Consider the following 56,148-nt stretch of genomic DNA (forward strand, 5'->3'; position numbering starts at 1 on the left):
GGCTGGAAGGCGGCATTATCGATGAAACCCGCCTGGCAGCGGAGGTCGCCATCTTTACGGACCGAGCGGACATCTCGGAAGAAATTGTGCGTCTCAGCAGTCACCTGCACCAACTGAAACAAATCCTGGCAGAGGGAGGACCCGTGGGGCGTAAACTGGACTTCCTGGTCCAGGAAATGAACCGGGAAATTAACACCATTGGTTCAAAGGCCAACGATCTGGCCATTGCCAATGCTGTGGTAAATGCAAAAAGTGAACTTGAAAAAATAAGGGAACAAGTTCAAAATATAGAATAATGTATTAGGGGGAACTGAACATGGATATTAAGCTTATTAACATCGGTTTTGGCAATATTGTTTCGGCGAACCGTATTATTGCCATTGTTAGCCCCGAATCCGCTCCCATCAAACGCATCATCACCGAGGCCAGGGACAGGGGTATGTTAATTGATGCCACCTATGGCCGCCGCACCCGTGCGGTGATTATTACCGACAGCGACCATGTGATCCTCTCGGCCGTTCAACCGGAAACCGTGGCCAACCGTCTGGTAAGCAAAGAAGCCGCTCAGGTTGACGAACCTACGGACTAGGAGTGTGAAATGACCAGGCAAGGACTACTTATCGTTATATCAGGACCGTCAGGTGCCGGAAAGGGCACCATTTGCCAGGGATTGCTGCAAAATAACAAAGATATGTGCCTGTCCGTTTCGTGTACAACCCGGGCTCCCAGACCCGGAGAAAAGCATGGTGTAAATTATTTTTTCGTGGGTAAACCACACTTTGAACAAATGATTGCCAATAACCAGCTGCTGGAATATGCAAAGGTTTATGACAATTATTACGGAACCCCAAGACAGTATGTGGAAGAAAAGCTGGCAATGGGCATGGATGTCATCCTGGAAATCGATATTCAGGGCGCTCTTCAGGTTAAACAAAAATACCCCCAAGGGGTATTGATTTTTGTCGTGCCTCCGGCCTTATCCCTGTTAAAAGAAAGACTTACCAAAAGAGGCACAGACTCATTGGAAACGATTGCTAATCGTTTAAGATGTGTTTGCGAAGAACTGTCCAACACCGGGCGGTATGATTACCTGGTCATTAATGACACGGTGGAAAATGCCTTAGACCAGGCAGAGGCCATTATTAAGGCGGAAAAATGCCGACCGTCACGTTTCGATATTACGAAATTTCTGGATTGTTGATGAAGATTAAAACTGTAGTGGGGGTAAGCGACCATGATGAATAAACCTTCGCTGGATGAATTAATGACCAGGGTCGACAGCCGTTACACCCTGGTTGTTGCTGCCGCCAAAAGGGCTCGTTTGCTGACCGAAGAAGAGATCAGAACCAACCAACCTTTAAAAGCAAAATCCGTCACCCTGGCCCTGGAGGAAATCTCCAGGGGGGACGTAACCTATCGACGCACCCGTTCGGGTCAAAAATAACGGAGGTGCAGTTTGTTGCCGGCAGGTAAAAAAATTACCGTTGGAATCACCGGTGGTATTGCAGTCTATAAGGCTGCGGAACTGGTAAGTTCCCTGGTAAAGGCCGGGGCGGATGTTCATGTGGCCATGACCTCAGCAGCCCGTGAATTTATGACACCCCTTACCTTTGAAGTTCTCACCGGCAATCCGGTCCATGGCGAACTCTTTCAGGCAGGTTCCGAGGGTGGGGTATTGCATATAGATTTAGCCCAGCAAGCCCATGCTCTGGTGATCGTTCCTGCCACAGCGAATATCATCGGTAAAGCAGCCGGCGGTATCGCCGACGATTTGGTATCTACCTTGATCTTGGCTGCCTCCTGCCCGGTATTGTTTTGCCCGGCCATGAATGTGGTCATGTACCAGAACCCCATCGTCCGGCAAAATATCAGGAAATTAAAGGAATTTGGCTATCATTTTGTTGAACCCGGTGAGGGCCGCCTGGCCTGCGGCACAACCGGCAAAGGCAGGCTGGCGGATCAGGCGACCCTTCTCCATAGCATTGAAAAACTCGTAACCCCCCAGGACCTGGCGGGGTTAGACGTTCTTGTCACCGCCGGACCCACCAGGGAACCCCTGGACCCGGTGCGCTATTTATCCAACCGGAGCTCAGGAAAAATGGGATATGCCCTGGCCCGGGCAGCGTTTCTGCGTGGTGCCAGGGTCAGACTGGTCACCGGTCCCGCTCATTTGATGCCTCCCCCGGGGGTGGAAGTCCAACGGGTGGAGACCGCCGGGGAGATGTACGAGGCGGTACTGCAGCATTTTGACAGCGTAGATCTTGTCATTAAGGCTGCGGCGGTGGCGGATTACCGCCCCGGGGAAGTCAGCCCGCAAAAGATCAAAAAACAGGGTCAGGCAATGCAGATTGAACTGGCCCGGAACCCCGATATCCTGGCAGAACTGGGACGTCGTAAAAAGGCCCACCAGCTGCTGGTTGGTTTTGCGGCAGAAACCAATGACCTGGAACAAAATGCCCTGGCCAAACTTACTGGCAAAAACCTTGATTTACTGGTTGCCAACGACGTTACTTTACCCGGGGCGGGATTTGATCATGATACCAATGTGGTTCGTATTTTTGGCAGAGACGGAGTGGTTGAGGCACTGCCTTTAATGGATAAAAACAGGGTTGCCCAAAAAATTTTGGACCGGGCGGCAAAATTGCTGCAAAGCCGGCAGGGGGCAAAATAGATGCTGTACGCAGAGGTGGCCGTAACGGTTCCCGTTCGCTTACATCAAACCTTTCATTACCGGGTACCGGAAACCCTGAAGGGTGAACTGAAACGGTTCAGCCGGGTGGAGGTACCCTTTTCTGGTAGAAGGGTACAGGGGTTTGTCATTGACTTCAGTCAACCCCCTAAACTACAAAAGATAAAAGATATTACAAGGGTGATTGAAAAGGAGCCTTTCTTAAATGAAGAACTTTATGCCACAGCCCGCTGGATGGTCCAGCGTTATTTGTGCAGCCTGGGAGATTCACTGCAGTGTATCGCCGGTTCTCCCGTCGGCAGCACCCGGTTACGCCAGGAAAAGGGACTGGCATCTGCGGGTAACCCGCATGAACTCACGGGTTTGGTTAGAGCTCCCAAACAAAAATTAGCCATGGAGGTAGCTCTGGCGAGACCCGGGCTCAGAAAAGCTGAACTGGCAGAAAGAGCCGGGGTATCTTTAGCGGTTATTAACGCCCTGCTGGCAAAAGGGCTGCTGAGGGAAGTTCCCCTGGCTTGTGGAACGGAGAAATACCTGTCACCGGAAGGGTTGCCGACCTGACGGAGGAGCAAAGGATGGTTGTCGGCAAACTCCGGCAAGGGCTGGAGGAAGCGACTCCCTCCGCCTGGCTGCTGCATGGCGTTACCGGCAGCGGCAAAACAGAGGTATATCTTCGGCTTATTGAAAAAACATTAAAGATGGACCGGCAGGCCATCGTGCTGGTACCGGAAATATCTCTCACTCCCCAGATGGTGGAACGATTCCGGGACAGGTTTGGCAGCCGGGTGGCTTTGTTACATAGCGCCCTGTCCCAGGGGGAAAGATATGCCGAAAAAGTACGCATTCAATCCGGACAAGCCCCTGTGGTACTGGGGGCTCGCTCCGCTATTTTTGCCCCTGTGCCAAACCTGGGATTGATTATCATTGACGAAGAACATGAATACTCATACAAACAGGATGAAAGTCCCAAGTACCATGCCCGGGAGGTGGCCCTGCAAAGGGCTGCCCACGCCAAAGCCGTGGTGGTTTTAGGCAGCGCCACGCCGGCCATCGAAAGTTACTGCAGGGCCCGGCCCGGCGGACCTTATCAATTGGTGACCCTGACCAAACGTGTGGATCAAAAGGAACTCCCCCGGGTACAAATTGTTGACCTGCGCAAGGAAATGGCCGAAGGGAATACCGGCATTTTCAGTTCTGCCCTGCAAACGGCCCTGGCCCGTTGCCTGGAGAAAAATGAAAAAAGCATCTTATTCTTAAATCGCCGGGGGTTGGCCACAGTGGTGCTTTGCCGGCAGTGCGGCCAGGTCATGAAATGCCCGCGCTGTGAAATTTCTCTCACCCTGCACAGCGACGGCCGGCTAAAATGTCATTACTGCGGTTACGGCACCAGCGCCCGGGGTCTGTCCCGGATGCGCCGGGAAAACCATTCGTAGTTTCGGGGTGGGAACCCAGCGGGTGGAAGAAGAAATGAGAAGGCTTTTCCCGGGCTGCCGGGTCCTGCGCATGGACGCCGATACCACCACCCGGAAGGGTTCTCACCAGAAGATCCTGGAGGAGTTTATACATGGCAATGCCCAGGTGCTGGTCGGCACGCAAATGATCGCCAAAGGATTGGATATTCCTCAGGTTACCTTGGTTGGCGTCATCAGCGCTGATATCACCCTGCATATGCCGGACTTCCGGGCGGCGGAAAGAACCTTTCAATTGCTTACTCAGGTGGCGGGCCGGGCCGGTCGGGGGGAAAAACCCGGAGAGGTTATTATTCAGACCTATGACCCCGAGCATTTTAGTATTTTAACGGCTCAAACACATGATTACCTGAGCTTTTACCATAAAGAAATGGTCACCCGAAGGATCTTACAATACCCCCCTTCAGCCATTTAATCAGAATTCTATTCACGGGATTAAATGAGGGAGACGTTATCAGCGCAGCCCAGTGGTGGCAGGAACGTTTGTCTTCCGCCAGGCAGGAACTGGCCGGACAGAACATGGAAATACTGGGTCCTGCCCCGGCAGGGATTCCCCGCATCAAAGATCGCTATCGCTGGCAGCTCATCCTGAAGGGCTATGCCAGCCGTGAAATACGACAGGTTGCTGCTGCCGTTTTAGAGCAAGCAGGCGTTCGGTTTAAACAGGTGGCAGTAAGTATCGATGTGGACCCGGTTAGCTTATAGGCATTCCTTTCGGGTCTAGCCATCAGCTCTCAGCTTTTTATAGTATAATAGTATAATAGATTCTAAAAGCTGAAGGCTGGACACCAAAGACAGAACAGGAGGCTATGCAATGGCTGTATATAAAATTGTAGAAATCGGCGATGAAGTACTGCGGGAAAAGGCGAAGCCTGTGAAGGAAATAACCCCCAGTATTCTTAAACTGTTGGATAATATGGCGGATTCCATGTATGCTGCCAAGGGTGTGGGCCTGGCGGCGCCGCAAATCGGGGTTTCTAAAAGGGTTATTGTGATTGATGTGGGAGAGGGACTGGTGGAGTTGATCAACCCTGAAATCCTGGAAGCCTCCGGTCAGGTGGTGGATACCGAAGGGTGTCTTTCCGTACCGGGAATGATCGGTGAAGTGGCCAGAGCGGACAGACTGGTGGTAAGAGGATTAAACCGCAAGGGTGAACAGGTGGTTTACCGGGTCAATGGTTTTATGGCCAGGGCCTTTCAACATGAAATCGACCACCTGGAAGGCATTGTCTTTGTAGACAGGGCCAGTAATTTACGGAAAGTGGAATAGGTAGAGGAGAACGGTTTATGCGTATTGTTTTTATGGGAACACCGGAGTTTGCCGCAGCCTCCCTGCAGGCGTTGCTGGAGGCCGGGCAGCAGGTGGTGGCGGTAGTCACCCAGCCGGACAAACCCAAGGGCAGGGGGAAGCAGGTGCAGCCATCGCCGGTAAAGAAACTGGCGGAGGAATATCATTTGCCGGTGCTACAGCCAACCGGCATTCGGACGGAAGAATTTTTCCGGACCCTGCAGGGGCTGCAGCCGGAATGCATTGTGGTGGTGGCCTACGGCAAGATTCTGCCCTCTGAAATCTTACAGCTGCCTCCCCGGGGCTGTATCAACGTGCATGCATCCCTGCTTCCTTATTACAGGGGATCGGCGCCCATTCACTGGTCTGTAATCAACGGTGAAACAGAAACCGGGGTTACCACCATGTTCATGGACGAGGGAATGGACACCGGGGATATGATTTTAAAGAAGCGCCTGCCCATCGGCCCCGATGATACAGTAGGCATGGTTCATGACAGGCTGGCGGTATTAGGTGCGGAGCTGCTGGTGGAGACCATCGACTTGCTGGAGAAAGGTTTTGCCCCCAGGACACCCCAGGACCATACCCTGGCGACCTATGCTCCCCTGCTGAAAAAAGAACATGAAGTCATTCGCTGGGAACAGCCGGCGCAACATCTACATAACCATGTCAGGGGTATGAATCCCTGGCCCGGTACCTATACCACCTGGGAAGATAAAGTGCTTAAAATCTGGCGGACCCGTGTTCCCGAGGCCCGCCCGGTAAAGGCTGCACCGGGCACGGTTTTAGAAGCGGGGTCTTCTGGTATACTAGTACAAACCGGCCAGGGTCAGATTTTGATTACCGAGTTACAGCTCCAGGGCAGCAAGCGTATGGATGTGGACCAATTCCTGCGGGGAAAACAGATCGCTCCCGGTACAGTCCTGGGAAGAGAAGGGGTAGAGGAACAATGATTTCTCCCAGTCAAGCACAGGTGCCCCAGGTGCGTAAAAGATTATTCCTAGGGCTGCTGGCAGCTAGCCTGGTGATTGTCGGGCTGTTAATTTTCACCGTTTGGTATTTGCTTTATCACCCGACAACCATCCTGCACCAGGTGGTCTTAATCGGTGCAGTTTCCCTGATTATCCTGGCGATCCTGGTGGTGGCCTTCGGCGTCGGGGGGATTGTGTTAACCATCTGGCTGGCCCAAACCATTAAACCGCTGCAGCCCTTGATGAGGGTGGCCATGTCAACCCTGTTTCCCTTTGCCCTTGGGTTGGGCAGAATTTTTAAAATCGATATCGATAAAATTAAAAACTCCTTTATCGAAGTAAACAACGAACTGGTGCGGGCCAATCAGCAGGCGGTGCGTCCTGAACAAATCCTTTTACTGGCGCCCCACTGCCTGCAGGAGAACAACTGCCCGCACAAAGTGACCAACGATATTAACAATTGCCGTCGCTGTGGGAAATGCAAAGTCACCGATTTACTGGAACTGCGGGATAAATACGGCATCCGCGTGGGGGTTGCCACCGGGGGCACCCTGGCCCGCAAGTTTGTTAAGGAATACCGTCCCAAAGCCATTGTGGCCGTTGCCTGCGAAAGGGACCTGTCCAGCGGCATTCAGGACTGCAGTCCAATCCCGGTTTTAGGTGTGCTGAATGATCGACCCTTTGGTCCATGTTTCAATACGTCGGTGCACACCCCCGGCGTGATCCGGGCCATTGAATTTTTCCTGGGCCACCAGTGTGACCGGAAAGAGGAAGGGATGAAAAATTGAAAAACATCACTGCCAGAGAACTGGCACTTCTGGTTGGTAAAGCGGTGGAAGAAGAAGGTGCTTACGCCAACCTCGCTCTTAATAAGGTATTGGAACAATATCAGCCCGGCAAATTGGACCGGGCTTTTGCCACAGAATTGGTCTATGGCGTGCTGCGCAACTTAAATACCATTGATTGGGTCCTGGCACATTTTCTTAAACAACCGCTGGCCTCCCAAACCGTATGGATACGCAATATCCTGCGCATGGGCACCTACCAGATTATGTTTATGCCCAGGATTCCGGATTCCGCCGCCTGCAATGAATCTGTGAATCTGGCCAAGAAATACGGCCATGAAGGTGCGGCCAGGTTTGTCAACGGCGTGCTGCGCAATGTGGCCAGACAGCAGCACAGTTTGGATTACCCGGATCCCAAAGAGGACCCGGTTGATTATGTCGCCCTGAAATATTCCCACCCCACCTGGCTGGTGGAACGGTGGCTAAAAGAGTACGGCTTTGATCAAACCGTCGCCCTTTGCCAGGCCAACAACCGCCCGGCGCCCAATACGGTCCGTACCAACACCTTAAAAATTACCCGGGAAAACTTGATTGCCCGGCTGCAGGAGGAAGGGGTCGAGGCCGTAGAGACAAAATATGTCCCGGAAGGTCTGAATCTCAGCGGCTTCTTATCTTATCGCTCCCTTAAGACGTTCCAGGAGGGGTTGTTTCAAGTCCAGGATGAGAGTTCCATGCTGGTGGCCCATGTTTTGAACCCGGCCTCCGGGTCCAGGGTTCTGGATGCAGCCTCCGCTCCGGGCGGCAAAACCACCCATTTGGCCCAACTGATGGGGGATACCGGACAGATCCTGGCCTTTGACTTGTACGCCCATAAACTGAACTTGATTATGGACAACTGTAAACGGCTGGGGATTCATTCGGTTCAGATCGAAGTGGCCGATGCCAGGGACATCCATAAAAAATACCAGGGCTGGGCGGACTATGTGCTGGTGGATGCCCCTTGCTCCGGCCTGGGCGTATTAAGAAGAAGGCCGGATGCCCGCTGGCGCAAAGACCCCAGTCAGCTGCCCGGCATTGTCAGGCTGCAAAAGGAGATTTTGCAATCCGCCAGCAAGTGCCTGCGCCCCGGGGGTGTCCTGGTCTACAGCACCTGCACCATCACCCGGGAAGAAAACATCGGAGTGGTGGAGGATTTCTTAAAGGAACACCCGGAGTTTATTATGGGTGACCTGAGACAATTCCTGCCTCCGGGATTGGACCGGGAGGCAACGGCAGAGAATGGGTACCTGCAGCTGCTGCCCCATATCCACGGCATGGACGGGTTTTTCATTGCAAGGCTGAGAAAAAAGGATTTGAATAGAAATGCGTAGAAATAGCAACCAGAAGGTGAATTTGAAAGATCTCAACCTGGCAGAATTAAAACAATTTTTGACGGAGTTGGGGGAGAAGCCATTTCGGGCAGAACAGATCTGCCGGTGGATTTTCGCCCAAGGCGCTGTAGGCTTTGACGAGATGACCAACCTGTCCAAGGAACTGAGAACAAAACTGGCTGAACTGGCTTTTTTAAGTTCACCCCAAATCCTGGCCCGCCAGCAATCTGCCAGAGGGGATACCGTCAAATATCTTTTCGGATTGACGGACGGCCACGCGGTGGAAAGCGTCCTGATGAAACATTCTTACGGAAATTCCGCCTGTGTCTCCACCCAGGTGGGCTGTCGCATGGGCTGCCTGTTTTGTGCCTCCACCCTGGGCGGTCTGGTACGAAACCTCAGTCCCGCTGAAATCTATGACCAGGTGCTGGGCATCCAAAAAGATGCCGGGGAAAGGGTCAGCCACATTGTCATCATGGGCGCCGGGGAACCCCTGGACAATTTTGACAATGTATTGAAGTTTCTCGAAAATATCAATGCCGGGTACGGCATGAACATCGGCTACCGCCACATTACCCTCTCCACCTGCGGCCTGGTGCCCAGGATGAAGGAGCTGGCCCTCAAGAAACTTCCCTTAACCCTGGCGGTGTCCCTCCATGCGCCCAATGATGAATTACGGGACCAACTGGTCCCCATCAACCGTCGCTATAAACTGCAGGAGCTTATGCAGGCCTGCCGGGAATACATTGACATCACCGGCCGCCGCATCACCTTTGAATATGCTTTACTGGCGGGGATGAACGACAGCGAAGAACATGCCCGCCAACTGGTCACCCTTTTGACCGGGCTGATGTGTCACATTAACCTGATCCCGGTGAACCCCGTGGAGGAACGCGGTTTCAATCGAACGCCCCCGGAAAAAGTAGAAAAATTTCGTACTATATTAGATAGGGGCGGCCTCAACGTCACCGTTCGCCGCGAACTGGGAGCCGACATCGACGCCGCCTGCGGGCAGTTGAGACGTAGGTATGAAACTGAGAAGTGAGATGTGAGAAGTTAGAGGTGAGTATTGATAAATAGGCTTCGTTTTTTTAATTAAATTTCCCACTTCTAACCTCTCACTTCTCACATCTAAAACCGGAGGTGATTTACGTGCGCCTGTTCTCGGGATTGGAAAACAGTTTGGAAAAATACATTGAAGGGTTTTTCAAAGACAAATTCGGTTCCGACGCCCGCGTACAGCCCACGGACATTGCCAAAAAACTCGCCCGGGCCATGCGGGACAAACGGAGGGTAAGCATCTCCAATGTTTATGTACCCAACGAGTATACCGTTTTGCTGCACCCGGAGGATCATAAGACCATCAAGCCCATGGCTCCCCTGCTGGCGGATGAACTGGCAGATTACCTGGTGCAAAAAGCTGCCGAAAAAAAGTTTACCCTGGTGAACCGTCCCCGCATTGAGTTTATCGAGGGGGAAGGGGTTGAGCCGGGCGACATTTTGATCGAAAGCAATTTTGGCGCTGTGGAACCCGACCAGGGCCAACCTGTGGTCAGGAGAGATCAACCGGACTTCGCTCAAGACAACCAGGACACCCGGGACTACCGGCCCTTAACCGATACCGCCCCCATCCCCAATTTACAGCAGCACTGCTCGGCTACCCTGCTGGTGGAGGAGGGGAACGACGCCGGGAAAGAATTTCCCCTGACCGATTACCGCACCAGCCTGGGCCGCCGGGATACCTGCGACATTGTTCTCTCGGACACCAGCGTGTCCAGAAGACATGCGCAATTTGAGAAAATCGGCGGTCGTTTCTGGTTGACGGACCTGAACAGCACCAACGGGACCTACGTCAACGGGTTACCGGTGGATAAGGTCGAACTGACCACCGGAGATGTCATTACGGTGGGGAATACAGTCCTCATCTTTAAGGAGTTTTAACGTGCTGGCCATTGGTATCACCATTTTGAGAAGCCTGTTCTTAATCTTGTTATACCTGTTTATCTTCCGGTTGACTGTCAGCATGATTGACCAGTTAAGACAATGCGCCCGGGAAGATGGGCTTCCCCATGTCGATCCGGTGAGACTCAGGCCGGTCTCCCAGGGAGGGGACGGCGCCGTTTTACAGGTTGTTGCATCCGGGGATGAGGAAATTATACCCGGTGATACCTATCCTCTGGGGGATTTAACCAGGCTGGGTCGGGGCCGGGGCAACCATATTGTATTCAGCGGCAATTACGCGTCGCAGGACCATGCACGGATCCTCTATAAACAGGGACAATACTGGTTGGAGGATATGGGCAGCTTAAACAACACGTACTTGAATGAGATGCCGGTGACGAAACAAACCGTGCTGGCAAACGGAGACCGTATTCGCATTGGCGATGTAATTTTTCGATATGTGAGGTGGGCGTATGAAATGGAGTCAGATAACTGATGTCGGACGGGTAAGAGCCGGCAATGAGGACAGCCTGTGCGCCTGCCCCGATATTGGTCTGTTTGCGGTGGCCGACGGCATGGGCGGCCATAAAGCAGGAGAGATCGCAAGCAGCACAGCCCTGCAGTACCTGGAAGAAAATTTACGAGAGATACTGCCGGGAACAAAGGACATTTCCGCTGCCTTATTACGTATCCTGGAAGAAGCCAACCTGCGGGTTTACCGGCTGTCCAATGAATTTGACCAGTACCGGGGCATGGGGACAACGGTGACCGCCGGTATAGTTACGGGATATGATTTGGTTATTGCTCACATTGGTGATTCCAGGGCTTATCTTATCAGGGGCAGTGAAATATCGCAGTTCACCGAGGACCATTCCCTGGTGGGGGAAATGCTTCGCCACGGGGGCATTACGGAAGAACAGGCCATCAATCACCCCCAGCGAAACGTATTGACCCGGGCCATGGGAACCGCACCCGCGGTAAAATTTGAACTCTATACACAGACCTTATCTCCCGGGGACAAAGTTTTGTTCTGTACCGATGGGCTGTTCAACCACCTGCGCCCGGAGGAAATAAAAGAAATTATTGCTTCTCAACCGGACTTAGACCGATGTTTAAAGATTTTACTGGATACCGCCCTGGAGCGGGGAGGTATTGACAATATCACCATGGTTCTGGTTGAAATGGAGTAACCACCGGAGGTGTGCTGCCAATTGCTGGCCAACCTGCGCAAGGAAGAACGAAGTTTGCTGTACTATATCACCGCTTACCTGGCCGTGGGGGTTTTTACCCTGTACCTGGGAGAACCGGAACTGAACAGGGCCTACGAGCTGGCTCTGGGCAGCGGTACCAAATTACCCTTTTGGTGGTTTGTCGTTTTGTTAAGCATTGGTACCATGCTCGGTTTCTGGCTGATCAGCGCCTACTGGCGGCTGGCCGGCTTCCGGTGTGACCCTTTTTTAATGCCCATCACCGCAGGTCTTACTGCCCTGGGATTAATCTTTTTATTTCGCCTGCGTCCCCAGTACGCCGAAAGACAGTTTGCCTGGCTGCTGATTGGTTTGCTGGCGCTGCTGCTTATTACAACCCTGCTGAGAAAACTGGACTGGCTGGCGGATTACAAATATATTTACGCTGCCGCAGGGGCATTGCTGCTGGTACTGCCGATCTTTTTCGGCCAGGAGCAGTATGGCGCCCGCAGTTGGTTGCGAATTGGCCTGTTTCAAATTCAGCCCTCTGAATTTGTTAAGATATTGCTGGTATTATTTCTTGCCAGCTTTCTGGCGGAAAACCGGCGAGTGCTGACCGCCGGCAGTGACCAAATCCTCGGCATCAGTATTCCGGGGATTCGCGAGTACGGTCCGCTGGTGGTGATGTGGGGCATCTCCCTGCTGATCCTGGTTTTTCAAAAGGACCTGGGTACCGCTCTCATATATTTCTGTACCTTTTTGGCCATGGTCTATGCCGCAACGGCGCGCATGTTCTACGTGCTGATCGGCTTGATCTTGTTTTTCCTGGGAGGAACCGTGGCCTACCATATCTTTGGCCATGTCCAGGCCCGGGTGGACATTTGGCTGAACCCCTGGCCCTTGATGGGCGGTAGCGGGTATCAAATCATTCAGTCCCTGTTTGCCCTGGGGTCCGGCGGGATCTTTGGCAGCGGTTTGGGACAAGGGATGCCGAACTTAATCCCCGCCGTCCATACGGATTTTATCTTCTCCGCCATTGTTGAGGAGTTAGGGCTGCTGGGGGGCTGTGCCGTACTGGTGCTTTACATGTGCTTCATTTTCCGGGGACTGATGATTGCCCTGGCAGCCCGCAATGATTTCACGTCCCTCATGGCTACCGGGTTAACAGCACTGATGGGCCTGCAGACCTTTATCATCATCGCAGGGGTCATCAAACTGCTGCCCATGACCGGCGTAACGCTGCCCTTCATCAGTTACGGGGGCAGTTCGCTGGTGGCAAACTTTGTGTTGTTGGGAATGCTCCTGAACATTTCCCACGAGGTCAATGGTGGAAATGAAACAGAACATTAAAAAACTAGGCTATTTTTTACTATGCACCTTTGTTTTATTGATCTTATATTTAACCTATCTGGTTGTACAGCAGGGGGAAGACCTGGCCACCCACCCGCAAAACCGCCGCATCGCGGCCAGGGAAGCCGGCATTATCCGGGGGACCATTTTTGACCGACAGGGAGTCGTGCTGGCTGAAACAAAATGGCTGGGCGAACGGAGCAAGAGGGTCTACCTGACAGAAAACCAAGTTTCTCCCTTTGCCCATGTGATTGGCTATGTTTCCGAACGATACGGTGCTGCCGGCTTGGAGGCGGCCTACAGCAGGGAACTGCTCGGATTAACCGACGCCGATGCCCTGGAAAACCTGCTGGACAAACTGTTGAACCGGACACCCCGGGGCAATGATCTGGTGCTTACACTGGATGCCAACCTGCAAAGAACAGCATTCCAAGCTCTCAACGGCAGGCCTGGCGCAGTGGTGGCCCTGGATCCCAAAACCGGTGCCGTCCTGGCCATGGTCAGCTCACCGGCCTTCAACAGCAATGCCATCGATCAGGCCGGTGTATGGAACCGCTTAAACCGCGATGATGAAAATGCGCCTTTGCTGAACCGTGCCACCCAGGGGGCTTACCCACCCGGTTCAGCCATTAAAATTGTTACCGGCTCCGGCCTGCTGGCCCGGCAAAAAGCCCGGCCCGGGGATGCCATCCAATGTCCTGGTTACGTGATTGTTGACGGAAACAGGATTGCCGATAACCAGGCCCACGGAAAAGTTGACTTTATCAAAGCCCTGGCCCTTTCCTGCAACACCTATTTTGCCCAAGGGGGAGTAGAAATGGGCTGGCAGGGTTTTATCGATACATTCCATCAATTTGGTTTAAATCAAAGCCCCGATCTGGGAATTCCGGTGCGGCCCGGCACACTGGCGGCCAAGGAGCGCCGGAACCGGGGCCAGTTGGCTGAATCCTCCTTTGGTCAGGGAGACACCCTGATCAGCCGCTGCATATGGCCCTGGCCTGTTCAGCCATCGCCAACAACGGGGTGATTATGAAACCCTACCTGGTAAAAGAAGTCCGTAAGCCGGGTGGCAAAGAAATCCGGGTTACGGAAAGCAGCACCTGGCTGACAGCCACCGGCCCGGAGGTGGCCGCCCTTGTCAAGGAAGGCATGATAAACGCTGTAAACTGGGGCACCGCAACCACCGCCGCCATCCGGGGAGTCAAGGTGGCGGGCAAAACCGGCACCGCAGAGACCAAAACCGACCGGCAGCCAAACAGCTTACCCCATGCCTGGTTTGTCGGATTCGCTCCGGCCCATGACCCTAAAGTGGTGGTGGCCGTTATCGTAGAAAAATCCGGCCCGGGGAGCCGGGTGGCAGCCCCGGTTGCCAGGGACGTGATGGCAGCGTATTTGAGAAGTGAGAAGTGAGAAGTTTTTCTCACCTCTCAAAAAAGGAGTGAGACAGTCAATGATAGGCAAACTTCTGGGTAACCGTTACGAAATATTGGAGCAATTGGGCGGCGGAGGAATGGCACTGGTTTGGAAAGGAAAGGATACCTTTCTGAACAGGCTGGTGACCGTAAAGGTCCTGCGGCCGGAGTATGCCAGCGACCAGGACTTTGTGCGCCGTTTCCGCCGCGAAGCCCAGGCTGTGGCCAGCCTGTCCCACCCCAACATTGTCAGCATCTACGATGTCGGGCAGGAGAACGAAAGTCATTACCTGGTCATGGAATATGTGGACGGAGAAAGCCTGAAGGAACTCATCCGCCGGGAAGCTCCCCTGTCACCGGCCCGGGTGATCCAATTGGGACGGCAAATTGCCGAAGCCCTGGAACACGCCCATGAAAACAGCATTATTCACAGGGATGTCAAACCCCATAATATCCTGATTACCCGGAGCGGCCGGGCCAAACTGACGGACTTTGGCATCGCCCAGGCCAGCGCCTCCACCCTGACCCATACGGATACCATTGTGGGTTCCGTGCATTACATCTCGCCGGAACAGGCCAAGGGCGAACCTGCCGGTCCGAAGTCCGACATCTATGCCCTGGGTGTGGTGCTCTATGAAATGCTTACCGGCAAGGTGCCTTACCAGGCCGACGGTGCCATTGGCGTAGCGTTAAAACACATTCAGGAACAGCCCCTGTCTTTAAGGGAAATCAACCCGGCGGTACCGGAGGATTTAGAAAAGGTTGTGCTCAGGGCCATGGACAAACTCCCTGAGAGAAGGCACAAGAGTGCCCGGGCCCTGGGAGAAGACCTGGTCTCCATCAGTGAGGAAACCAAAAATATGGTCCCTTACGACCAGGAGGACGAGCAAACCAGAGTGCTGCCCAGCCCCAGCCTAATCAAGGAAGAAGCCAGGGCCAAGGCGGCCGGAACCACGGAGAACCCGGCCATGCGGAAACAGATGAAACCTGCCGCCTGGGGCATGCTGGCCCTGCTGGTTGTGCTGCTAATCGGCGGCGCGCTGTTTGCCCTGAACAGCTACCTCAATGTGGCGGAGGCAGAGGTCCCGCCGGTGGTGGGAATGAAAAGGGAAGAGGCGGAGAGGCTCCTTAGGGAAAGAGGTTTTAATGTTACGATCAATGAGCGGTTTGACGAAAAAGAAGAAAAAGGTGTTGTAATACACCAGGACCCTGGAGCACATGAGGTCGTGAAGAAAACCCGTATCATCCTGCTTGTGGTAAGCAAGGGCCCGGACTTGGTGGAAGTGCCGGATGTTACCGGGCGTTCCTTCGACGAATCGAAGTTGACGCTGGAAAACGAAGGTTTTCAGGTGGAAGCTCCGGAGCAGGTTTACAGCAAAGACATAGAGGCAGATAAGGTAGCGGAACAGAAACCCGCAGGAAAGACCAAAGCCCCCCGGGGCAGCCGCATTAAACTGTATATCAGCAAGGGACCGGAACCGCAAGTGCAGCAGGTGCCCAATCTGGTGGGACTGACCCAGGAAGCGGCCCGTGCGGAACTTGGCAAAGTGGGCCTGGAACTGGGAGATGTGCTCAGCCAGGCGGAAAGCTTCGATTATCTGAGCGGTCAAATTATTGCCCAACAACCCGGCGCCGGTGAAGAGGCGGAACAGGGGACCAAGGTCGATATTATACTAAGCAAGGGACCGGGTCCGGCAGCCAAGGACGTATCGGTGCGTATTACCGTTCCGAACGACGGCCAAACCCATGAGGTAAAAATTGAAACCGAAGATGTCCGGGGAAAATATTACCCTTATATTAGAACGCACCAGCCTGGGGATAATGTAGCTGAGAGTATCCGTCTCTATGGCAAGGGGAAGGTAAGGGTCTATATCGACGGGCATCCGGTGGATGAGAAGGATGTCTAACCAATGATGCAACCAAGGAGAGGGTCAATGCAGTGTTTGAAGGGGTTTTAATACGGGCCTATGGTGGATTTTACTACGTAAAAAAAGGTGATGAAATCTGGGAATGCACCTTGCGTGGCAAATTCCGTCTGGGCAAAGGCTCTGCGGCCTTGGTGGGAGACCGTGTCAGGGTGACGCCTGTACGGGGGAACACGGGACGTATTGATGAAGTGCTGCCCCGAAAGACAGAACTGTTTCGCCCGCCGGTGGCCAACATTGACCAGGCGGTGATTGTCTTTGCCGTACAAAACCCGGAGCCAAACCTTCCTCTCTTGGATCGGTTTTTGGTTTTGGCAGAAAATGCCGGCGTTTCCCCGGTGGTATGTCTGAATAAAGCGGACCTGATGAGCGGCCGCAGGGAACACGAGTGGCTCAGACTGTATCGAAAAATTGGCTATCCTACGGTGGTCACCAGCACCAAAACCGGTGACGGCATTGACGAACTGCGGCAATTGCTGGTGGGTAAAACCTCCGTGTTTGCGGGACCGTCCGGCGTGGGGAAATCCAGCCTTTTAAATGCGGTGCAGCCGGGTCTGGAACTGAAAACAGGTGAAATTAGCAGCAAGTTAAAAAGGGGGAAACATACCACCCGTCATGTTGAACTGCTGCCTCTGGCTGCTGGAGGGTTTGTGGTGGACAGCCCCGGTTTTTCCAGCCTGGACCTGCCCGAAATGGAACGGGAGGAACTGGGTTATTACTTTCCGGAGTTTGCCGGTTTCACGGCCGACTGTAAATTCAACGGCTGCCTGCATCACCACGAGCCCCATTGCGCCGTGAAGAAAGCCGTGGAACGGGGATTTGTTGATAAAGAAAGGTACCAAAATTATCTAACCTTTTTAGACGAAGTTATGCAGCAGGAGAGGAGATACTAAACATGGTGAAAATCGCTCCGTCCATATTGTCAGCAGATTTTGCCCATCTTGCCCAATCCGTTCAGGTTGTTGAAAAGGCCGGGGCCGAGTACCTGCATATCGATGTGATGGACGGTCACTTTGTTCCCAACATTACCATAGGACCCCTCGTTGTGCAGGCCCTGAGGCCGCACAGCAAAATGTTTTTTGATGTTCATTTAATGATTGAACAACCGGACCGCTATGCTCCGGATTTTATTAAGGCCGGGGCGGATCTGGTATGCGTGCACGCCGAGGCGTGCACCCACCTGCACCGCTGTGTCTGCCAGGTCAAAGAACTGGGGGCCAGGGTAGGCGTCTCCTTAAATCCCCATACCCCCTTGAGCCTTATTGAGTACGTGCTGCCCATGTTGGACCTGGTCCTGTTGATGACCGTTAATCCCGGTTTCGGCGGGCAAAAATTCATCCCCGAAGTGCTGCCCAAGATTGAAGCGCTCTCCCGCATGATTGAGGAAAAGGGGCTGGCTACGGAAATCGAAGTGGACGGGGGCATCAATACCGAAACCGCCGCCCTGGTGGCCCGGGCCGGCGCCGACGTGCTGGTGGCAGGATCGGCTATTTTCGGAGCCGCAGATCCGGCCAGGGCAGTAGCGGCTATTAGAAAGGCAGCGGAAAGCAGTTTGACCATCGGCCATCAGCATCGGCTAAAAGATGATTTAGCTGTTGTCTAAGTGACAAATTATCTTTATATGTTGGACTGACAATCGAATGCAAGGAGAAACTTGGTTTAAGCTGTACATAAAAAGCCGATGGCTGAAGGCTGAGGGCCGATGGCCATGGTCACAGCAGATAACAGAAGATTGTAAACCGAATCCAGGGATAATACTAAAATCCAAAGGAGGTGCACAAAAATGGCTGTTTGGAAATGCACGAAGTGTGGTGCTACCAAGGAAGGTCGTTGCCGTCCCCAGAAGTGTGTCTGTGGTGGCACCAAGGAAGATTACGTAAAGGACGAAGCAAAGTAGCTGTTAGACTTTAGGGTCTGGCTTCCGGGTCCTGTTGCTGGTCTTGTGGGTATCTCTATGGGGTTTTGTACAGCTTGCATGAAAAGATACTGGACCCTATAGGAATACCCTTTAGTCTAACAACAGGACCCCAAAGTATTACCCAAAAGTCAAAAAAACTGCCGGCTTTATAGCCAACAGCTTTACATGTGAAAACTTAGTTCATATCCCCGGCACCCTCATTCAGCATGTCCGCCACCAGACGCAGCGTTGCCACTGTATTTGTGAGCAATACCTCATAGAGCATAACCGGCAAAACGTCCTGGATGGTGGCTCCCACTTCACCGGACTGCACCTTCCGGGCTACGATATCGCCGGCCCGGTTCAGGCTGTTGTTTACCAGGGCGATGATTTCATCCTGGTGTTCCTGCACGAATTTGTCAACATTGACGGTCATCTTAAAAACACGTCCTTTAACATTTTGAGTCTATTATACCCCTGGTAGAAGGGGTTTCCAAGAAAAACATTTTTTGTTTTTCTTGTTAATCCATATTGACCAGTTTGTGATATAATATACAATATGATTATGGACGAGCCCACTATAAAACTCAGGAGGGATAGTTGTGAATTTATTAATTATGGGACCCCCCGGTGCCGGTAAAGGCACCCAGGCTGAAGTACTGGTTAAAGAATTAAACATCACCCACATTTCCACCGGTGATATGTTCCGTGCCGCTATCAAAGAAGGCACCGAAATGGGTAAAAAAGCAAAGGAATATATGGATAAAGGCGCTCTAGTTCCCGACGAAGTGGTGATCGGCATGGTGAAAGACCGCCTGTCCCAGCCGGATTGCAAGGAAGGCTTCCTGTTGGACGGTTTTCCCCGCACCGTTGAGCAGGCTGCTGCTCTGGACGCCACCCTGCAGGACATGGGCATCAAACTGGACGGCGTTATCAACATCGAAGTTCCCCTGGAAAAATTAATGGCCCGCTTAACCGGCCGCCGGGTTTGCAAAGGCTGCGGCGCTTCCTATCACGTTATCTTCAACCCGCCCCAGGAAGAAGGCAAATGCAATACCTGTGCCGGTGAACTGTACCAGCGTACCGATGACAACGAAGAATCCGTCGGTACCCGCTTAAATGCTTACATTGAAAAGACCAAGCCTCTGATTGACTACTACGAGGCTAAAGGAATCCTGAAGAGCATTGACGGTGACCAGGAAATCAGCAAGGTTCTGGCAGATATCCTGGCTGCTTTAAAATAATTAACTAAAAACTCTCGCCATGCGAGAGTTTTTAGTTGGAGGAAAGTCCATGCAGCGAGTCAGTATTCCCAAAGCAGAGTTTGCCGTCATCGGCAGTTCATCCACTTTCTCCATCTCCTTTCCCGAGGATATAAACCACCCTGAGATAAAAGTGCTGGAAAGCTGAAGCAGATCAAAGAAGACTAAATTTTGACATCAGTTTCATCTTGAGCAGGAACCTACAATGTGAGATTGTGAACAAAAGAACCCCGTAACCGGCTCTGCCGGTTACGGGGTTCTTTTGTTACCCGGCGAATGACTAGCCGGGGGTGTCAGTACATTGTACACAATATTATTGTTAAAAAACTTATTTTTTAAAATACGGCTGAAGGAATTTATCCCGGGTTGTGGAATATTCTTTTCGTAGAAATTTTTAATCAACTTTATTTTTTTATTGGCGGGAGGTGGTCAAAGGACTGACAGGTGTAATGGTACTAGACAAGTGTTTATTAACCAAAGAACAATGAGGAGGATTGAAATGAAAAAGTTTCGTTTCGTTGCCTTACTGGCAGCAATGGTCATGCTGGTGGCTCTGGTAGCCGGTTGCGGTGGCGGTGCCAAGGAAGAGAAAAAAGCTGCCGATGCCAATGAAATCGTCATTGGCGGTAACTTCGAATTAAGCGGTAACGTAGCAACCTTTGGTAGTGCAGCCGCCAACGGTGCGCAATTATACTTTGATGAAGTAAACGCTGCCGGCGGTGTACTCAATAAGAAAATCAAGTTTGTCAACCTGGACAACAAATCCGATGCCACCGAGGCTGCCAACGTAGCCACCCGTTTGATTACTCAGGATAAAGTGGTCGCTATCCTGGGCGCAACCACCTCCGGTGACACCCTTGGTTTCATTCAAGTGGCCACCGACAACAAAATCCCCGTAGTGTCCAGTTCCGCCACCAACCCGGATGTGACCGTGGATCCCAACACCAAACAGGTGCGCGAATATATCTTCCGCGCTTGCTTTATCGATCCCTTCCAGGCACTGTAATGGCCAACTTCGCCCTGAAAGACCTGCAAGCCAAAACCGCAGTTATTTACGTTGATAACAACTCCCCCTATTCCAAGGGCTTAGCTCAATTCTTTAAAGAGTCTTTCACCAAGCAAGGCGGCAAAATCGTGGGTGAAGAAGCCTTTGTACCGGAAGATCAGGACTTCAAAGCCACCCTTACCAAGATTAAAGGCATGAACCCTGACGTTGTATACTGCCCCGGCTACTATGAGCAAGTTGGTAAAATTGTCAAGCAGGCCCGTGAAGTGGGCATCACCGTTCCCTTCCTGGGCGGCGACGGTTGGGATTCCCCCAAACTGGCTGAAATTGCCGGACCGCAGGCGCTGAACAATACCTTCTTCAGCAACCACTACTCCTCCGAACAGGACGATCCCAACGTAAAAGCTTTTGTAGAAAAGTACAAGACTAAGTTCGGTCAGGTTCCCGACTCCATGGCTGCTCTCGGTTACGATGCCGCTGTTCTGATCGTTGACGCCATCAAACGTTCCGGCGACGGTTCCCCTGAAAAAATCAAAGAAGCTCTGAAAGCTACCAAGGATGTTCAAGCTGTAACCGGCAAACTGTCCTTCGACGAAAACCACAACCCCGTGAAGGGTGCTGCCATCCTGGAAATGAAAGACGGCAAACAGGTTTACAAGACCTACGTAAATCCCTAAATTTTCAGGTTCCACTAAAAATAAATAGTGAGGGGGGGAACCCCCTCACTATATTTCACCAGACAGCATAAGAAAAGCTGTGGCTGCGGTTTGCGCCGCCCAAAGCCTTTCTTATCAATACAACGGATAGGGGTGGCCTCTTTGGAAGTCTTTTTACAACAACTGATCAACGGTATATCCCTGGGTAGCATCTATGCACTGATCGCACTTGGTTATACCATGGTTTACGGCATTGTTCAACTAATTAACTTTGCTCACGGCGATGTCTATATGGTGGGTGCTTACCTCGGCTTCTTTGCCACAGCCATCCTTGGTTGGTCTTTTTTACCTGCCTTACTCATGTCTATGGTTGTCTGTGCCATCCTTGGTATGGTGATTGAAAAACTAGCCTACACACCATTGCGCAACGCTCCCAGAATCGCGGCGCTGATCACCGCCATCGGTGTCTCGCTGTTCCTGGAATATGGTATGATGCTGCTGGTTTCGCCGCAGGTGCGGACCTTCCCCCAGGTATTGACCGAGGTACAATACAAACTCTTTGGTAGTCTGGTTATTACCAACCGTCAGATTATCATCCTGGTAGTAACAGTTGCCTTAATGTTACTGCTGCAATACATCGTTCACAAAACCAAAATCGGCAAGGCCATGCGTGCTGTTTCTCACGATAAGCAGGCCGCTCAATTAATGGGTATCAACGTAAATAACACCATTTCGGCCACCTTTGCCATCGGTTCCGCCCTGGCAGCCGCAGCCGGTGTTCTGGTTGGTATCTACTACAATGCTATCAACCCCTTGATGGGCATCATGCCTGGTTTAAAAGCCTTCGTAGCTGCTGTTCTTGGCGGCATTGGCATCATCCCCGGAGCGATGACCGGTGGTTTTTTACTGGGGATTGTGGAGGCCATGGTGAGCGGTTATGGAAAATCCCTGTATCGCGACCCGGTTGCCTTTGTCATCCTCATCATCATTCTGATCGTCAAGCCGGCCGGATTGTTTGGTAAGAACGTCCGGGAGAAAGTGTAGGTGATGTCAATGTTTGAGCGCAAGATTGGTAAACAAATTGGTATTTTGCTGATTCTGACGGCCATTTGGGGCGTCATCCATTTTATGATTAAAGGCGGCATCCTGAACCCTTACTATGAACTGAACCTGATCTTAATCGGGATTAACATTATACTGGCGGTGAGCCTGAACCTGATTAACGGTTTTAACGGTCAATTCTCCATTGGTCATGCCGGTTTTATGGCAGTGGGGGCCTACGGGGCGGCCATGATCACTATTAAAGCCCACCTGCCCTTTGCCATTGCCCTTTTGGTTGGCGCGCTGCTGGCGGCTGTTTGCGGTATTCTGGTGGGTTTGCCCACCCTGCGCCTGCGTGGTGACTACCTGGCCATTGCCACCCTTGGCTTTGGCGAAATTATCCGGGGCCTTATTGTAAATATTGATTACATCGGTGGTGCCTATGGCCTTTCCGGCATCCCCAAACTGGCGAACTGGACTTGGATTTTCTGGTTAACTGTTCTGACCGTACTGGTTATTTCGAACTTTATCAACTCCACCCACGGTAGGGCAACCATATCCATCAGAGAAAATGAAATTGCCGCCGAGGCCATGGGCATTAACACAACCAAGTACAAGGTAATGGCCTTTACCATTGGTTCACTGTTCGCTGGTTTGGCCGGTGGTTTGCATGCCCATTACTTTTATACCATTCAGCCCAATACCTTTAACTTTTTAAAATCCTTTGACATTCTGGTCATGGTGGTTTTGGGAGGACAGGGGAGTATCACCGGCTCCATTATCGCAGCCATCGCTTTGACCATTCTTTCCGCTTCGCTGCAGAAACTGGCCGCCCTGCGCCTGGTGATTTACGCGTTGCTGCTGATTGTAGTGATGCTGTTCAGACCTCAGGGGCTGATGGGCACCAAGGAATTTAGTTTTAACATGTTCAGCAAAAAATCGAAAGATAAGGAGGGAAAACAGCATGGCACTGCTATCGGTCAATGACCTGTCCATATCTTTCGGAGGTTTGAAAGCTGTATCGGACTTTAATCTGCAGCTTCAGAAAAATGATTTAGCAGGACTGATCGGACCCAACGGGGCCGGCAAAACAACAGTATTCAACATGTTAACGGGCGTCTATTTGCCCACCTCCGGGGACATCCAATTGGACGGCAAAAGCCTGGTGGGACTGAAACCCTACCAAATTAACCACCGGGGAGTGGCCAGGACCTTTCAAAACATTCGCTTGTTCAGTGACTTAACGGTGATTGAAAACTTGAAAATTGCCTACCACAGTCATGCCAAGTACGGCCTGCTGGGGGCCGTCTGCCGGCTGCCGGGATTTTATGCCGGGGAAAAAGAAATGCATGAGAAGTCCATGGAGCTTCTGAAAATCTTTAAACTGGACCACAAGTATGACGAACTGGCCAAAAACCTTCCCTATGGTGAACAGAGACGGTTGGAAATTGCCAGAGCCATGGCTACCCAACCCCGACTGCTCCTGCTGGATGAACCGGCGGCAGGTATGAACCCGCAGGAAACCCATGAATTAATGGGCCTCATCCGCTGGATTCGGGAAGAGTTTGACTTGACCATTCTCTTGATTGAACACGACATGTCACTGGTGATGGGGGTTTGTGAGAATATTTACGTTCTTGATTACGGTCAAATCATCGCTGTGGGAACACCGGACGAAATCAGAAACAACCGCAGGGTGATCGAAGCCTATCTGGGAGAGGAGGCCTCCTAAATGCTAAAAGTAGAAGATGTTCATGTATATTACGGCGCAATTCATGCCATCAAAGGCATTTCTCTGGAGGTTCCCCAGGGGCAAATCGTTACGTTGATCGGTGCCAACGGCGCGGGTAAAACATCCACCCTAAACACCATCTGCGGTTTTATCAAGCTAAAAGCGGCCGGATCATCTTTGAAGGCAAGGATATTACCGGCATGGCTACCCAGGAGATCGTTAAACTGGGGTTGACCCAGGTGCCGGAAGGACGCAGAATTTTTGCCAACATGCCGGTTTATGAAAATTTGGAACTGGGCGCCTTCCTTAATAAAAATAAAAAAGAAGTGGCGGAAGGCATTGAGAAAGTCTATAACCGGTTCCCCAGACTGCGGGAAAGAAAAAACCAGCTGGCGGGCAGCCTGTCCGGCGGCGAACAGCAAATGTTGGCCATGGGGCGGGCCCTCATGTCGAAACCCAGACTGCTGCTGCTGGATGAACCGTCCATGGGCTTGTCTCCCATTCTGGTTAAGGAGATCTTCTCCATTGTTAAAGAATTAAACGAGCAGGGCACGACCATTCTGCTGGTAGAGCAAAACGCCAAAATGGCGCTGTCCATCGCCCACAGGGGCTATGTGGTGGAAACAGGCCGCATCGTGCTGGCCGGGGATGCCAAGGAACTGCTGGAGTCACCGGAAGTGAAAAAGGCCTATCTGGGCGGCTAAACAGCAGAGAGGGGATTCTTTTGTTCCCCGTTCTCCTGGGCAGTATCTGCTGATTGGCAGTATGAATGTCAATTAATCGCACACGATATGACACTTGTTCATAAAAAGATTCAAAAATATGCAGGAATTTTTACTTCGGGTGTGAAATTTGTTAAACAGAAAAAATAAAAAGAACCTGGATGTGATGGGCTATGGGGAGGTATCATACATTCTACCCAAGAGCCAGTGATTTGCACATTCTACCTGTCCAGGAAGTTGATGAGTCGGTTTCTGTAAAGGAAGGACAGAGGTTACTGCAATCGGGCCTTTTGGGTGGTTTACTGTTGCGTGTTAATGAACAATATATGGTTGTTTTATCCTCTGACTTAACATACGCTGAGGAAAGAGATCCTTTAAGCGCTGTTGCTCGGAGACCGGCTTTATTTATCCCGGAGGATTTAGCTTCGTCTGAACTGTTTAAACAATGGATGAAAAGCCCGTCTTCGGTACCTGTCATTAAGAATGCTTCCAACAAACCGACAGGCATGCTTGATCCCTTGCATGCGGCCGGCGCGCTGCATGCCGAGTTGGTTAAAGTGAGAAGTTTTTTTGAAGCCGTCTTATGCCAGGTGAATGAAAGTGTCTGCGGCATTGATAAACTGCACCGGGTGGTTGTATGGAACCCCAAAGCAGAGGAACTTTACGAGATAAAGTCGGAACAGATTCTTGCCGCGCGCATCGAAGACTTTTTCTCCAACCTGAGAGTCAGCAACTGCATGCATGAAAAGAAAGAATTAAAGGGCCATTACCACCAGCCCTGTGACGGAACCCACGTTCTGATTAATTCAGCGCCGGTTATGGCAGAGGATAAGGTGATTGGCGGCCTGTCGGTGGAGAAGGATATTACCGAACTGGTCCAATTGAACCAGGAATTGACTAAAGCCAGTTCCCAGGTGAAATTATTGGAACAGGAGATACGCAAAATATCCGGTCTGGATTGCGCCTTTCGTAAGTTGATCGGGCGTAGCCAGGCCATGCAAAGTTTAATTGCCTTCGGCAAAAAGATCAGTACCACGGACGCCACGGTCCTGTTAAGGGGCGAGAGCGGCACCGGGAAAGAACTGCTGGCCCGGGCCATTCACCAGAACAGTCCCCGCCACATGAATCCCTTTATCGTAGTGAACTGCGGCGCCATTCCCAACAACCTCTTTGAGAGCGAACTTTTCGGTTATGAGGGAGGGGCCTTCACCGGGGCTGACCGTAAGGGCAAACCCGGCATGTTTGAGTTGGCCAACGGGGGCACCCTTTTCCTGGATGAAGTTGGCGAAATGCCCGTGGAAATGCAGGCCAAGCTGCTGCGGGTACTGCAGGAAGGAGTCTTTTACCGGGTGGGCGGTTCTGAGCCGGTCCAGGTCAACGTAAGGGTACTGGCAGCGACCCACCGGGATTTGGAGACCATGATCAGCCGCCGCCAGTTCAGGGAAGACCTGTATTACAGATTGAACGTGGTGTCGCTGGAAATTCCTCCCTGCGGGAACGACGGGAGGATATACCGGAACTGGTGCACCTGTTTTTACAGGAATTCTGCCAAAAATATGATAAGTCCATTAAAAAGGTGGAGCCGGCGGTGATGACTTCCTTTTTGGATTACATCTGGCCGGGCAATGTGCGGGAGTTAAAAAATGCCGTGGAACGGCTGGCGGTACTGACGGACGGGGATATCATTGACGAACAATCCCTGCCGGAGAACCTGCGCAGAAATACCTATATTTCTTTGGTGACAAGTCCCGTCTCCCAGGGTAAACTGATGAATGTGGCGGTGGAAGCGGAAAAACAGCTGATCCTGAAGACCCTGCAGCAAGTCAGGGGAAACCGGTCGGAAGCCGCCAGAGTGCTGGGCATTCCCAGAAGCACACTTTATTATAAGCTGCGTCAGTTGGGCATTCCAGCCAAAGGATAAATAACCTTTTTTAACAGGAGGTGAGTGTGTACCTTTCGTCAAATATTAACCAGTTAGGAAAAATAGAATGGAGGCAGAGTAGAGAGATGAAAAGTGGTAAACTGTGGAAACTGTTATCCTTATGGTTATCACCGCCATGCTGTTAACCGGCTGCAGCGGTGGCGGCGGCGAAGAGAAAAAGGCTGCTGAAGGGGATAAACCGGCCGCTGGTGGCGAAACGATTAAGATCGGCTTCTTGGGCGCCAAAACCGGCAACCACGCAGCTTACGGCGTGGAAACCCTCAAAGGAATGCAAATGGCTGCCAAGGATATCAATGATGCAGGCGGTATCAACGGCAAAAAGATCGAAATTGTTGAAGAAGACCATGGCAGTAAGGTTTCCGAGGGAACGACCGTTACCCAGAAACTGATTACCCGGGACAAGGTTGTAGCCATCGTGGGTGACCCCACCACCGGTATTACCAAAGCCGCTGCGCCCATCGCACAGCAAAATAAAGTTGTACTGCTGTCCGCCGGCGCCGTGGGCACCGGTGTGGTTGAAATCGGCGAATACATTTTCCGTGACACCCTGCTGGACGCTGTGGCGGCTCCGGCCGTTACCAAATACCTCGGTGAAAAACTGGGCTGGAAAAAGGTCGCAGTGATCACCTCCATGAACAACGACTACAGTGTTGGCCTGACCAAGCTCTTTAAAGATGCTCTGGCCGCCAACAAGATGGAAATCGTAGTTGAACAAAGCATCCAGGACGGCGATCAGAATTTCGCCGCACAAGTTACCGCCATTAAAGGCAAGAATCCCGACGGCATTATCTTCACCGGTTACTACACCGAGGGCGGCCTGTTCATGAAGGAAGCCCGTAAGCAGGGCATGAAAGCCGTTATGGTAGGCGGCGACGGCCTGCTGTCCGATGTACTGATGAAGATGGGCGGCGAAGCTGTGGAAGGCAGCATGGTTTACTGTGGTTTTGCTGCTGACGAAGCCAAAGCCGGCGAAAAGACCAAGAAGTTTATCGAAGCCTACAAAGCCGGCAACAACGGCGCTCTGCCCGATATGTTCTCTGCCCAGGGTTATGACGCTGTGATGCTGATTGCCGATGCCATCAAGGCTGCCGGCAGCGACGTGCCTGAAAAGTTCCGTGCTGAACTGGCCAAGACCAAGGATTGGATCGGTGTCTCCGGCACCATTACTTTCCAGGAAAACCGCGAACCCATCAAGAGCCCTGTCTACTTGCTGGAAGTTAAAGGCGGCAAGTTTGCTGTGAAGGATACTGTTGACGTAAAGTAATTGGTCGTGTTCAATTAAATAGGAACGGGTTGCAGCCATTCACGTTACGTAAATGGCTGCAACCATTGTTTAACTACCCCCGCCGGAAGGAGAAGATAGAATGCTGTCGCAGCAGATATTGAACGGAATAACACTGGGTGCAACCTACGCTCTGATTGCCCTGGGCTATACCATGGTGTACGGTATCATTCAGTTAATTAACTTTGCCCACGGAGAAATTTATATGGTAGGGGCCTTCGTCGGGGTGTTGATGGTTACAGTGTTTCAACAGGGACTGCTGGTATCTTTGGGCGCCGCCATGCTGGCCTGTATGATCATGGGGGTTACCATTGAACGAATTGCTTACCGTCCGCTGCGCCGCTCCACGCGCCTGGCTCCTTTAATTTCCGCCATCGGTGTCTCGATTTTTTTACAGACTCTGATGACGAAAATTAAGGGACCGCAGCCCGTTGCCTTTCCACCTGTCATCAATGACGCCCTTTACAAAATGGGCCCCGTTGAGATCAGTAAGGTGCAAATTATTATCTTAATCGTAGCCAGTTTGCTGATGGCTGCGCTCCATTTCATTGTCAAGTATGTGAAGATCGGCAAAGCCATGCGGGCAGCATCGGAAGATTACGATACCGCTGCCTTAATGGGCATTAACGTCAACCAGGTGATTTCATTTACTTTTGCCATCGGCTCCGCCCTGGCTGCGGCAGGTGGTGTGCTGGTGGGCATCTATTTTAACTCGGTATCTCCTTTTATGGGCGTAACAGCCGGCCTCAAGGCCTTCTGTGCCGCCGTTTTGGGAGGGATTGGCAGCATCCCCGGGGCCATGTTGGGGGGACTTTTCCTGGGTGTGGCGGAAACCCTTGGTATTGCCGGCGGCTTTGATCTGTATAAGGACGCCATTGCCTTTACCTTGCTGATTATCGTATTGCTTTTCCGGCCCACCGGGCTGCTGGGACGACCAATCCAGAGGAAAGTGTAGGTAGATCGTCATGGATAGCATTTTCAGCATGTTTTTAAATGACTACTATATCCAGGTACTGACAATGCTGGGTATTTATCTGATTGGTGCCCTGGGGCTCAACCTGATCACCGGTGTCACCGGGCAGCTCTCCTTCGGGCATGCGGCTTTTTTAAGCATTGGCGCCTATACATCGGCTATTTTAAGTCTCAAACTTCATATGCCTTTGCCCTGGCAATTTTAGCCGGGGGTCTGATGGCAGGCCTCTGGGGGGTACTGTTGGGATATCCCACCTTACGTTTAACCGGCGACTATTTGGGAATTGCTACCCTGGGTTTTGGTGAAATTGTTCGGGTTGTTTTCTTAAACATGTCAATTACCGGCGGTGCTTTAGGACTGGCGGGCATTCCCCGCAGCGCAACCTTAACCGCGGTATTATTCGTCGTCATTCTTACTGTCTGGGCGATGGTTCGATTGGAAAATTCTCGCTTTGGCCGTTCCCTGGTGGCGATTCGTGAGGATGAGATCGCCGCTGAGGCCATGGGCGTTAATATTACTACCACCAAGATTGCCGCATTTGCCATTGGCACATTCCTGGCGGGCATCAGTGGTGGACTGTATGCTCACTTGATCCAATACCTCAATCCCTCGGATTTTGGATTTATTAAGTCCTTTGAGTTCCTCACCTTCATTGTACTGGGCGGATTGGGCAGCATTCCCGGCGTTATTCTTGGCACCAGCGTCCTCACCCTGGCGCCTGAGTTCCTACGGTTTATTGCCGATTACCGGATGATGGTTTATGGTTTGCTGATGGTCTTTATGATGATCGTTCGTCCCAGAGGTTTGCTGGGCGGTGTGCAATTAAGCCGCCTCTTTGCCAAAAAGAAGGTCCAACAGACCGGTACTTCCGCCTGCGGCGGGGCCAACTGATGGAGGTGAAGGATATGTCAAAGACAATTTTGGAACTGGACAGCGTTACCATACGTTTTGGTGGCCTGACTGCGGTGGACAGCGTGGACATGAAAATCGAGGAAGGCACCATCCGTGCCCTAATCGGTCCCAACGGAGCGGGCAAGAGTACCATCTTTAACTTGATTACCGGTATTTACCCCCCGACAGCCGGGGAAATTCGCTTTCTGGGAAACAAGATTAACGGCCTGAAATCCCACCTGATTACGGAAATGGGGATTGCCAGGACCTTTCAAAATATTCGTTTGTTCGGTGAAATGACCGTTTTGGACAACGTTAAAATCGGCACCCATTGCAGAACATGTTCCGGTTTTCTGGGGGCTCTTGTACGCAGCCCCAAGGTGAAGGCCGAGGAAAGGACCATTACGGAAACTTCCATGGAAGCCCTGAAACTGATGGAGCTGGATCACAAGGCAGACGAACTGGCCATGAACCTGCCCTATGGAGAACAGCGCCGCCTGGAAATTGCCCGGGCCCTGGCCAGCCGGCCCAAGCTGATCCTGCTGGACGAGCCTGCTGCGGGGATGAACCCGCAGGAAAAGCAAACCCTGATGAGCATGATTCGAAAGATACAGGCCATGGGCCTTACCATATTTTTGGTTGAGCACGATATGAAGTTTGTCATGAATTTGTCCGATCGTATTGCTGTTTTGGACTATGGCAGAAAAATTGCGGCAGGTTCCCCGGCGGAGGTCCAGCGGGACCCGGCAGTGATTGCCGCCTATTTGGGAAAGGAAGTGGTCTAGCCCATGCTGCTTGAAGTGAATGACCTGCATGTTTCCTATGGGGCTATCCGGGCGCTGAAAGGTGTTTCCTGCCAGGTAGGGGAAGGGGAAATTGTGGCGTTAATCGGCGCCAACGGCGCCGGAAAAACCACCACCCTGCGCACCATTTCCGGACTGATTCGCCCGCAAGGGGGCACCATTGTTTATAAAGGCCAACCCATCACCAAAATGCCCCCGCACCAACTCGTCAGTTTGGGAATTTGCCAGGTACCGGAGGGCCGCCGGGTGTTTACCAGAATGACCGTTTTGGAAAACCTGGAAATGGGTGCCTACAGCCGCAAGGACAAAGCCAATGTAAAGACAGATATTCAAAAGGTATTTCAACGTTTCCCCAGGTTGGAGGAACGGAAAACCCAGCTGGCCGGCACCCTTTCCGGCGGGGAACAGCAAATGCTGGCCATGGGGCGGGCCCTAATGTCCAGACCTACGGTTTTGCTGATGGACGAACCTTCCATGGGGCTGGCTCCCATGCTGGTGCAAGAGATCTTTGCCATTATTAAAGAAATTAACCAGGCCGGCACCACCATTTTACTGGTGGAGCAAAATGCCCACATGGCTTTATCCATTGCCAATAGAGCCTATGTATTGGAAACCGGTGAAATCGTGCTGTCGGGCCCGGCCAAGGAACTGGCCAATAATCCTGAAGTACAAAAGGCCTATTTGGGTGAATAATAAAGCGTAGAAAAGTAGGAATAAATCCTACTTTTTGGCGTGTATACAATATTTTTTATGCCGTTCTCTTTGCCTACAATTCAATCCGGGATGTCGTCAGGTTAAAGGTAATACTCTCCGGGAACATTTCTCACCTCGAACCTCTCACATCTCACTTCTCAAATGAGGGTGATCATATGCACAAAGGATTTTTGACTGTCAAAGACATGCTGTATAAAGACCTTCTACCTGTTACTCCGGAGACGACCATTGGCGAGGTAAGGGAAAAAGGCATCCCGAACCGCCCTGTGGTGCTGGTCATAGAAGGGGACAGGTTGGTGGGGGTACTGCTCTGGAAGGATGTCATCAACCGGAAGTTGGAATCAGACGTTCCCGTCAAGCAAGTGATGAGAAGAGACTTTTCCTCGCTGGATGAAGAGGACCAGAACAGGGAAATCTTGGCTTTCTTACCGGAACTGCGCTACCACGCGCTGGTCTGCAGGAACAGCCAGGGCAACGTACTGGGGATTTTATCCTATGACCAGGTTTTTCACGACCTGGCCCTGCGGGTCTGTGAAACCGAGGCGCGCATTAATGCGGTGGTGGAGACCGTTGACGAAGCCATCTGCATTGTTGACGGTTCGGACAGGGTGATTACCTGGAACAGCCGGGCGGAAGAGCTCTATGGCATCAAGGCCCAGGACATCGTGGGCAAACCCATTCACCAGTTCTTCTCCAACCTGGTTGTCACCAGAGTCAACAAAGATTGGCAGGAAATACGCTCCCTGCACCACCAGCCGGTGGAAGGCACCCATGTACTCATCAACGCCACCCCTGTCCGGCTGGGACCAAAGGTAATCGGCGGGGTCACTGCGGAAAGAGATGTTACCGAAGTGGTCCAGCTCAACCAGAAATTAAACCAGGCCAGTTCCCAGGTGCAGCGTTTGGAAAACGAAATTCATAAAATATCCGCCGACAGAAATCCCTTTGCCTCCATCAAAGGGCATCACAAACGGTTGGTTGAGCTTACCAACGTGGCCAGAAAAGCGGCGTCCACCAGTGCCGTGGTCCTGCTGCGGGGAGAAAGCGGCACAGGCAAGGAACTGTTTGCCAAAGCCATCTATGAGGCCAGTCCCAGGGCGGATAAGAAATTTAACGTTATCAATTGCGCGGCCATCCCCCCGAGCCTGTTTGAGAGCGAAATGTTTGGCTATGAAAGCGGGGCCTTTACCGGGGCGGACAAGCGGGGCAAAATCGGCGTCTTTGAGATGACGGACGGCGGTACCCTTTTTATGGATGAAATTGGCGAACTACCCCTGGACATGCAGGTTAAACTTTTAAGGGTGCTGCAGGACGGTGTGTTCTTCCGGGTGGGCGGTTCCACGCCCGTCAAGGTTGATGTCAGAATCATCGCCGCCACCAACCGGTCTTTGGAAGAAATGATGGCCGAAGGCACCTTCCGGGAAGACCTTTATTATCGGTTAAATGTTGTTTCTTTGGAAATCCCGCCGCTCCGAGAAAGGCGGGAGGACATTCCAGAACTGGTCTATTTGTTCTTGCAGGAGTTCAGCCAGCTCTATAACAAACACATCAGCAAGCTGGAACCGGGCGTTATGGCCACCTTCCTGGCCTATTCCTGGCCCGGCAATATCCGGCAGCTGAAAAATGTCATCGAGCGCATGGTCATCCTCACAGAAGGGGACACCGTGCCGGAAAGCGCCATTCCCGACGCCTTGAAGATGACAACCCGCCAGGACCAGGTGACCGCCACCGTTGGTCTGGCTTCGGTGACTGAACAAACCGAACGGGAGTTGATCATCCGGACCTTAAAACAGGTCAACGGCAACCGGTCCGAAGCCGCCCGCATGCTGGGCATCCCCAGAAGTACCCTTTACTATAAAATGCACCAACTGGGTATCATGTAACCCCTGGAAGCACTGTACAGACAACTGTGTCCAATGCTACTACAGTATGTACAAAATTCTAGACAATATAATCCGCTAGTCGGAAAAAACACGTGTAACACGTGTTTTTTCTTTTGTATACAAACTTTTTTAAAAATTTAACCCATTCAAGAGTCCACTAATTGCAGGACTTGACGGTGGTTTGACAGGGTGTGTTGTACTCCTTTGGTGGATTTTTGTCTTTTTTGGCATCGATCTTGCAATATATACTCCAGGAGGAGGTATCGGCTCATGCGTATAGATCGACATCCCATCTTGGACTTTACGACCGGAGACAAAGTAAAATTCACCTTCGAAGGCAGGGAACTGGAAGGCTACGAGGGAGAAACCATTGCTGCGGCTCTCCATGCTGCAGGCATTCGCGTTATGCGGGAGAGCGGCCATTTACACCGTCCCAGAGGACTGTTTTGCAATATCGGCAACTGTTCATCCTGTCTGATGGTGGTTAACGGCGAACCGAACGTCAGGATCTGTGTGGAACGCCTGCGTGAGGGAATGGTGGTTGAGACCCAGAAGGGGAAAGGTGAGCTAAAGTGAAGCATACGGAAATTGCCATTGTCGGGGGCGGCCCGGCGGGCCTGGCAGCGGCTCTCAAGGCAGCCAAACTGGGGGCACGGGTACTGTTAATTGATCGGAACGACTATTTAGGCGGTCAGTTGATTAAGCAAACCCACCGCTTCTTTGGGTCCAAGGAACAAAGGGCTTCCGAGCGCGGTATCGATATAGTGCGGGAATTGGACGGTGAGGTAACGGCCAACGAAAATATCCAGGTCATGACCGAGGCCACTGCCCTGGGGTATTACGAAGACGGCGTATTGCTGGTGGAACAGCATAACAAAATCTCTGCCATTAAACCGAACCGTTTGATTATTGCCACCGGCGGAGCGAAAAGACCCTGCTGTTTCCCAACAATGACCTGCCCGGCGTTTACGGAGCCGGCGCGGTACAAACCCTGGTCAATGTGTTCGGCGTAAAGCGGGGAAGAAAGTGCTGATGGTGGGAGCCGGCAATATCGGCGTAATCGTCAGTTACCAGCTGCTGCAGGCAGGCGTGGAAGTGGCGGCCATTATTGAAGCCGCCCCGCGCATTGGAGCCTACTGGGTCCATGCCGCCAAGGTGGTACGGGCCGGTGTGCCCATTTACACCCGGCATACCATTCTACGGGCCCACGGCGAAAAGGAGGTAACCGGGGCCACCGTTGTTCAACTGGATGACAACTGGCAGCCGGTGCCGGGAACCGAAAAAGAAATCGATGCCGATGTCATCTGCCTGTCCGTTGGGTTGACTCCCTTAACAGAGCTGTTATGGCAGGCCGGCTGTAAGATGGTCTTCGTTCCCGAACTGGGTGGCAATGTGCCTCTGAGGAATGAGCATTTGGAAACCTCGGTGCCCGGTATCTATGTGGCCGGGGATGTGGCGGGTATTGAAGAAGCTCGGCAGCCATGATGGAAGGGGCGCTGGCAGGCTTAAACGCAGCCGCCGGCCTCGGATATACCAGTGAAAGTTTAGAGGCGGACCGGCAGTATGTCCTGTCACAGCTGGAGGGTCTGCGTTCCGGTCCGGTGGGAGAGAAAATTCGCAAGGGCCTGGCCCAGGCCATTCTCTAGATAGGAGTGATCAACATGCTGGCACAAAACGGAATTCCCACAGCGGAAGACGTGGCCGGGGTTCTTCCCTCGGAGGAACGGCTGGCCAGGGGGCCTGTGGCCATCGCCGAGTGCTTTCAAAATATACCCTGCGACCCCTGTTACCACAGCTGCAAGCAGGGAGCCATTGCTGAGTTTGCTGATATCAACGAGCGTCCCAGAATCGATTTTGAAAAATGTAACGGCTGCGGAATGTGTATGAGCCGCTGTCCCGGTCTGGCCATCTTTGTGGTGGATGCCACCTATTCCGACAGCGAAGCGCTGGTAAAAATCCCCTACGAGTTTCTCCCCATACCGGAGGCCGGTGAAACCGTCACAGCCATTAACCGGGCCGGCCGGGCAGTGGGGGAGGCCCGGGTGGTCCGGGTGCAGAATACCCGGGCCCAGGATCGTACGGCCATCGTCTGGCTGGCCATTCCCAAAGAATTTATGATGGAAGTGCGGCACTTTAACGTTAAGGGGGTACGGTAAATGTGTGATGCAAACAGGAAAGACCTTATCATCATGTGCCGCTGCGAAGATATTACCGTAGACGAGGTGCGGGCTTACATCGAACAGGGAGTTACCGACTTGGAGCAGCTGAAGAGACTCCTCAGGGTCGGCATGGGACCCTGCCAGGGCAGGACCTGTACCCCCTTGATTGTGAACGAACTGGCCAGGGCCACCGGGCAACCTGTCAAGGAGATTCCCCTGACGGTTTTCCGCCAACCCACCACACCGGTGAAACTGGGTGTCCTGGCGGGAGGTACCGACCATGAATAGAACCGCAGACTATGTCATTATCGGGGGCGGCGTCATCGGTTGCTCCATCGCCTACAACCTGGCCAAAAAGGGTACCAAGAACATTGTTTTAATCGAAAAAAAATACCTCACCAGCGGCGCCACCGGGCGCTGTGGCGCTGGGGTCCGCATGCAGTTTGGCACCGAGACCAACTGCCTGCTGGCCAAGAACAGCATCGAAATGTTTGAACACCTGGAAGAAGAACTGGCTTACCAGGGCAGCATCGAGTTTAAACAGGGAGGCTACCTGCTGCTGGCCTACACCGAGAAAATGGTGGAGCAATTCCACAAAAACCTCGGGGTGCAGCACAAGTTGGGCATTCCCTCCCGCTGGGTGACGCCGGAGGAGGCCAAAGAAATCGTGCCCCATTTAAATACCCAGGGCCTGCTGGGGGCCACCTTCTGCGGCAAAGACGGCCACTGCAACCCCTTCAAGACCACCGATGCCTACGCCAAAGCCGCCCAGCGCCTGGGCGTGGAAATCATTACCTATACCGAAGTTACCCGGCTGCTGGCCAATGACGGCAAAATCACCGGTGTAGAAACCAGCAGGGGCGTCATCGAAACCCCGGCAGTCATCCTGTGCGCCGGTTCCTATTCCCGGGACCTGGCCGCCACCATCGGCATTGAACTGCCCCTGACGCCGGAACGCCACCAGATCCTGGTCACCGAACCGGTGGAAATGATGCAGGGACCCATGGTTATGAGTTTTTATCACGGCCTCTACTGCCAGCAGGTGCCCCACGGCAGCTTCGTCATGGGCCTGGGGGACCCCAACGAACCCAAGGAATACAACCAGAACGGCAGCTGGCAGTTCCTCCATGAGATGGCGGCCAAAGTTACCTTCATACTGCCCCCGCTGGCCAATCTCCGGGTGGTCCGCCAGTGGGCCGGTCTCTACGACCTGACACCGGACCGCCAGCAAATCCTGGGCAGCGTACCCGGCATTGAAGGCTTCCACCTGGCGGCAGGCTTCTCCGGCCACGGTTTCATGATTGCCCCCATGACCGGCAAACTCATGGCCGAGCACATTTTGGGAGAGCAAACCAGCCTGCCCATCAGCATGTTTGACTTCACTCGCTTTGCCCGAGGAGAGCTGTATGTAGAACCTTCGGTTGTGTAAAACAATAAGTACCATTAAGAGGAAAGTAAAAGGAAATGTAAAAAGGAAACACGTAAAAAGAAAACATAAAGAACACACAAAAAAACAAACCATTTTCAGGGAGACTGGCTTTTCTGCAACGAAGCGGGCGTAAGAGAAGTGAGATGTGAGAAGTTAGACGTGAGAGAGGATTATAAAAAAAGATTTACCCCAATAGTTTCTCACCTCTAACCACTCACTTCCCACCTCTTAATTGCCAGGCTGCCCCTTAGCAAACACCTGCTACCAAAGGCAACAAAACTCATGTAGGTAAAATCAAAAAGATTGAGCCTGATATCTATAGAGTAAGAAAGTATAAAGATTTTTCTGCGTAATACCTAATCAGTTAAAGAAGACTAAATAAAAACAAATATCTAAGCCATAGGAGCGTGAAAATCCTTGAAAATTGCTTTAAACGAAGCCCGCTGCTCCGGCTGCCGCACCTGCCAGGTGATCTGCAGCCTGCACAACTTCGCGGAAAACAACCCGAAAAAAGCAGCGGTAAAAATTACCGGTCACTTTCCGTCCCCCGGCCACTACGAAATCACCATTTGCGACCAGTGCGGCGTTTGCGCCGCCGTCTGTCCGGCGGAAGCCATTATCGAAGCAGACGGAATTTACCGCATTGACAAAGAAAAATGCACCGGCTGCAGCGAGTGCATAGAAGTTTGCCCCTCCAACGCCATGTTCCGGCACCCCGCAGAAAAGGCCCCCATCAAATGTGTGTCCTGCGGCCAGTGTGTCGAGCTATGCCAGCGGGGCGCCATTTACGACGCAGATGCCAGGGAGGTGCAGTAATGAACGGTTACGGCGGCAACATTTTAAGAATTAACCTGACCACCGGGGAAATGAACATCCAGCCCCTGTCCGAAGAAATGGCCAGAGAATGGATCGGCCAGCGCGGCTTTATCGCCAAGACCCTCTGGGAAGAACTGAAACCCGGCATCGACCCCCGGGGCCCGGAAAACAAACTGGTCATGTCCACCGGTCCCCTGGCCGGCACATTGGTCCCAGCCGGCGGCAAAGTTAGCTTTGGCGCCAAATCACCGGCCACCGGCATTTACGGCGAAAGCTGCATGGGCGGTCACATTGCCGCGGAAATGAAATATGCCGGGTACGACATGATCATTCTGGAGGGCGCTTGCGCCAAACCCTGTTACCTCTATATCAAAGACAATCAAGTGGAGATCCGGGATGCCTCCCACCTGTGGGGCAAAGGCGCCATCGAGGCTGAAAAGGCCCTGAAGGACGAACTGGGCGAAGAATTCCAAATCTGCACCATCGGCCCCGCCGGTGAAAAGCTGGTTAAATACGCCTGTATTTCCCACGACTTTGGCCGCCAGGCCGGACGTACCGGCATGGGCACCGTTATGGGCAGCAAAAATGTCAAGGCCATCGCCATCTGCGGCAGCAACAGCATTCCCCTGGCAGACCTGGCCGCCACCGTGGCCAAGGGCAAGGAAATGCTTAAGGACTGCTTTGCCAAGGAAAACCTGGACGAGTGGCAGGATTACGGCACCGCCGGCGTACCGGTCTGGGCCAACAACATTGGCGCTTTCCCCACCAAGAACTTCCAGTCTTCCTACCTGGAGGGCAACGAAAATCTTGACGGTAAGGTCATGCGCGACAAGATGGTGGTCACCGACAAAGGCTGCTTTGGCTGCCCCAGCCCCTGCGGCAAATACTGCTATGTCAAACCTTACAACGTCTACACCGAAGGTCCGGAATACGAAACCACCGCGCTGATCGGCGGCAACTGTGTCTTTACCGACATTGAGCAAGTGGGGTACCTCAACTACCTGTGCGATGAATTGGGCCTGGACACCATCTCCGCCGGTAATGTCATTGGCTTTGCCATGGAATGCTATGAAAAGGGCATTCTGACCAAAGAGCAGGTGGGGATGGAACTCAAATTTGGCGACGTAGAAAGCTTCAAATACCTGCTGGAGAAAATTGCCGCCCGGGAAGGCATCGGCGGCATCCTGGCCGAGGGCGTAAAATATGCAGCGGAACAGTTTGGCGGCGATTCCATCAAATACGCCATTCAGGTGAAGGGTCTGGAGTGGAGCGGCTACGAATCCCGCAGCGCCCCGTCCAACATGCTGGCCTACATGACCTGCGACCTGGGGGCTCACCACAGCCGGGCCTGGTCCGTCACCCACGATATCGCCGTGGGCAGAAAGGTGCTGGAGGGCAAGGCGCAAAAGGTCATCGATCTGCAGCACATTCGTCCCTTCTTTGACCTGATCGGCTGCTGCCGCCTGCAGTGGGTGGAAATTGGTTTTGAACTGGAACACTACCCGGAAGTCTTCCGCTATATCACCGGGTTTGACTACAGCCAGGCTGACTTAATGAAGATTTCCGAAAAGGTATGGAACCTGACCCGCGCCTTTGCCTGGCGGGAAATTGAGGACTTTGGCAGAAAGTACGACTACCCGCCGGCCCGGTTCTATGAAGAGACTGTAACCAGCGGCCCCAACGCCGGGGATGTGCTATCCAAAGAAGCCCTGGACTTCCTGCTGGATGATTACTATAAACTGCGCGGCTGGGACCAAAACGGCCTGCCCACCCGGGAAAAGCTGGAGCAAATGGGGCTGGGATTTGTAGTCCGTGAGTTGGATCCTACGGCCGTAAATTATCTTAAGTGCTAGAGCTAGCAGTTATACAATCAGGCCTTCAGCCTCTAAAACTGATGCCTGGGCTGATAGCTGATGGCCAGGGTTTCATCTAAACCATACAAGGGAGTGATAACTTTGCAAGTAAAAGTAAGAGTCACCGGTCTGCTCACCGAATACTTTCCCGCCGGCAAAGGAGTGCTCCCGGTTTCCATGGATAAGCCTTTAACGGTGAAAGAAATTTTACAGCAAATCAAGGTAAACCACGAACTGGTCATGACGGTGGTCGTCAGCGGCCAGCGCAGGGATTTATCCTACGTACCTCAGGACGGCGAAGAAATTGTACTAATTTCCCCCCTAGCCGGGGGATAAAGCACAGCCACCCATGACGCCCAATGCCTGCCGGGCCACCACTTCGCCCTACGGCAACCTGGAACGCCCCTTTAACCTGGCGGAACTGGCCATTGCCGCCGGGGCAACCTTCGTGGGGAGAACCACCACCTACCATACCAAGCTGCTGACGGACTTAATTATAGAAGGCTATAAAAATAACGGTTTTTCCCTTATCGAAGTGGTGACCCACTGCCCCACTTCTTTTGGCCGGCACAACAAAATGGGCTCGCCGGCGGACATGTTGAAATGGCAGCGGGACCATGGCGTAACGGCCCTGCGTTATGAAAATCTTGAGTCCCGAAGAACGGGCCGATAAATTTATCGTGGGCGTGCTGTACAAGTGCGAGGCGCCCGAATACACGGCGGAATACCAGAAGCTGCAGGAAAAATTCCGGGGGAAGTAGAGGAAATATGCAATGATTTAGTTATGAGTAATTGTTTCGTGTCGGACAACCCGGGGGTGACCCCGGGTTTTAATATATTTTGGATAATCCACCTCTTTATGGTGAAACTAATAGCGGTGATGAAAATGAACCTCTGGCAGATGATTAAAAAAACCTTTGTTTATAAGCCAAACATGGACGGGGAAGGGTTTGTCCTCGCAGAAACCCCGGAAGAACGGGCTGAACTGGTACAGGACAGGCAGAATAACCCCGACCAAAACGGAGATGCAGGCAAGGAACAACCCCAGGTCACCGAAGAGAAAAAGAGGACTGAAAAACGCGCTCAATTAAAGAAGCCCTTCCGGGCCTCTCAGAAAGAGAAAACCCGGACAGGAGAGAAGGGGCAAAAAAAAGAGCCCGAAGAAGACAAAAAAGAGACTGCCAACGTCGAAGAAAAACCTGCTGCTGAAGACAATAAGGATAAAGAACATGGCCGCCGCAGGCTGAAAAAACCCCTCAAGGTCTCTGAGGCCCAGGAACACCAGGACCCGGACAAAGTAAGTCCTTTCCTGGAGGTTAATAAGAAGCGCATTGAGGAAATTTACGGTTTGCCGGAAAACAAGGATTTCATTATCCGGGAATTTACCATTGCCCTGAGCCCTCCGGTGCAGGCCTTTGCGTTGTTCATGGAGGGCCTCAGTGATAAAAAATCATTAATCAGCATATCCTGCAGCCCATGATGTTGTTTTCAAATTTTCATGAGGTTGTGGAAGGTTACTTGCTTGACCATGTTCAGAAGCGTGTTTTAACCGGCAATCAGGTGACCGCCCATGAAAAGTTTGAACAGATTGTGGGGGGCGTCAATTACGGTTCCACGGCTGTTTTCATCGACGGCTGCGACCAGGCGCTGCTAATGGAGACCAAAGGCTGGGATCACCGGGGTGTCGATACACCGGCCAATGAGCCCGTCATCCGGGGACCCCAGGAAGCCTTCGGCGAAACATTGCGTACCAATACTGCCTTAATTAGAAAATATATTCGTTCAGCCAAATTAACCACCGAGATGTTTAAGGTGGGTGAGATTGCCCAAACCGACTTGGCCATTATGTATCTACGAGGTGTAGCCAATGATAGTTTAGTCAAAGAAGTAAAGCGAAGAATCAAATCTCTCAAGTCCGACGCCATTATCGATAGCGGCATACTGGAGCAATTTATCGAGGACCGGCCCTGGAACATCGCACCCCAGGTGATGGCCACCGAAAGGCCTGACCGGGTGGCTTATATGATTCTGCGGGGTAAGGTGGCCATTTTACTGGGAGACAATCCCTACGTCTTAATTGTTCCCACCACCATGTTCGATCAGCTCCACACCCAGGAAGATTACTACCTGCGGCCATTGTACGGTTCCTTTCTACGTCTGGTGCGGGCATTGGCTTTTTACATCGCTTTTTTAACACCGGGGGTCTACCTGTCCATCGTCTTATTCCATAAGGAAATGATCCCCACCGAGCTTTTACTGGCCATTACCGGAGCCAGGGAGAGGGTGCCCTTTCCAAGTATTATCGAAGTTATCGTTTTGGAGGTTTCCTTTGAATTTATCCGGGAGGCCAGTGTTAGGATTCCGGGTTTGATGGGGGCCACCATCGGCATTGTGGGGGCGTTGATCCTGGGCCAGGCAGCGGTGCAGGCCAACATTGTCAGCCCCATTCTGGTCATTGTGGTGGCGGTGACCGGCCTGGCTTCCTTTGCCATCCCTTCTTACTCGCTGCAGTTTTCCCTGCGTATTGTTCGCTTTGCTTACATCGTTTTAGGGACTGCTGGGGTTTGTGGGCATTGTCTTTGGGCTGTTTATCCAAATGCACATGATGGCTTCACTGAAATCCTTTGGTGTTCCTTATCTGGCGCCCATGTCTCCCACCACCAAAACCTCCGGGGATGTTGCGCTACGGGTATCGGTTTTTTCCTGGGAAAACCGGCCTGATTATATGAATACCCAAAAACAAAAGTTCCAGCCAAACATCGCCCGGGGTTGGGTAAAGAAAGACAGCTTATCACTGAAAGGGAGTAACAAGATTGATCCGTGAGGGCAAAATTGGTTTTGCCGAAGGCTTTGCACTGCTGTTAATATCCAACATTGGAAAAGTATTTCTGTCTGTCCCGTCCAACGCGGTTGAACAGGGTAAGACCATGGCCTGGGCCCTCATTTTGATTGTCATTGTTATCACCCTGCTGGAATTCTGGCTGATCGCCGAATTGATGAAAAATTTCCGGGACCGGACCATCGTGGAGGCCAGTGAGCGGATTTTGGGTCCTTACCTGGGGACAGCCGTCAACCTGTTCTTTGCTTTTTATTTCATTGCGGTCATGGCAGTCCTGCTGAGGTCCTACTCAGAGGCTATCATCACCTCCGCCTTGCCCAGGACCCCCATTTCATTTTTAATTATCACACTGACTGTAGGGTCCATTGTCAGCTGCTGGTACGGCCTGGAAAGCATAGCCCGGGTAGCCCGCCTGTCCATTCCTTTTATTGCCCTGGGCCTGATTATTCTGTGTACCGCAGTTCTTCCCGAGGCAGACCCTAACAATATTTTTCCCCTGTTCAGTGTGGCCCCGGTGGAACTATTCCATCATGCTATTGCCCGTCAGTCCGTGATTACCGAAGGATTGCTGGCAGCTTTGCTCCTGCCGGCCTTCGGGGGCTGGCGCCATTTCCGGCGGGCAGGTCTGCTGGCTGTTGGAACGGGGGGCGGCCTTTTCCTGATTATCGTATTCATCTTGACCCTGGTTTTTGGCGTACAGGTTTCGGAAGAGTTTATGTTACCGGTCTATAACCTCAGCCGCATCATTGAATTCGGTCGCTTTTTCCAGCGTATGGAGTCCGTCTTTCTGCTCATTTGGGCCATGGTGGGTACCATTAAAATGGCGGTCACCCTATACGGCGCTAACCTAGTATTGGCCAGGATTTTTCGGCTGCCGGATTACCGCCCTCTCCTATGGATCACCACTTTGCTCTGTTTTTCTTTAAGTTTATTGCCCGCGGACTTAATGACCGCTCTGATGATCGAAAGCGATATTGTGCGAAGCTATCCCGGCCTGGCAATCACGCTGGGACTACCGTTTTTCCTGCTGGTGGTAGCCAAATTCAGAAAAGCAGGGGGTGAAACACGGGATGAAGCAAAGTAATCTTTATGGCAAACTGCTGGTCTTACTCCTTCTCTGCACCTTTGCCAGCGGCTGCTGGGGCGCCAGGGAGACCGACGAGGTGGCCTGGTGGTGGCGGTGGGTTTTGACAAGGGGAAAACAGAAGCGCTGGAAGTGACCGCCACCGTCGCCAACCCCAGGGCCTTTGCCATGGATGGGGGAGGCGGAAATGCCAAGCCTTTTTTAAATATCAGCGTGGAAGGCCCATCCATTTGGGAATGTTACACCATTTTAAATTCCTTTCTTTCCCGGGAGACCACATTTTCTCATACCCAGGTCTATTTGTTTGGCGAAGAACTGGCCAGGCAGGGGATCGAGGATTATCTCAATGCCTTGATTCGCCAGCGGGAAGTGCGAAGAGACAGTGGCCTGTATGTATGCCGGGGCACCGCCAAAGAATTTATGGACAAAAATAAACCATTGCTGGAGATGTCCGTGGCCAAACAATATCAATTTATGGACAGGATGGCCCAGGTGTCCGGCCTGTTCCATAACCGTAATATCCATGATTACTATTCTACCTATAAAAACCTGCACAGCAGCCCGACCCTGGGCCTGGTAGGTGTTTCCCGCGGCAAGCCGGAGGACGGTAAGCAGGCCGCTGAACCACTGCGGGTTCCCTATGTCGCCGGCGAAGTACCGCGGACAGGGGAAAACAAGGCAGAATATATCGGTGCAGCGATCTTTAACAGGGATAAAATGGTGGGTGAAATAAACGGTGATGAAAATCGCACTCTCATGCTGCTGCGCGGAGATTTTACTGTTTCCAGCTTTACCATCCGTGATCCCAAGCATCCGAATAAAACGGTTGTTTTAAGACTTCGCCAGGGACAACGACCGGATATCAAGTTTAAACAGGAAGAAGGGGTGCTGAAAATCTATCATACGGTTTATTTGGAAGGAGAATTTGTCTCCATCCAGAGCGGGGAACACTACGAAGACCCTGCCAAACAAAAAATTGTGGAAGACGCCTTTGACCGGGGGATGGAAGAATTGGCCAGGGAGCTTATCGATAAGACCAGGGAAAAGGACTGGGGAGATATTTTCAATTACGACAGGTATTACCGAAGGGAGCTCAGTTCCTGGGAACAGTGGGAAAATCTGAACTGGCAAGAAATCTATAACAATGCCGACATCATGGTGGATTTTAAGACAAACATCCGCAGGACGGGCCTAGTAAGGAAAATGGTACCGCCATACAAGGAGTAGAGGTTACTGATGGACTATTTATTATCGCTGATCCCCCTCCTAATTGGCTTTTATACGCTGTCCTTCGCTGCCTGGTTGTGGAAGCAAAAGAACAGGCGGGGGGCCGCCGGAACCTTTTTGTTGACGGTTGTGACCGTGGCGGTTACCTTTTATGCCATTTTCTTCAGACAACCCTTTGAGTAAATTGTATATAGATTAAAAACCAAGTTAAAAAGGATATGAAAGCCTTCATGTGGAATAAATACCCTGGGATTTTTACGGGGGATGTGATTTGCCTTGGATATTAAAGTACAGCCCAGGCCCTTTGACGGTGAAAGGGATTTGGCCCTAGGGTTGGAAAAAATGTTTACCGAGGAATGGGGCGGGCCAAAAAGCGCCCTGGCCCTGGCATACCTGCGGGATACCGTGATTCCGGACTTAATTTACTGCCTGAAAAAAAACTGGCATTTTCTTGATAATCCGACCTTTCGGGAGATTCTGGCGTCCAAACTGAACACCCAGTTTGCGTACCCGCCGGCCTTTGCCGAAGGGCTGGCCGGGGATGTCCTGGCCCGGGCCAAGGGTGTGCTGGGTGTCAGCCCGGTGGCCAACAACCACCCCTGGCAGCCCTGGGAGATTATTCTCCGCATGTTTACCATTGGCTACCGCTTGCCGGAGATTGTACAGAAGACCGGTTATTCGGAAGCTACCTGGATATATTTCGTAAGAAATATTTAAAACTGCAGGAGGTCGCGGAGGTCCTGGGCAATGTGAATGAAGAGCAACTGATGGCTCACCGGGAACTGGCCGGCGCCGGGGTACATTTGGTCCGGTTTATGGCGGATTTTCGCAACCGGTTTACAGTCTTTAAAAACTACTATGAGCGCCTGCAGGCGGAGCAAATCATCATGGACGTGGAACTGGAACTGGACCCCGATTGCCTGATCCGGCTTTTTGAGGGACTGTTCCAAGTGGAAAAGCAGGTCAGCCCCGCCCGTTTTGCCGATATTTTAAAGGGAGCCAAAACCGCTTGGTTAACCGGTGAGAGTTATTTCACCAAAACCACCGGCTATGGCCTGTTGGCCGACTGGCCCAAAAAGCAGATCTCCACCCTGCTGGACCGTTTGCTGGAAAGCAATCTGATCATCCACGATGCCGGGCATGACAGCGCCCTGAGCCTTTCGGAACAGGCCGCCAGGCTCATCGTGCCGCTGGTGGTGCCGGCTCTGGCCGATGAAGTGCAGGCCATCCTGCGCAGCAAAGCCAGGGACAAAATATCCCGCAGTACCGCCGTGTTACAAGGAAAAAACCCGGAGGTTACAGTTCATATCATCCGTGAACTGGTGCGCCGGGGAGACACCACTGTGGTGTTGTGCTTTAAAGCCCTGCAGCGGCGGGTGCCGAAAAAGGTTTTTTTACAGATTGTCTGGGCCTGCGGCCAACTGGGCGGCAAGGACGCCGTTAACCTGTTAAGTAAAACCATTTTGGACCGGGACAGTTTGGTAAGAGTTCGTACCTGCCAGGCCATGGGTCAAATGGCGGACCCATCCTTTTATTTTGCACTGATTAATTCCCTGGATGACCCGGTGGCCATGGTGAGAGAACAGTCGGCCCTGGCGCTAGGCAAGTTAAAAATGCCCAGCGCCCTCAAGCATATGGAACGCATCATGGAAAATCCCGCCGAAGAACCCCAGGTACTGCGGGCAGCCAGGGAAACCAGGGCCATTTTATTAAAAGAAAAGGAGTTAAGGGAAAACGAAAGTTTATAAAAAGGTTCGAGGTCCGGGCGGGCCTTGTATTTTTGTTTTTTCACTGCAGCCTTGACGGAGTATTTTGTCAAATGAGATAATAAATTTCATAGTATACTTCTAGAGTTGATCAGTTTATTTTGATACTTGTTGGAGGTGCTTCTTTTGCAGGAGAAAGAACTTGTAATTATCGGCGGGGGTCCTGCCGGGTACGCCGCCGGATTATATGCGGCCAGGGCGGACATCAATGCTGTCCTCTTTGAGAGAGGAATGCCCGGCGGGCAGGCGGCATCCACCGAATGGATTGAAAACTACCCCGGTTTTCCCGGCGGTATTGGCGGTCTCGACCTGGCGTTAAAAATGGATGAACAGGCCCGTTCCTTTGGTCTGGAAATTGTGAATGCGGACGTGGAGAAGCTGGAACGCCAAGGGGACGTGTTTGTTGTCCATACCGGCCAGGAACCCATCAAGACCAAAGCGGTCATTCTGGCCACCGGTGCCAAGCCGCAGTTTTTAGGTGTAGAGGGAGAAAGCAAGTTCCATGGCCGTGGTGTTTCCTACTGCGCCACCTGTGACGGTGCCTTTTTCCGAGATAAAACCGTAGCGGTGGTGGGGGGCGGCGATGCTGCCGTGGAGGAAGCTTTGTTTTTAACCAAGTTTGCCGGCAAGGTTTATATTATCCACCGGCGCAGTGAATTAAGGGCCACCAAGCTGATTCAAAAACGGGCCATGGCCAACCCCAAGATTGACTTTCTGTGGTACTCGGTGGTGGACCGGGTGCTGGGTGAAGATAAAGTAGATGCCGTTCGGATTAAGGATGTCCGCACCGGGGAAATGAAGGATGTGCCGGTGGACGGCGTGTTTGTTTATGTGGGTACCAGGGCCAATTCAGATTTGGTGAAGGATCTGGTGGAGAGCGATGCCCGGGGCTACATTATAGCCAATGAAAAAATGGAAACCGGTATTCCCGGCCTGTATGTGGCCGGCGACATCCGGCAAAAACCCCTGCGCCAGGTGGTAACCGCCGTGGCTGACGGCGCGGTGGCGGCCATGGAAGTGGAGAAATATCTGGCCTCGGTACATGGTACTTAAGTTATTAAGTTATTTTGTATGGGTAGAAAAACAAATTTCGCCCTAATAGTTATCCACAGCTTACAAAAGCAATTTTCTAAACAAAAAAAAGCTGTATCTGGGTCAGATACAGCGAGAAAGGGAGAGGAGATTAGGTTGAGATTTCAACCTACTTTCGGTAGTATCCCCAAATTAGCGAAAAATATATGGATCTGACGGGATAAATAACAGGTTTTTTGCAGAAAAGGTTGTTGACCATCGTGAGTCAACAACCTTTTTTGTTTCGATGAATACGGTAGGACACTGCGATCCCTGTCAAAACATGTCACGGCAATCCTGGGAGACGGTAGGTTCAGGCTGCTGGTGGAAACAGCAGGCGGTACGGGAAAGAAAACAGCTGGCTGAGACGCTGCTGGAATTGGAGAAGTTAATACACTGGCCGAGAAGGAACAGGAGCAGGCCGAACTGGCGGCACAACGGCAGCAAGTAAAGGATAAACTGAAACATTTAAGAGGTAGTTTATATGAACAACGGCTGCGGGCCTGCCAGGAGTCCCCTGATTATCGACCAGCCCGAGGACCATTTGGATAACTCCTATATCTTTCATACCGTGGTGCCGTCCCTGAAAAAAGTGAAAACCGGACGTCAAATGATTTTCGCCACCCACAATCCAAACATCCCGGTCAACGGCGAAGCGGAAAACAACCTGGTCCTGACGGCGGACGGCTGCCGCGGCAGGGTGGCCCTGCAGGGCGACTTGAACAACCGGCAGGTAAAAGATGCCTTGAACTGGCTGCGGCAGTGGCAGTGGCCCGGTACAGAAGCACCCGGCGCCAGCATTACATTAAAAGCAAGCGTTCCCGGGGTTACCGGCTAAACCTTGATCATGTGCAAATACGAGCATAACCCTCTTAGAGTGGAAACGGTCTAAATTCCCGTGTCAGTCATACATGGTTTCAGGATTTTGCAATTGAATATCATAAAACTTTATCACTGCAGCGATGCTGTGAACAGCAAACCGGGGATGGTTTTAAAAACCATCCCCGGTTTGCTGTTACTGCTGTTGTTGGGGCTGTGCTACTTTGTACTGGGGTTCCTCTTGTTCAATGTAATTAACACGGTCCCGTAAGGTTTGGCAGATTGTCTCCACCTGGCCGGTTAAATCATTAAACATTTGTTTGGCGGTTTGGTCCTGGGTGTCCAGGGCAAAGGTCTTTAAATTTGCAGCAGCTCCTTCAAGACTGGCCAGGGTTTGGTGCATTTTCGAACCAACAGTCATTATTTACTACCTCCATTTATTTAATTTAAATGTCATAACTATAATGACCAAAATAAACTTTGTTAAACGAAGTATTTTTTTCAATGTTTACAACAGAACAGATTGGGCTCACCCTGTGTTACCCCCAGAACCCATGTACACCGGTATGGGACCAGAACCAGTTTTGACGTGGGTCACACGCACGGACTTTCAGGCGTCACCATCCCACCATTAACCCTGGCCCTGATCATGTACACACGCTGGAGGGAGTAACTACCTTTATAACCAATCGGTTTTAAAAAAGTAAACAGCGCTTATCTCCCCTGGTTGAGGCGGGGGATTTGCTCTTTTAGGGCAATGGCCATAGCCAAAACATTAAAATGGGGAACATTTGAACAGTCTCCCTGGGATTAACTGATGGATATTGTTTTATTTTTTCTCTCAAGCAGGTTGCATCATTTTGCAGTAAATTTATTATTAACCAATACTATATGCGGCGTGCACTTATAGAGCGAGGTGATGGGCCATAATCTGGTTGATTTGTTATTAAATAATGTAGGAGAGGAGCGATTTTATGCATTTTCCTGTATCCGGTGTAGATGTTCTGCCCTTTATACCACCACTGGTGGCGTTTTTGGTTTCCTCCATAACGGCGTCCGCCGGTGTTTCCGGGGCCTTTTTGCTTTTGCCCTTTCAGGTGAGCGTCTTGCACTACACCAGCCCCTCTGTGAGTCCCACCAACCTGATTTACAACATTATCGCTATTCCCGGAGGATTATACCGCTATATTAAAGAAGGCCGCATGGCCTGGCCGTTGACCTGGGCGGTGGTGATCGGCACGCTGCCCGGTGTATTCTTCGGTGCCTGGATCAGAATTACGTATTTGCCCGATCCGAAATCCTTTAAGCTGTTTGTAGGTGTTGTTCTGCTGTACCTTGGTTACCGCCTCCTTTCCGAGGTGGCAGGCTGGAATAAAAAGATGAAAGAACAAAACAAAATCATGCAGAAGAAGTTTTCCGAGCAAGTGGCCAAACTGAAAGAAGAAAACTACAACCGCATGGCCGCTGGGCTGCCGCCGGAAGCGGTGGTAAAGAACAAGTCCGTATCCCTTAAGAAGATTGAGTACGAATTCTGGGGAGATACCTATTCCTTCAGCACCATGGCAATCATTACGCTGGCCCTGGCTGTAGGACTCATTGGCGGTATTTACGGCATCGGCGGCGGGGCCATTATCTCACCCTTCTGCGTGGCTGTTTTAGGACTGCCGATCTACACCGTCGCCGGGGCTGCCCTGGCCGAAACCTTTATTACTTCCATTGCCGGTGTGATCTACTACCACATCCTGGCCACCACTGCCATCGCCAGTAATGCCGCTGTGGCTCCGGACTGGATGCTGGGTGCGCTGTTCGGTGTCGGGGGTCTGCTGGGGACCTATGTGGGCGCTCGTATTCAAAAATTCCTGCCTGACAGGATCATTAAAGGCATTCTTTGCGTGCTAATTCTGTTCCTGGCCTTTAATTACATCATCCAGTTTTTCATCAAATAAAGCCGGTTAACCACGGAATACCGACTTCGGTTGTGTTGCCGCACAGGAGGGATTTAGTTTCTTGACGAACTCCCGTAAACTGAGGTAGTATGTCTAAAAACCTGAGTGTATTTGGTTATAACCACTGGATGAAGCAGCTTACAAGAGAAACAAAGATTCGAGGTGAATTTGGGTGAAGGAAGATCATCAGAACCCTGCCTATGCCTACATTAACGGCCGGCTTGATAAAATGCTGGTGCCGACCCTGTTATTCTTTCTTTCCCAAAGACCTTCCCATGGGTACGAATTAATCCAAAAGATTAATGAATCAGGCTTCTCCGAGGTGGAGGCTGACCCGGCCACCATCTACCGCAACCTGCGCCGGATGGAGGAGGACGGTTTGGTCATCTCCAAATGGGAGACCGAGCAGGCGGGACCCGCCAGGCGGGCCTATGCCCTAACACCGGAGGGGGAAAAAGCGCTGGCCTACTGTGTGGAATTACTCACCGATAAGGTGAATAAGCTGAAGGCCTTTTTAGAGGAATGCAACCGGGGGTGGAAGTGGGAGTGAAGGTGAACCAGACGCTCAAGATATTGCATGCCGGCGCCCTGCGCATGCCGGTGGTCGAGTGTGCCAAGCTCTTGAAGGAGACCCACCCTGAGTGGGAAATCACTTTAGAGTCCTTCGGCTCCCGGGCCTGTGCCAGGCAGATCCGGGGAGGTAAGGTCGTAGATATACTGGCCCTGGCAGACCCCATGCTCTTTGATGAACTGCTGGTACCCGAATATGTGGACAAGTATTACATCTTTGCCAACGACCAAATCGTGCTGGCCTATAACGAATTTTCCAGGGGAGGTGGAGAAATCACCGCAGAGAACTGGTATAACATTTTATTTCAGGAGGGTGTCACTTTTGGCCGGTCTGACCACAACCTGGACCCCTGCGGCTACCGGACCCTTATGGTGTGGCAGCTGGCGGAGAAGTATTACCGGCAGGAGGGTCTTTTCAAGAGGTTAGATAAGAAATGTTCCAAAGAGTTCATTTACCCCAAGTCCTACGACCTGGCCTCGGAAGTTCTGGTGGGGAAATTGGACTATGCCTTTTCGTACCTGTGCGTTGCCAACCAGTTCGGCCTGCGGCACCTGTACCTGCCGGAGAAAATAAATCTCTCCAACCCGGCCCACGCCAGGGAGTACCGTCAGGCTTCCGTCAGCCTGCAGGGGAAAAATTCCGGCGAGATGGTTTGCGTTACCGGAGCACCCATTGAATTTGCCATTGCCATTCCCAAAAACGCAGAGAACCCGGATATGGCCGGTACCTTTTTGGACTTAATTCTTGGCAAAAAGGGCCAGCAGTTACTGGAAGACTGCGGCCTGATCCCTTATTAAAGGCTTTTAACTGAATTACCACAGCAAACGGCCCGCCTTATCAGGCGGGTTTTTAATTGTTTTACAGGCAGTTCAGCAAACTTCTTTAAAAAGCATTGCTGTTATTAATGTTATATGTTATATGTTTTTTATAAAATAAGTGCATTGTGCAAATAATATTTCTTGAAATGTCCAACAATATATTCAGCAATGGAAAACGTATTTTCATTCTCTTGATGGTCATAACCCTGGTCCTATTTTTAGATATGGTTTTATAAAGCATAATGGATTCTACTGCAATAACCCCCGAAATTTCTGGAAACCCCACCCCCAAAAGTAGGAACTAAAGGCATGAATATCGAATTACATTAAAGAGATAAGAAGAAATCAGACGATTGAAAGATATAATTCAATATCCTCCCGAGATACTTTCAGAAGACTTGAAGCATGTGCTTGAATCGACCTATAAAACAGATGTTCTTTACCGTTCTAAGGGTAGTGAAGCTTTAAACCGCCTGCAGGAATTGCTCCGTTTGTGTGCACAGTTGCTGAATATCACCAAGTCTTATCCAGACATTCATAAGAGCAACGCAGTCTGTCTCGTTCAGCGGTTTTTAGAAGAACAGGCTACCTGCGACAGCGAAGGGAAATGGACAGCCAAAGAAAACAAAGACATTACGGCTGATTCACTGCAATCAGCCTATGATCCGGACGCAACCTACCGCAAAAAGCCGGCAAAGGGAATACCGGATATGTGGTTAATCTCACAGAAACCTGTGCCGATGAGAACCCCGTCCAGATCATTACTGATTATGCTGTGGATAAAAACACTGTCGATGATACACAGATGCTCAAAAACCGCCTCCCGGTTATCCAGGAGAAAATGAAAATCACCGATCTATATGTTGATGGCGGCTATTACAGCGAAGAAGTAGAGTTAAAAGCACAAGATAGCGGAACCACTGTGTACTATACGGACATGACCGGAAAGAAGCCTGCTTCTAACAAAATTCCGCTGACATCATTCACGATAAAAGATAACAAAATTATCGTTTCTTGTCCCGACTGTATCATCTAAGATTGTTGAATTCAACATCCGGCACCATCTTATAGGAGTTGATACCATGCGTCTTACGTTCTTGGGTCATGCCGCTTTTTTACTGGAGGCGGAGGGGGTGACCATCGCCATTGACCCCTTTATTACCGGCAACCCGGCGGCTCCTGCCGGTGTGAACATCAAGGCCGATTACATTCTGGTCAGCCACGGGCACGGGGATCACGCCGGGGATGCCCTGGCGCTGGCGAAACAATCCGGCGGCACTGTTGTTTCGGTCTATGAACTGGCCAATTACTGCGCACGCCAGGGGGCTAAGGTCCATCCCATGCATATCGGAGGAGCCCATAATTTCGGGACCTTTAAAGTGAAACTGACCCAGGCTCTGCACGGCAGTTCCGCTGGCGGGGCTGACGGTCCCGCCGAATACCTGGGGAACCCCTGCGGGTTTCTCATTACCGTTGGCGATAAAACCGTCTACCATGCGGGAGATACCGGTTTGTTCGGCGATATGGCATTGCTGGGTCGTTTAAACACCATCAATGTGGTCCTGCTGCCCATCGGGGACAACTTTACCATGGGACCGGCGGATGCCCTGGAGGCCGTAAAAATGTTGAATCCCCAGCAGGTGGTTCCCATGCACTACAACACCTGGCCCCTCATTGCCCAGGACCCCGGGGCCTTTAAGAAAGCCGTTGAAGAGCAAACCCTCGCCAGGGTAACCATCCTGCAGCCGGGGGAAACTTTGACCATAGAGTAAAAACAAGCCTGCGCAGACTTACCTGCCAGGCTTGTTTTTCTCCGGATATTAACATTCTAATTATGTCATATAGGTAAATTAATAAATGTTGCTATGGTTATTTTCCTTCGAAAGAGGTTATTACCCAGTTCATTCGGCACAACAATCAAGTTTGGATTTATACAGCCAAGTATACCAGCCTGTTCCGGTCCAATATAATCAGATGCAATAAAACAAAATAGCGAACTCTGTATATGTTCAAATATGTAAAAAGCCCAAGTCTCTCAAATGCATGGTGAAAACCGTGCATTTTTCTTGTTATAGAAGCATTCTTAAAAATAAGAGGATCCCATGAAGCGGAGGAACATTGATACTGGTGGGATATATTGCCAAATTGGTTTTGTTTTTTGTTTTTAATGGTATATAATAAATGTAGGGTGATCGTTTATGAAACGCGCAAACATTGACGAACTAGTAAATAAAGGCAAAAAAAAGAAAACATTAAAAATACAACTTTCAACCTGTACCCGTCTGCCTAAAGAGGAACGGGTAAATAGAAAAGAAAGAGATCCCGCAGAGATAAACTTGTTAGCCAGATCCATCATGGACAAAGTAAAACGCTATCAAAGCGAAGGGATTTTGATAAAGAATGGTAGGAGTTGGAGATTTTATTTCTGAGGCTGATGTACAACTTATTAAAGAGAAGATAGCCGGCGTTCAAGAACAGCCAATGGAAACATTCCAGAGAAACATTAAGGTCATCAGCTATCTTACATACCTTCTGGAAAAAATGGGTATCCGGCCAATTATTGTTGGCGGCCATGCAGTAGAGATTTACACCCTTGGTCACTATACCACAGTTGATGTAGATTTAGTCGTAAGTGGCCGTGAATTTGCCCAGGAAATTCTTACTCTTTTAGGTTTTAAAAAGTCGCAAGGCAACAGGCACTGGTATCATGAAGATTTAGGACTCCCAATAGAAATACCGGACGATGCCCTGGCCGGCTCACTTGACAGGATCATGCAAGTCACTGTGGAAGAAGGTTATCACGTTTATGTTATTGGCATCGAAGATTTGATTCTTGACCGGGTCAGAGCGGCAGTGTATTGGAAATCTTCAGCAGATCGGGAATGGGCCTTTCTTTTAATAAGATCACAAATGGAGGAAATTGATTTTAATTACCTGGAAAAAGAAGCTAAGAAGGAACCAGACCCAACTATAATCGAGTTGATCGGGAAATTAAAGAAATCCGCTGAAAGCATTATAATTGATGAATAACATAAGTACGCAGCTCGTGCCGAGTTGCGTATTTTAAAGAAAATACACACATAAAGAAAGCCATAAAAATCCAGCTCATGATGAAGCTGGATTTCTTGTTGCTATACTATACTTCCCAAACCTTTACTTCTTTCATCTTATCGCCGGGCTTAATCTGATCTACATATTCCATACCTTCAACCACTTTCCCGAAGACCGTATGTACGCCGTCCAGGTGGGGGAAAGCATCAAAACAAATGAAGAACTGGCTGCCGCCGGTGTCTTTGCCGGCATGGGCCATGGATAAGGCGCCTCTCTGGTGCTTGTGCGGGTTGCCCTTGGTTTCACACTTGATGGTATAACCGGGACCACCGGTGCCGGTGCCGTAGGGACATCCGCCCTGAGCCACAAAGCCGGGGATCACCCGGTGGAAGTTCAGTCCGTTGTAAAACCCTTCGTTGGCTAATTTTTCAAAGTTGGCCACGGTGCCGGGGGCTGCTTCATAAAAAAATTCAATTACGATTTTGCCGCCGTTTTCCAGTTCAATACTGCCCTTCTTCAAAAGAATACCCTCCTTAAAATGAACTCCAATTTATTCTACTACAGAAACCATTCCCAGGCAAATTATGACACCAATTCAAGTGAATTCAAGTGGGGACGGTTCTTGACTTGAATTCCAACCTGTCAAATTCAAGTCAAGTCGAGTAGATGTGGGCCTCTCGGGTTTTAAGAGACGCTTTGTTTTCCCTGTTTCTCCCCGTTTCCTCTGGGAGTGTCCCATTATTTGCTCCATGACCTGATTGGCCGCATACCCCTCACAAAACCGGACGTGCCCTATTTAGGTATCCGGCTCTTCATATCACCATTTACAGAATGTAGCATATGTGTAGTCTTAGGTCGTAGATGTTTATACTATTGTGTGGTCGGGGTATTGGATATGCTTTCAGGAATAATGTAAACTTACGCCAGTCAAAACTTTTCCGTTGACTGCGCCGGTTCAGCCATTTAAAGATAAATTTCTGTGTTCCAAGACTCGCTATGAGTGGTTGGCTAAACCTTTCTCAGTGGGATTCCCACCCACTATACGATGCGCCCTTTGCTCGGCGCACGAACCGTCCCCGACTTGAATTTGGTTTATTTTCATTTGGTTTACAGCAGAACGCCAGTTTGCGGCATCTCTGAGCTTGTCCAGCAATTCCGGGTACTCGGGGTGGGTGGCAGCATCCTTTAGGAGTTCACCTAGCTGCAGGGTTTCCTGAACCCAGCGGGAGCGGGGGAGGCTGCCGGTCAGTTCCGCCAGTCCCAAATCTTCCCGGGTCTTATACCATAATAAAACCAGCGGGTGTAGGTCCGGCGCACCTTCGGGGTTCCAGCCGTCAATTTTATGGACTTCTTTTTTAATGAGGGCCGGTCCCAGGGCCCCTTCCAACCGGCCCAGGGCTTCGCCGAGCCGGGCTGTTTCATCTTGCATGGCAGAATGCCTCCCTTTTGCCAAGTCAATTCAGCCTAATTATAACAAATTTTATCGGAGAACTTTCCTATCATCTGCA

At 51.4% G+C, this 56,148-nt stretch carries 69 protein-coding genes and 5 pseudogenes (1 of these 74 cut by a window edge); 70 read left to right on the forward strand and 4 right to left on the reverse strand.

From position 1 onward, the window contains the following. From P378_RS11345 to P378_RS23610, 24 genes and pseudogenes are all read left to right on the forward strand, one after another. Positions 1 to 296, forward strand: a pseudogene (locus P378_RS11345) (YicC/YloC family endoribonuclease) (it extends 585 nt beyond the left edge of the window). 20 nt (positions 297 to 316) lie between these two features. Beyond that, on the forward strand, positions 317 to 589 hold the full coding sequence (gene remA / locus P378_RS11350; protein ID WP_003541102.1) for an extracellular matrix/biofilm regulator RemA: 273 nt from the start codon (positions 317 to 319) through the stop codon (positions 587 to 589). A gap of 9 nt (positions 590 to 598) precedes the next feature. Continuing rightward, on the forward strand, positions 599 to 1,201 hold the full coding sequence (gene gmk, locus P378_RS11355; RefSeq protein WP_099083321.1) for a guanylate kinase: 603 nt from the start codon (positions 599 to 601) through the stop codon (positions 1,199 to 1,201). A gap of 33 nt (positions 1,202 to 1,234) precedes the next feature. Then, positions 1,235 to 1,444, forward strand: a complete 210-nt coding sequence (gene rpoZ, locus P378_RS11360) for a DNA-directed RNA polymerase subunit omega (RefSeq protein ID WP_099083322.1) — start codon at positions 1,235 to 1,237, stop codon at positions 1,442 to 1,444. A 15-nt stretch (positions 1,445 to 1,459) separates the two neighbouring features. Beyond that, positions 1,460 to 2,671 (forward strand): bifunctional phosphopantothenoylcysteine decarboxylase/phosphopantothenate--cysteine ligase CoaBC, encoded by a 1,212-nt coding sequence (coaBC, locus tag P378_RS11365; protein WP_099083323.1) that lies wholly within the window; start codon positions 1,460 to 1,462, stop codon positions 2,669 to 2,671. Beyond that, complete coding sequence (locus tag P378_RS21715; RefSeq protein WP_238473142.1) at positions 2,672 to 3,250, forward strand: primosomal protein N' family DNA-binding protein; 579 nt, start codon at positions 2,672 to 2,674, stop codon at positions 3,248 to 3,250. Beyond that, positions 3,205 to 4,122, forward strand: a complete 918-nt coding sequence (priA, locus tag P378_RS21720) for a replication restart helicase PriA (protein ID WP_238473143.1) — start codon at positions 3,205 to 3,207, stop codon at positions 4,120 to 4,122. The genes P378_RS21715 and priA overlap by 46 nt, the downstream gene beginning before the upstream one ends. A 22-nt stretch (positions 4,123 to 4,144) precedes the next feature. Beyond that, complete coding sequence (locus P378_RS21725) at positions 4,145 to 4,573, forward strand: helicase-related protein (protein WP_238473144.1); 429 nt, start codon at positions 4,145 to 4,147, stop codon at positions 4,571 to 4,573. 38 nt (positions 4,574 to 4,611) lie between these two features. Then, a complete protein-coding gene (locus P378_RS21730) occupies positions 4,612 to 4,863 on the forward strand; it encodes a hypothetical protein (RefSeq protein ID WP_238473160.1) in 252 nt (83 codons plus the stop codon). A 109-nt stretch (positions 4,864 to 4,972) separates the two neighbouring features. Further along, on the forward strand, positions 4,973 to 5,428 hold the full coding sequence (gene def, locus P378_RS11375; protein ID WP_099083324.1) for a peptide deformylase: 456 nt from the start codon (positions 4,973 to 4,975) through the stop codon (positions 5,426 to 5,428). Between the two features lie 17 nt (positions 5,429 to 5,445). Continuing rightward, positions 5,446 to 6,399, forward strand: a complete 954-nt coding sequence (gene fmt / locus P378_RS11380; protein WP_099083325.1) for a methionyl-tRNA formyltransferase — start codon at positions 5,446 to 5,448, stop codon at positions 6,397 to 6,399. Beyond that, a complete protein-coding gene (locus tag P378_RS11385) occupies positions 6,396 to 7,205 on the forward strand; it encodes a DUF116 domain-containing protein (protein ID WP_099083326.1) in 810 nt (269 codons plus the stop codon). The genes fmt and P378_RS11385 overlap by 4 nt, the downstream gene beginning before the upstream one ends. After that, positions 7,202 to 8,572 (forward strand): 16S rRNA (cytosine(967)-C(5))-methyltransferase RsmB, encoded by a 1,371-nt coding sequence (rsmB, locus tag P378_RS11390; protein ID WP_099083327.1) that lies wholly within the window; start codon positions 7,202 to 7,204, stop codon positions 8,570 to 8,572. Before P378_RS11385 ends, rsmB begins: the two co-directional genes overlap by 4 nt. Next, complete coding sequence (gene rlmN / locus P378_RS11395) at positions 8,565 to 9,617, forward strand: dual-specificity RNA methyltransferase RlmN (RefSeq protein WP_099083328.1); 1,053 nt, start codon at positions 8,565 to 8,567, stop codon at positions 9,615 to 9,617. The genes rsmB and rlmN overlap by 8 nt, the downstream gene beginning before the upstream one ends. Before the next feature lie 107 nt (positions 9,618 to 9,724). Further along, entirely contained in the window at positions 9,725 to 10,513 is a 789-nt protein-coding gene (locus P378_RS11400) for an FhaA domain-containing protein (RefSeq protein ID WP_099083329.1), read from the forward strand. A 1-nt stretch (position 10,514) separates the two neighbouring features. After that, on the forward strand, positions 10,515 to 11,009 hold the full coding sequence (locus P378_RS11405) for an FHA domain-containing protein (protein WP_099083330.1): 495 nt from the start codon (positions 10,515 to 10,517) through the stop codon (positions 11,007 to 11,009). Further along, a complete protein-coding gene (locus tag P378_RS11410; protein ID WP_099083331.1) occupies positions 10,987 to 11,703 on the forward strand; it encodes a Stp1/IreP family PP2C-type Ser/Thr phosphatase in 717 nt (238 codons plus the stop codon). Before P378_RS11405 ends, P378_RS11410 begins: the two co-directional genes overlap by 23 nt. A gap of 21 nt (positions 11,704 to 11,724) precedes the next feature. Next, positions 11,725 to 13,050 (forward strand): FtsW/RodA/SpoVE family cell cycle protein, encoded by a 1,326-nt coding sequence (locus tag P378_RS11415; RefSeq protein WP_099083332.1) that lies wholly within the window; start codon positions 11,725 to 11,727, stop codon positions 13,048 to 13,050. Next, positions 13,034 to 14,077, forward strand: coding sequence for a penicillin-binding transpeptidase domain-containing protein (locus tag P378_RS23005; RefSeq protein WP_274378708.1), 1,044 nt, complete (start codon positions 13,034 to 13,036; stop codon positions 14,075 to 14,077). Before P378_RS11415 ends, P378_RS23005 begins: the two co-directional genes overlap by 17 nt. Next, positions 14,038 to 14,460: a penicillin-binding transpeptidase domain-containing protein gene (locus P378_RS23010; RefSeq protein ID WP_274378709.1), complete on the forward strand. Its 423-nt coding sequence runs from the start codon at positions 14,038 to 14,040 to the stop codon at positions 14,458 to 14,460. Before P378_RS23005 ends, P378_RS23010 begins: the two co-directional genes overlap by 40 nt. A gap of 40 nt (positions 14,461 to 14,500) precedes the next feature. Continuing rightward, positions 14,501 to 16,369: a Stk1 family PASTA domain-containing Ser/Thr kinase gene (pknB, locus tag P378_RS11425; protein ID WP_099083333.1), complete on the forward strand. Its 1,869-nt coding sequence runs from the start codon at positions 14,501 to 14,503 to the stop codon at positions 16,367 to 16,369. Positions 16,370 to 16,401: 32 nt separating this feature from the next. Continuing rightward, positions 16,402 to 17,280, forward strand: coding sequence for a ribosome small subunit-dependent GTPase A (gene rsgA / locus P378_RS11430; protein WP_099083334.1), 879 nt, complete (start codon positions 16,402 to 16,404; stop codon positions 17,278 to 17,280). A 2-nt stretch (positions 17,281 to 17,282) separates the two neighbouring features. After that, on the forward strand, positions 17,283 to 17,990 hold the full coding sequence (gene rpe, locus P378_RS11435; protein WP_099083335.1) for a ribulose-phosphate 3-epimerase: 708 nt from the start codon (positions 17,283 to 17,285) through the stop codon (positions 17,988 to 17,990). 180 nt (positions 17,991 to 18,170) lie between these two features. Further along, positions 18,171 to 18,284 (forward strand): RCKP-type rubredoxin-like domain-containing protein, encoded by a 114-nt coding sequence (locus tag P378_RS23610; RefSeq protein WP_338013907.1) that lies wholly within the window; start codon positions 18,171 to 18,173, stop codon positions 18,282 to 18,284. Between the two features lie 196 nt (positions 18,285 to 18,480). Here the strand turns inward: P378_RS23610 and P378_RS11440 are convergent, their stop codons facing one another. Continuing rightward, on the reverse strand, positions 18,481 to 18,720 hold the full coding sequence (locus P378_RS11440) for a hypothetical protein (RefSeq protein WP_099083336.1): 240 nt from the start codon (positions 18,718 to 18,720) through the stop codon (positions 18,481 to 18,483). Between the two features lie 166 nt (positions 18,721 to 18,886). Between P378_RS11440 and P378_RS11445 the strand changes: the two genes are divergently transcribed. The 38 genes and pseudogenes from P378_RS11445 to P378_RS11580 all read left to right on the forward strand — a co-directional run bounded on the left by P378_RS11445 (position 18,887) and on the right by P378_RS11580 (position 48,273). Further along, the gene (locus P378_RS11445; protein ID WP_099083337.1) at positions 18,887 to 19,528 is read left to right on the forward strand and encodes an adenylate kinase; all 642 of its coding nucleotides are present in this window, start codon (positions 18,887 to 18,889) and stop codon (positions 19,526 to 19,528) included. A 517-nt stretch (positions 19,529 to 20,045) separates the two neighbouring features. Beyond that, positions 20,046 to 21,229: pseudogene (locus P378_RS11450) on the forward strand (ABC transporter substrate-binding protein). A 141-nt stretch (positions 21,230 to 21,370) separates the two neighbouring features. Then, a complete protein-coding gene (locus P378_RS11455; RefSeq protein WP_099083338.1) occupies positions 21,371 to 22,252 on the forward strand; it encodes a branched-chain amino acid ABC transporter permease in 882 nt (293 codons plus the stop codon). Positions 22,253 to 22,255: 3 nt separating this feature from the next. After that, positions 22,256 to 23,236, forward strand: coding sequence for a branched-chain amino acid ABC transporter permease (locus P378_RS11460; RefSeq protein WP_099083366.1), 981 nt, complete (start codon positions 22,256 to 22,258; stop codon positions 23,234 to 23,236). After that, positions 23,214 to 23,981: an ABC transporter ATP-binding protein gene (locus P378_RS11465; protein WP_099083339.1), complete on the forward strand. Its 768-nt coding sequence runs from the start codon at positions 23,214 to 23,216 to the stop codon at positions 23,979 to 23,981. Before P378_RS11460 ends, P378_RS11465 begins: the two co-directional genes overlap by 23 nt. Beyond that, positions 23,982 to 24,685 (forward strand): annotated as a pseudogene (locus P378_RS11470) (ABC transporter ATP-binding protein). It abuts the gene before it with no gap. A gap of 323 nt (positions 24,686 to 25,008) precedes the next feature. Further along, positions 25,009 to 26,295 (forward strand): sigma-54 interaction domain-containing protein, encoded by a 1,287-nt coding sequence (locus P378_RS11475; RefSeq protein WP_238473145.1) that lies wholly within the window; start codon positions 25,009 to 25,011, stop codon positions 26,293 to 26,295. Continuing rightward, positions 26,226 to 26,624, forward strand: coding sequence for an AAA-type ATPase lid domain-containing protein (locus P378_RS21740; RefSeq protein WP_476588327.1), 399 nt, complete (start codon positions 26,226 to 26,228; stop codon positions 26,622 to 26,624). The genes P378_RS11475 and P378_RS21740 overlap by 70 nt, the downstream gene beginning before the upstream one ends. Before the next feature lie 103 nt (positions 26,625 to 26,727). After that, positions 26,728 to 27,909, forward strand: a complete 1,182-nt coding sequence (locus P378_RS11480) for an ABC transporter substrate-binding protein (protein WP_238473146.1) — start codon at positions 26,728 to 26,730, stop codon at positions 27,907 to 27,909. Between the two features lie 100 nt (positions 27,910 to 28,009). Next, a complete protein-coding gene (locus P378_RS11485) occupies positions 28,010 to 28,882 on the forward strand; it encodes a branched-chain amino acid ABC transporter permease (RefSeq protein ID WP_099083340.1) in 873 nt (290 codons plus the stop codon). A 10-nt stretch (positions 28,883 to 28,892) separates the two neighbouring features. Continuing rightward, positions 28,893 to 29,791: pseudogene (locus P378_RS11490) on the forward strand (branched-chain amino acid ABC transporter permease). 14 nt (positions 29,792 to 29,805) lie between these two features. Then, on the forward strand, positions 29,806 to 30,576 hold the full coding sequence (locus tag P378_RS11495; RefSeq protein ID WP_099083368.1) for an ABC transporter ATP-binding protein: 771 nt from the start codon (positions 29,806 to 29,808) through the stop codon (positions 30,574 to 30,576). A 3-nt stretch (positions 30,577 to 30,579) separates the two neighbouring features. Continuing rightward, positions 30,580 to 31,287 carry an ABC transporter ATP-binding protein gene (locus P378_RS11500; RefSeq protein ID WP_099083341.1) on the forward strand — a complete coding sequence of 236 codons (708 nt, stop codon included), beginning with the start codon at positions 30,580 to 30,582 and terminating at the stop codon, positions 31,285 to 31,287. Positions 31,288 to 31,463: 176 nt separating this feature from the next. After that, the gene (locus P378_RS11505; protein WP_099083342.1) at positions 31,464 to 33,191 is read left to right on the forward strand and encodes a sigma-54-dependent Fis family transcriptional regulator; all 1,728 of its coding nucleotides are present in this window, start codon (positions 31,464 to 31,466) and stop codon (positions 33,189 to 33,191) included. A 270-nt stretch (positions 33,192 to 33,461) separates the two neighbouring features. Further along, a complete protein-coding gene (locus P378_RS11510; RefSeq protein ID WP_099083343.1) occupies positions 33,462 to 33,767 on the forward strand; it encodes a (2Fe-2S)-binding protein in 306 nt (101 codons plus the stop codon). Continuing rightward, a complete protein-coding gene (locus P378_RS23015) occupies positions 33,764 to 34,204 on the forward strand; it encodes an FAD-dependent oxidoreductase (RefSeq protein WP_274378710.1) in 441 nt (146 codons plus the stop codon). Before P378_RS11510 ends, P378_RS23015 begins: the two co-directional genes overlap by 4 nt. 19 nt (positions 34,205 to 34,223) lie before the next feature. After that, positions 34,224 to 34,676 carry an NAD(P)/FAD-dependent oxidoreductase gene (locus P378_RS23020; protein WP_274378712.1) on the forward strand — a complete coding sequence of 151 codons (453 nt, stop codon included), beginning with the start codon at positions 34,224 to 34,226 and terminating at the stop codon, positions 34,674 to 34,676. Then, the gene (locus P378_RS21745) at positions 34,673 to 34,837 is read left to right on the forward strand and encodes a hypothetical protein (protein ID WP_238473147.1); all 165 of its coding nucleotides are present in this window, start codon (positions 34,673 to 34,675) and stop codon (positions 34,835 to 34,837) included. The genes P378_RS23020 and P378_RS21745 overlap by 4 nt, the downstream gene beginning before the upstream one ends. A 15-nt stretch (positions 34,838 to 34,852) precedes the next feature. After that, the gene (locus tag P378_RS11520; RefSeq protein ID WP_099083344.1) at positions 34,853 to 35,347 is read left to right on the forward strand and encodes a 4Fe-4S binding protein; all 495 of its coding nucleotides are present in this window, start codon (positions 34,853 to 34,855) and stop codon (positions 35,345 to 35,347) included. Continuing rightward, positions 35,348 to 35,638, forward strand: coding sequence for a (2Fe-2S)-binding protein (locus tag P378_RS11525; protein WP_099083345.1), 291 nt, complete (start codon positions 35,348 to 35,350; stop codon positions 35,636 to 35,638). It begins immediately after the preceding gene. Then, positions 35,631 to 36,779, forward strand: a complete 1,149-nt coding sequence (locus P378_RS11530; protein ID WP_099083346.1) for an NAD(P)/FAD-dependent oxidoreductase — start codon at positions 35,631 to 35,633, stop codon at positions 36,777 to 36,779. The genes P378_RS11525 and P378_RS11530 overlap by 8 nt, the downstream gene beginning before the upstream one ends. A 417-nt stretch (positions 36,780 to 37,196) precedes the next feature. Beyond that, entirely contained in the window at positions 37,197 to 37,595 is a 399-nt protein-coding gene (locus tag P378_RS11535) for a 4Fe-4S binding protein (protein ID WP_099083347.1), read from the forward strand. Continuing rightward, positions 37,595 to 39,448, forward strand: a complete 1,854-nt coding sequence (locus P378_RS11540) for an aldehyde ferredoxin oxidoreductase family protein (RefSeq protein WP_238473148.1) — start codon at positions 37,595 to 37,597, stop codon at positions 39,446 to 39,448. Before P378_RS11535 ends, P378_RS11540 begins: the two co-directional genes overlap by 1 nt. 93 nt (positions 39,449 to 39,541) lie before the next feature. After that, a complete protein-coding gene (locus P378_RS11545; protein ID WP_238473162.1) occupies positions 39,542 to 39,784 on the forward strand; it encodes a ubiquitin family protein in 243 nt (80 codons plus the stop codon). A 13-nt stretch (positions 39,785 to 39,797) separates the two neighbouring features. Further along, positions 39,798 to 40,121 (forward strand): hypothetical protein, encoded by a 324-nt coding sequence (locus P378_RS11550; protein WP_238473149.1) that lies wholly within the window; start codon positions 39,798 to 39,800, stop codon positions 40,119 to 40,121. Next, a complete protein-coding gene (locus P378_RS23025; protein WP_274378711.1) occupies positions 40,087 to 40,209 on the forward strand; it encodes a hypothetical protein in 123 nt (40 codons plus the stop codon). Before P378_RS11550 ends, P378_RS23025 begins: the two co-directional genes overlap by 35 nt. 38 nt (positions 40,210 to 40,247) lie before the next feature. After that, positions 40,248 to 40,928 (forward strand): hypothetical protein, encoded by a 681-nt coding sequence (locus P378_RS21750; protein WP_238473150.1) that lies wholly within the window; start codon positions 40,248 to 40,250, stop codon positions 40,926 to 40,928. Then, a pseudogene (locus P378_RS11555) lies at positions 40,928 to 41,941 on the forward strand (spore germination protein); the annotation flags it as partial. The gene P378_RS21750 and the pseudogene P378_RS11555, both read left to right, overlap by 1 nt. Before the next feature lie 112 nt (positions 41,942 to 42,053). Further along, positions 42,054 to 42,272: a spore germination protein gene (locus P378_RS23030; protein WP_274378713.1), complete on the forward strand. Its 219-nt coding sequence runs from the start codon at positions 42,054 to 42,056 to the stop codon at positions 42,270 to 42,272. Further along, the gene (locus P378_RS11560; RefSeq protein ID WP_099083349.1) at positions 42,262 to 43,371 is read left to right on the forward strand and encodes a GerAB/ArcD/ProY family transporter; all 1,110 of its coding nucleotides are present in this window, start codon (positions 42,262 to 42,264) and stop codon (positions 43,369 to 43,371) included. Before P378_RS23030 ends, P378_RS11560 begins: the two co-directional genes overlap by 11 nt. Beyond that, on the forward strand, positions 43,358 to 43,507 hold the full coding sequence (locus tag P378_RS21755; RefSeq protein WP_238473151.1) for a hypothetical protein: 150 nt from the start codon (positions 43,358 to 43,360) through the stop codon (positions 43,505 to 43,507). Before P378_RS11560 ends, P378_RS21755 begins: the two co-directional genes overlap by 14 nt. Next, the gene (locus P378_RS11565; protein ID WP_238473152.1) at positions 43,462 to 44,598 is read left to right on the forward strand and encodes a Ger(x)C family spore germination protein; all 1,137 of its coding nucleotides are present in this window, start codon (positions 43,462 to 43,464) and stop codon (positions 44,596 to 44,598) included. Before P378_RS21755 ends, P378_RS11565 begins: the two co-directional genes overlap by 46 nt. Before the next feature lie 9 nt (positions 44,599 to 44,607). Beyond that, a complete protein-coding gene (locus tag P378_RS19620) occupies positions 44,608 to 44,781 on the forward strand; it encodes a hypothetical protein (RefSeq protein ID WP_180261071.1) in 174 nt (57 codons plus the stop codon). Between the two features lie 93 nt (positions 44,782 to 44,874). Then, a complete protein-coding gene (locus tag P378_RS21760; protein ID WP_238473153.1) occupies positions 44,875 to 45,315 on the forward strand; it encodes a hypothetical protein in 441 nt (146 codons plus the stop codon). Between the two features lie 32 nt (positions 45,316 to 45,347). Beyond that, positions 45,348 to 46,346, forward strand: coding sequence for a HEAT repeat domain-containing protein (locus P378_RS11570; protein WP_238473154.1), 999 nt, complete (start codon positions 45,348 to 45,350; stop codon positions 46,344 to 46,346). A gap of 144 nt (positions 46,347 to 46,490) precedes the next feature. After that, entirely contained in the window at positions 46,491 to 47,417 is a 927-nt protein-coding gene (gene trxB, locus P378_RS11575) for a thioredoxin-disulfide reductase (RefSeq protein ID WP_099083350.1), read from the forward strand. Between the two features lie 301 nt (positions 47,418 to 47,718). After that, a complete protein-coding gene (locus P378_RS19625; RefSeq protein ID WP_180261072.1) occupies positions 47,719 to 47,886 on the forward strand; it encodes a hypothetical protein in 168 nt (55 codons plus the stop codon). A gap of 33 nt (positions 47,887 to 47,919) precedes the next feature. Continuing rightward, positions 47,920 to 48,273, forward strand: a complete 354-nt coding sequence (locus tag P378_RS11580) for an ATP-binding protein (RefSeq protein WP_099083351.1) — start codon at positions 47,920 to 47,922, stop codon at positions 48,271 to 48,273. A 177-nt stretch (positions 48,274 to 48,450) separates the two neighbouring features. Here the strand turns inward: P378_RS11580 and P378_RS11585 are convergent, their stop codons facing one another. Next, the gene (locus P378_RS11585) at positions 48,451 to 48,675 is read right to left on the reverse strand and encodes a DUF1657 domain-containing protein (protein ID WP_099083352.1); all 225 of its coding nucleotides are present in this window, start codon (positions 48,673 to 48,675) and stop codon (positions 48,451 to 48,453) included. Positions 48,676 to 49,228: 553 nt separating this feature from the next. Between P378_RS11585 and P378_RS11590 the strand changes: the two genes are divergently transcribed. The 8 genes from P378_RS11590 to P378_RS11625 all read left to right on the forward strand — a co-directional run bounded on the left by P378_RS11590 (position 49,229) and on the right by P378_RS11625 (position 54,619). Beyond that, complete coding sequence (locus P378_RS11590) at positions 49,229 to 50,200, forward strand: sulfite exporter TauE/SafE family protein (RefSeq protein ID WP_099083353.1); 972 nt, start codon at positions 49,229 to 49,231, stop codon at positions 50,198 to 50,200. A gap of 172 nt (positions 50,201 to 50,372) precedes the next feature. Then, on the forward strand, positions 50,373 to 50,750 hold the full coding sequence (locus P378_RS11595; protein WP_099083354.1) for a PadR family transcriptional regulator: 378 nt from the start codon (positions 50,373 to 50,375) through the stop codon (positions 50,748 to 50,750). 2 nt (positions 50,751 to 50,752) lie between these two features. Continuing rightward, positions 50,753 to 51,568 (forward strand): extracellular solute-binding protein, encoded by an 816-nt coding sequence (locus tag P378_RS11600; protein WP_099083369.1) that lies wholly within the window; start codon positions 50,753 to 50,755, stop codon positions 51,566 to 51,568. A 374-nt stretch (positions 51,569 to 51,942) separates the two neighbouring features. Then, positions 51,943 to 52,434, forward strand: a complete 492-nt coding sequence (locus P378_RS11605) for a hypothetical protein (RefSeq protein WP_099083355.1) — start codon at positions 51,943 to 51,945, stop codon at positions 52,432 to 52,434. Then, positions 52,431 to 52,625 carry a hypothetical protein gene (locus tag P378_RS11610; protein ID WP_099083356.1) on the forward strand — a complete coding sequence of 65 codons (195 nt, stop codon included), beginning with the start codon at positions 52,431 to 52,433 and terminating at the stop codon, positions 52,623 to 52,625. The genes P378_RS11605 and P378_RS11610 overlap by 4 nt, the downstream gene beginning before the upstream one ends. Positions 52,626 to 52,671: 46 nt before the next feature. Continuing rightward, positions 52,672 to 53,361 (forward strand): metal-dependent hydrolase, encoded by a 690-nt coding sequence (locus P378_RS11615; RefSeq protein ID WP_099083357.1) that lies wholly within the window; start codon positions 52,672 to 52,674, stop codon positions 53,359 to 53,361. A gap of 426 nt (positions 53,362 to 53,787) precedes the next feature. Further along, entirely contained in the window at positions 53,788 to 54,018 is a 231-nt protein-coding gene (locus P378_RS11620) for a hypothetical protein (protein WP_099083358.1), read from the forward strand. Further along, positions 53,990 to 54,619, forward strand: coding sequence for a nucleotidyltransferase family protein (locus P378_RS11625; RefSeq protein ID WP_099083359.1), 630 nt, complete (start codon positions 53,990 to 53,992; stop codon positions 54,617 to 54,619). Before P378_RS11620 ends, P378_RS11625 begins: the two co-directional genes overlap by 29 nt. Positions 54,620 to 54,725: 106 nt before the next feature. Here the strand turns inward: P378_RS11625 and P378_RS11630 are convergent, their stop codons facing one another. After that, positions 54,726 to 55,160 carry a peptidylprolyl isomerase gene (locus P378_RS11630; protein WP_099083360.1) on the reverse strand — a complete coding sequence of 145 codons (435 nt, stop codon included), beginning with the start codon at positions 55,158 to 55,160 and terminating at the stop codon, positions 54,726 to 54,728. A 474-nt stretch (positions 55,161 to 55,634) separates the two neighbouring features. Further along, positions 55,635 to 56,069: a hypothetical protein gene (locus P378_RS11635; protein ID WP_238473156.1), complete on the reverse strand. Its 435-nt coding sequence runs from the start codon at positions 56,067 to 56,069 to the stop codon at positions 55,635 to 55,637. Positions 56,070 to 56,148 lie beyond the last annotated feature (79 nt).

It is taken from the genome of Desulforamulus profundi, assembly GCF_002607855.1.

Excerpts from the sequence above, each read along its gene's own strand:
- remA (WP_003541102.1), top strand. The coding sequence starts at position 317 with ATGGATATTAAGCTTATTAACATCGGTTTTGGCAATATTGTTTCGGCG.
- gmk (WP_099083321.1), top strand. The coding sequence starts at position 599 with ATGACCAGGCAAGGACTACTTATCGTTATATCAGGACCGTCAGGTGCC.
- rpoZ (WP_099083322.1), top strand. The coding sequence starts at position 1,235 with ATGATGAATAAACCTTCGCTGGATGAATTAATGACCAGGGTCGACAGC.
- P378_RS21715 (WP_238473142.1), top strand. The coding sequence starts at position 2,672 with ATGCTGTACGCAGAGGTGGCCGTAACGGTTCCCGTTCGCTTACATCAA.
- def (WP_099083324.1), top strand. The coding sequence starts at position 4,973 with ATGGCTGTATATAAAATTGTAGAAATCGGCGATGAAGTACTGCGGGAA.
- fmt (WP_099083325.1), top strand. The coding sequence starts at position 5,446 with ATGCGTATTGTTTTTATGGGAACACCGGAGTTTGCCGCAGCCTCCCTG.
- P378_RS11385 (WP_099083326.1), top strand. The coding sequence starts at position 6,396 with ATGATTTCTCCCAGTCAAGCACAGGTGCCCCAGGTGCGTAAAAGATTA.
- rlmN (WP_099083328.1), top strand. The coding sequence starts at position 8,565 with ATGCGTAGAAATAGCAACCAGAAGGTGAATTTGAAAGATCTCAACCTG.
- P378_RS11410 (WP_099083331.1), top strand. The coding sequence starts at position 10,987 with ATGAAATGGAGTCAGATAACTGATGTCGGACGGGTAAGAGCCGGCAAT.
- P378_RS23005 (WP_274378708.1), top strand. The coding sequence starts at position 13,034 with ATGAAACAGAACATTAAAAAACTAGGCTATTTTTTACTATGCACCTTT.
- P378_RS23010 (WP_274378709.1), top strand. The coding sequence starts at position 14,038 with ATGGCCCTGGCCTGTTCAGCCATCGCCAACAACGGGGTGATTATGAAA.
- pknB (WP_099083333.1), top strand. The coding sequence starts at position 14,501 with ATGATAGGCAAACTTCTGGGTAACCGTTACGAAATATTGGAGCAATTG.
- rpe (WP_099083335.1), top strand. The coding sequence starts at position 17,283 with ATGGTGAAAATCGCTCCGTCCATATTGTCAGCAGATTTTGCCCATCTT.
- P378_RS23610 (WP_338013907.1), top strand. The coding sequence starts at position 18,171 with ATGGCTGTTTGGAAATGCACGAAGTGTGGTGCTACCAAGGAAGGTCGT.
- P378_RS11440 (WP_099083336.1), bottom strand. The coding sequence starts at position 18,720 with ATGACCGTCAATGTTGACAAATTCGTGCAGGAACACCAGGATGAAATC.
- P378_RS11460 (WP_099083366.1), top strand. The coding sequence starts at position 22,256 with ATGTCAATGTTTGAGCGCAAGATTGGTAAACAAATTGGTATTTTGCTG.
- P378_RS11465 (WP_099083339.1), top strand. The coding sequence starts at position 23,214 with ATGGCACTGCTATCGGTCAATGACCTGTCCATATCTTTCGGAGGTTTG.
- P378_RS11485 (WP_099083340.1), top strand. The coding sequence starts at position 28,010 with ATGCTGTCGCAGCAGATATTGAACGGAATAACACTGGGTGCAACCTAC.
- P378_RS11495 (WP_099083368.1), top strand. The coding sequence starts at position 29,806 with ATGTCAAAGACAATTTTGGAACTGGACAGCGTTACCATACGTTTTGGT.
- P378_RS11500 (WP_099083341.1), top strand. The coding sequence starts at position 30,580 with ATGCTGCTTGAAGTGAATGACCTGCATGTTTCCTATGGGGCTATCCGG.
- P378_RS11505 (WP_099083342.1), top strand. The coding sequence starts at position 31,464 with ATGCACAAAGGATTTTTGACTGTCAAAGACATGCTGTATAAAGACCTT.
- P378_RS11510 (WP_099083343.1), top strand. The coding sequence starts at position 33,462 with ATGCGTATAGATCGACATCCCATCTTGGACTTTACGACCGGAGACAAA.
- P378_RS23020 (WP_274378712.1), top strand. The coding sequence starts at position 34,224 with ATGGTGGGAGCCGGCAATATCGGCGTAATCGTCAGTTACCAGCTGCTG.
- P378_RS21745 (WP_238473147.1), top strand. The coding sequence starts at position 34,673 with ATGATGGAAGGGGCGCTGGCAGGCTTAAACGCAGCCGCCGGCCTCGGA.
- P378_RS11520 (WP_099083344.1), top strand. The coding sequence starts at position 34,853 with ATGCTGGCACAAAACGGAATTCCCACAGCGGAAGACGTGGCCGGGGTT.
- P378_RS11525 (WP_099083345.1), top strand. The coding sequence starts at position 35,348 with ATGTGTGATGCAAACAGGAAAGACCTTATCATCATGTGCCGCTGCGAA.
- P378_RS11530 (WP_099083346.1), top strand. The coding sequence starts at position 35,631 with ATGAATAGAACCGCAGACTATGTCATTATCGGGGGCGGCGTCATCGGT.
- P378_RS11540 (WP_238473148.1), top strand. The coding sequence starts at position 37,595 with ATGAACGGTTACGGCGGCAACATTTTAAGAATTAACCTGACCACCGGG.
- P378_RS11550 (WP_238473149.1), top strand. The coding sequence starts at position 39,798 with ATGACGCCCAATGCCTGCCGGGCCACCACTTCGCCCTACGGCAACCTG.
- P378_RS23025 (WP_274378711.1), top strand. The coding sequence starts at position 40,087 with ATGAAAATCTTGAGTCCCGAAGAACGGGCCGATAAATTTATCGTGGGC.
- P378_RS23030 (WP_274378713.1), top strand. The coding sequence starts at position 42,054 with ATGGCTTCACTGAAATCCTTTGGTGTTCCTTATCTGGCGCCCATGTCT.
- P378_RS21755 (WP_238473151.1), top strand. The coding sequence starts at position 43,358 with ATGAAGCAAAGTAATCTTTATGGCAAACTGCTGGTCTTACTCCTTCTC.
- P378_RS19620 (WP_180261071.1), top strand. The coding sequence starts at position 44,608 with ATGGACTATTTATTATCGCTGATCCCCCTCCTAATTGGCTTTTATACG.
- P378_RS19625 (WP_180261072.1), top strand. The coding sequence starts at position 47,719 with ATGTCACGGCAATCCTGGGAGACGGTAGGTTCAGGCTGCTGGTGGAAA.
- P378_RS11580 (WP_099083351.1), top strand. The coding sequence starts at position 47,920 with ATGAACAACGGCTGCGGGCCTGCCAGGAGTCCCCTGATTATCGACCAG.
- P378_RS11585 (WP_099083352.1), bottom strand. The coding sequence starts at position 48,675 with ATGACTGTTGGTTCGAAAATGCACCAAACCCTGGCCAGTCTTGAAGGA.
- P378_RS11590 (WP_099083353.1), top strand. The coding sequence starts at position 49,229 with ATGCATTTTCCTGTATCCGGTGTAGATGTTCTGCCCTTTATACCACCA.
- P378_RS11610 (WP_099083356.1), top strand. The coding sequence starts at position 52,431 with ATGAAAATCACCGATCTATATGTTGATGGCGGCTATTACAGCGAAGAA.
- P378_RS11615 (WP_099083357.1), top strand. The coding sequence starts at position 52,672 with ATGCGTCTTACGTTCTTGGGTCATGCCGCTTTTTTACTGGAGGCGGAG.
- P378_RS11620 (WP_099083358.1), top strand. The coding sequence starts at position 53,788 with ATGAAACGCGCAAACATTGACGAACTAGTAAATAAAGGCAAAAAAAAG.
- P378_RS11625 (WP_099083359.1), top strand. The coding sequence starts at position 53,990 with ATGGTAGGAGTTGGAGATTTTATTTCTGAGGCTGATGTACAACTTATT.
- P378_RS11635 (WP_238473156.1), bottom strand. The coding sequence starts at position 56,069 with ATGCAAGATGAAACAGCCCGGCTCGGCGAAGCCCTGGGCCGGTTGGAA.